Source organism: Limnobacter olei, from assembly GCF_029087225.1.
Classification (GTDB): domain Bacteria; phylum Pseudomonadota; class Gammaproteobacteria; order Burkholderiales; family Burkholderiaceae_B; genus Limnobacter; species Limnobacter olei.
The window spans coordinates 1-57,333 of sequence record NZ_JARFJD010000006.1 but is presented as its reverse complement, the minus strand read 5'-3'; the positions used below and the strand labels follow the sequence as shown (position 1 = coordinate 57,333).

The following is a 57,333-nucleotide window of genomic DNA, read 5'->3' as shown; positions in this document are numbered from 1 at the left end:
CCAGTAAGCACACAGTGTCACACCTTCTGTCGCGCTTGACTGAAAAGAAGGTTGCTTATGGCGTTAGTGCGGCAGCAGCGCTGATTTTGGTGGCGGGCTTGTTTGCGTCGGCCGATATCAAGATTGGTGACTTGGACCCTGGTGCACCAGAGCTTCGTCCTGACTCACGATACAACCAGGATGTGAAGTTTCTGGTTGAGAACTACTCCACCAGCTCGGATGTGTTTGTGGTGATGGTGGAGACTCCTGCGGGTGAATGTGGTGCGTATCCGGTGGCCTCAGTGGTGGATCGTTTCCAATGGGAAATGGAAAACCTAGAAGGCGTAGAGGGCACGGTTTCTCTGTTCACCGTGATGAAAAACATTATTGCCGGTTTTAATGGTGGTAATCCCAAGTGGTTGGCTATTTCCCGTGATCGCTTCATTTCAAATGGTGCGCACAAGAATATTCCCACCACTTTGTACAACTCCGAATGTTCAATGACACCTGTGATTTTGTTCTTGTCTGATCACAAAGCCGAGACGCTTGAACGTGTGGTGGCCAAGGTAGAAGCCTTCGCTGCAGAGAACGATTCTGCAGATGCCAAGTTCATTCTTGCGGCCGGCAACAGCGGCATTGAGGCGGCAACCAACATTGTTGTGGAGCAGGCTCAGAAAACCATGTTGCTGTTGGTATACGGCATCGTGGGGGCTTTGGTTTGGTGGGAATTCAAGAGTTTCCGCGTGATGCTGGCCATCATGATTCCCCTGTTCATTACAGAAGTGTTGTGTAAGGTAATCATGGTGCAATTGAACCTGGGTATCAAGGTAGCAACGCTGCCTGTAATTGCCTTGGGTGTGGGTATCGGGGTTGATTATGGTATTTATATTTACAACCGACTTGAAAGTTTCCTGGCCAAAGGATTGAATTTTAAGGATGCCTATTTTGAAACCCTGCGTTCAACCGGTGTAGCTGTTGCCTTGACTGCTGTCACTCTGGCGTTGGGTGTGTTCACTTGGGCATTCTCTGCGATCAAGTTCCAGGCGGACATGGGCTTGCTTTTGGCATTCATGTTCTTGTGGAATATGGTGGGTGCTGTGGTGCTTATTCCCGCGTTGGTACGTTTGTTCGCCTTTGGTGCGGTGAAAAAGAGGTTTGGCCCTTCGGTGGAAGCGCCTGGCCGATAATTGGTGTTGTCACGAACTCAAGGGCAGCTTGGGCTGCCCTTTTTTTATGGCCACAGGTTTGTGGTAACCTCCACAGATCGCCTTCATTTGCCAATTTCTGCCATGCAGTTTCCAGCACTTCCCACCATTCCTCATCCATTGCAGTTCAAGTCAGTCACGTTCACTGCGTTGCAGCCTGGTCCAAAATTGATCGTGCTGGGGGCTGTGCATGGTAACGAGGTATCGGGCAGCAAGGCTATCTTGAAAATGATTCAAGAGTTTGAGGTTGGTGAGCGTGTGCTTGCAAAAGGGCAGCTTACCTTTGTGCCAATTACCAACCCCTTGGCTTACAACCGCAAACAGCGCAATGGCGACAGAAACCTGAACCGCAATTTGACGCCGACCAATAACCCAGTTGATTTTGAAGACCATGTGGCGAATTGGCTTTGTCCCTTGCTGGCTGCGCATGACGTGTTGCTGGATATACATAGTTTTCAGAAAGGAGATGTGCCTTTCGCTTTGTTTGGACCAAAGAACAACAACAGCAAACTTGAATCTTTCAAGCACGAAAATGCGGAGCGCAGTTTGGCTTTGCGACTGGGGGTAAGCCGATTCGTAGACGGCTGGCTCGATACCTATGCCAAAGGTGTTGCGAACCGAGTTGCTTACTTGAAGGCGACAGGTCAATCGGGGGAAGGTTTAAATACAGATCCGCGTTATGGCATGGGTACGACGGAGTGTATGCGCTCCACTGGTGGGTATGCAGTTACTCTGGAGTGTGGTCAGCATGATGATCCTTCGGGCCCAGATGTGGCCTACCTTGCCATCTCCAACACCTTGTTGCATCTGGAATTGATTGAAGGACCTTCAGTGCCACCGGTGAGTGATTACCAACACCTAAGTTTGGTCGAGGTAAACGACAAGCAACATTTTGATGATCAGTTTGTGCGTGCTTGGTCCAGTTTTGATCCCATACGAAAAGGCGAGTTAATCGGCATTCGACAGAGCGGGGAAGAGGTAAGGGCCAGTCGGGATGGATTTATTGTTTTTCCGAACACTTTGTCGCAGCCCGGTCAGGAATGGTTTTACGTGGCCGTGGCCAATCAATAACCCCAAAGAGGGGGGGATTAAGTAACTTTTCCTAATAAAACGCATCAAATGCCTACAAATAAGTGATTGAAACATATCACTTTCCTGATTGAGTCTTTGCATCGCTTTTGCTTAAATTAAGATTGGGAACAAAGGCATTAAACGAAGATGAGCGGTATTCAAAATCAAGTTTCAGATCAAACGAATCAAGCCATTGCGCTTTTAGGGGGGGCCACTGCCCAGTCCTACAGCGCTGTCAGCTTGAATGTCTCACCAGTGACGCTTAATTTGCCAAATGCAGATGAGAGCCTTCCTTTCTATGAATTGATTGACATAAGCGTTCAAAGCAATGCCGAATCAACCTCGCAGTCCCTGGAGCGGTTGCTTTTTGATTCCCATACCACTGTCGTGACTTTACGATCTGTTTTCTCGAATACATCTGAAGAGCCGAGTGAGTTGCCCAATGGTTTCGTCGGGTCAGATGTTCAAAATCCAGAATTGCTGTCGCGCTTCGAAGGCTCGTCTCTTGAAGATGAAAGCACGTTCGGAATTCAACAGTCCGGATTTTCCAGTGCAAGCTTGATTGCAGATGAATCACTCGAGACCCTAACGACTGGGGGGGCTGGATTTTCATTGCTTGATTTTATTGAACAGGCCGTAGCTCAGGCTGAAGCTTCTCAACCAGAGTTTAGCGATACCTTCGATGGAGGCTGGCAGGGTGAGTTTCGCGAGTTGTTGATGGATGCTGTAGCACAGCCGATTGGCTCAATTGCCTTGCCTCAAGCAGGTCCTTTGCTTGCCGATCCCCGCGAGGAATTGTCCGCTTATTTAGGCTAAGTTTGTCGTCTTTTTAAAGACGTAAAAGACCGCTTTTATCCCCCTTCCTAAGGATTTGATTCGTTTTTACTTGGTTCAGAATACAGACTGAACTACGTCAACGGTCAATCCATCCATGAACTACAACAACGAACGAACCCCTGGCGAATCATCCACCGAGATGATTGAAATTCTGCTTTTTTCCTTGGGTGGTCAGGAAATTTTCGGCTTGAACGTATTCAAGATTCGGGAAGTCACTGAACTGTCGCAGGTCACCCAGATTCCTGGGCAGCAAGGTGCCATGAACGGCGTAATTTCGCTGCGTGGACAGGTGTTGCCTGTTGTCTCGCTTGGAGATGCGATTGGCATGTCCACCGGCGAACCCAACTCCAAAATGATTATTTCTGAATTTGCGTCCCGTTCAGTTGCTTTCGCGGTCACCGATGTCGACAAAATCATTCGGGTGCCTTGGTCCGATGTGAAGCCCCCGCAAAAGTACGATTCCGAAGAAGGATCCGTTTTCGGCGTGGTGATGCTCAAAGATGGCAGTCTGGTGTCTTTGGTGGACATTGAAAGCGTGTGTCACCGCGTGTTGCCTGAAAAAGATGCGACACCTGTGACTACTGGTTTTGAATTGAACAAGGCTGGACCTGTGTTTTTTGTCGATGATTCGATTGTGGCTCGACGAAAAATCAGCGAAGTGCTGGACACCATGGGTTTGAAACACAGCCATGCGGTCAATGGTGTTGAGGCTGAGCAAAAGTTGTTGGCGATTGCTTCCAGTGCCAATCAGAATTCAGAAGAATTGGAAGAGCGGGTTTCTTTGGTGTTGGTCGACGAGGAAATGCCCATCATGGATGGCTGCACCTTGACCAGAAAGCTTAAGGGTGATCCGAGATTCAAGAACATTCCGATCATCATGTACTCGTCTTTAACTTCTGAGGAAAACGCCCGACGAGGTATTGAAGCTGGGGTGAACATTTACGTGAAGAAGTTTGATTCGACTTCACTTTCCAACGCCATCGGTCAACTTTTGGCACACGCTTGATTCCAAGTATCGCGGAGGCGCTACACTTCGATCATTCGAAGTGAGTGCTTTTTTGGATTCCAAGAGTCATGTTTGATTTAATCGCGAGTGATCTTCGGTCAAAGGGTTACAGCATTCAAAAGAACGCACTGCCGCCTTGTTTGATCTCTGAACTGTTGGACACTTTTACTTCTATACCTTCTGAAGCATTGAAACAGGCTGGTATTGGGCGCGCGCACGGCCAGCAATCGAACACAGAGATTCGTCGTGACGAAATTGCGTGGATTGAAAGCACACATGGCGGTGCTGCAGGTCGCTGGCTAGAATTCAGCGTACAGCTACAGCAATACTTGAATCGCACTTTAATGTTGGGTCTGTTCTCCTTTGAATCTCATTTCGCACATTACGCACCGGGTGCTTTTTACAGAACCCATGTGGACGCGTTCAAGGGACAGGCCAACCGGATTTTGTCGGTGGTGTTGTACCTGAACCCGGAATGGGGCCCAGAAGATGGCGGGGAAATGATCTTGTATTCAGACCTAGGTACGCAGGATGTTCTGGAAACTGTTCAGCCACAGGGTGGAACCCTCGCTGTGTTTTTAAGTGAAGACTTCCCACATGAAGTACTGCCCGCCAAGCGCCACCGATATAGCATTGCTGGTTGGTATCGTGTAAATACATCGAGCACGATGCGTATTGACCCACCTGCTTAGGATGTAGGATGGCGCGGCGGCAGTCTTGTTTACCAGCGCAATAATTTGGGTCCAAGCGCTGCGCCCAATACACCGCACAACGCAATACCCAGTGTGTACCAAACAGCAATGAAAGGCGCCGCAGGTTCGGTGCAGGCTAAAGCATAAGCCAAAGCCGCCACCGAGCCGGAAAATAATCCGCAGGCAGTGCCGGCAGAAATCAGCTTGGTTGGTGCAAACCCACGCATGGCCCAAAATGAACCGGCCATCACTGGAAGTGACAGCCCCAAAATGGCCCATGAGCAAACCAACCAGGAGTGTCCCAAGAGTGCGGCGGCTCGTTCAGATGCCGGAGTGCCCAGATAAGAAAGTACCCCTGCCATCAACATCAGCAACACCACTCCAACCACAGCCGATATGGCTTGTTTGCCAGAGGCTCCCGGTTTCCCGAGGCGAGTAAACAGCCAGCCTGCGGCAATGGTCAGTGTGCTGGCGTATCCAATTTTGATCCAGGGGCCTGGCTCAGAAAACATCTCACCGGGTATCAAGCCCAGAACACCCAATACGATCGCCGCAGCGATCAGGCCACCCACCATACCGGCCGGCACCAGGCGATCGGCCACCGATACCTTGGGGGCAGGGCCAGCCTGGTTTGAAATCATCGTGATCAGTTCATCAGTTTTCATGTTTCACTCCTGACCAAAGCTGCCAGTTGTTTCAATCCCCGGTGTACTTGTACTTTCAGAGCGGCTACGGATACACCGCTGCGCTCCGAGGCCTCAATCATCGACAGACCTTCAATCTTGGTGAGCAGAATGGCTTGTCTTTGCAGTTCAGGCAGTTGTTCAAGCAATACTCCCAAATCACGTTTCGAGGGCAGTTCCTCCTGCGTGGCAGGGTGTTGGTCCTCAGTCATGTCGTCAAGAGAATCGTTTAAATTGTCTCGTCGACCACGTCTACGCCATAAATCCACCAGCTTATGCCGCGCAATTGCAAACACCCAACTGCTCACGGGCAATGTCTCGTCATATGTGCCACGTTGCATGTGCAAAGCCAATAAGGTCTCTTGCACCAAGTCCTCAACCTCGTCGGGCAGGGCTTGAAGCCTGCGACTGTAAAAACGACGTAGACGCTGAGCAATTTTCAACAGCGCTTCCCGGTAGGCTGCGGAGTCTCCGCCTTGCGCACGCATCCAAAGGGGCTTGAGCGATAGCTCAAAATCATCCTGAGGGGGCACAGTATTGGGTTCGCTAGGAAGGGTCATTCGGTTACAAAGGCATGCTTTTAATTGTTTCAAGACACTACCACACTTCAAATGCGGCTAGCAGCGTGCAGGGTGGTCATGAACGCCTACTATAATGAGGTTCGTATTAAACACTCGCCAGCATTGGGGGAACAACATGTTGCAATCGATCAAAACACGCGCCGCGGTGGCCTGGGGACCAGGCCAACCACTATCAATCGAGGAGGTAGATTTGATGCCTCCTCAAAAGGGCGAAGTTCTTGTTCGCATAGTTGCCACAGGGGTCTGCCACACAGATGCATACACCTTGTCAGGGGATGATCCTGAAGGAATTTTCCCGGCAATTCTGGGCCACGAAGGTGCCGGGATTGTCGAAGCGGTGGGAGAGGGCGTAACAAGCCTGGCTGTGGGTGACCATGTAATTCCGCTTTACACCGCTGAATGTAGGGTGTGCAAATTTTGTACCTCGGGTAAAACCAACCTTTGCCAAGCCATTAGGACCACACAAGGCAAGGGATTGATGCCCGATGGCACGACGCGTTTTTCCAAGAACGGTAAGCCGATTTATCACTACATGGGTACCTCGACTTTTGCAGAACACACCGTCGTGCCTGAAATTTCACTGGCAAAAATTGACCCAAATGCCCCATTGGAAAAAGTGTGCCTTCTGGGCTGTGGCGTAACCACGGGCATTGGTGCCGTGCACAACACAGCCAAAGTAAAAGAAGGCGATACCGTGGCCATTTTTGGATTGGGCGGAATTGGTCTGGCGGCAATTATTGGTGCGGTGCAGGCCAAGGCCGGCCGAATTATCGCAATCGACATCAACGCAGACAAGTTTGAGATTGCCAGGAAATTGGGCGCCACCGATTTTGTGAACCCCAAAGACCACAGCAAACCGGTTCAGGAAGTGATTGTGGAAATGACCGATGGTGGTGTTGACTTCTCGTTCGAGTGTATAGGTAACGTGAATGTGATGCGCTCTGCGCTGGAGTGTTGCCACAAAGGTTGGGGTGAATCAGTGATTATTGGCGTAGCAGGCGCAGGGCAGGAAATTTCCACCCGTCCCTTCCAGTTGGTGACCGGCCGAGTGTGGCGTGGTAGCGCATTTGGCGGTGTGAAAGGCCGTACCGAACTGCCGGGCTATGTAAACCGGTTCATGAATGATGAAATTGATCTGGACACCTTCATTACCCACACCATGCCTTTGGAGCGCATTAACGAGGCTTTTGATTTGATGCACGAGGGCAAATCCATTCGCACCGTAATCCATTTTTGATATGAAATTACTCAGTAGCGTTCAATGCTTTGGCGGTCTGCAAAACCAGTATGAACATGTGTCAGAAGCACTGAACTGCACCATGCAGTTTAGTGTTTACTTGCCACCCCAAACGCAAGCGGGGCAAAAGGTGCCGGTGGCTTACTGGTTGTCCGGATTAACGTGCACCGACCAAAATTTTGCGACAAAGGCGGGTGCCCAGCGAGTGGCAGCTGAGTTGGGCATTGCTGTGGTGATGCCCGACACCAGCCCGCGTGGTGATGGTGTACCTGATGACCCAGACAAAGCCTATGATTTTGGCTTGGGTGCCGGGTTTTATGTGGACGCGACTGAAGCGCCATGGAGCTCACATTACAAAATGTACAGCTACATAGTCGATGAGTTGCCAGCCCTGATTGAAGAGGGTTTGCCGGTCAGTAAACGTAAATCTGTGCTTGGCCACTCAATGGGGGGGCATGGCGCGCTCACCATTGCATTGAGCAACCCAGCACTTTATGTCGCGGTGAGTGCGTTTTCTCCTATCGTAAGCCCCATGCAGTGCCCCTGGGGGCAGAAGGCCCTGGCGTTGTACCTGGGTAACAACCCTGAAGCCTGGCAGCGTCATGACACTGTGGCGCTGATTCGCTCAGGCGCGCAGCAGCTTCCCATGCTGATAGATCAGGGTTTGGCCGACAATTTTCTTGCTTCGCAATTAAAAACCGAATTGCTGGAGGCGGCTTTAAAGGAAACAGGCTATCTGGCCGAGGTTCGTTACCAAGTTGGGTACGATCACAGCTACTACTTTATTGCCAGCTTCATTGAAGATCATTTGCGGTTCCATGCGCGGTATCTGAAATAGGCGACTCGCGCGTTGTTGAAAACCATATAAGAACAGGATGAGATTCAGATGAGCAAATCACTGAGGTTGTCAGAAAAATGGTTTCGACGTGGCCTGTGGCTTGTGGCCGTGGTGTTCGCATGGTTCCTGATTGGTTTGGGGGGCACGCTTGTTGGCGATTTGCCTCAAATTGAGCAAACCCAAACGCTCGAAGATTTCATGGATCCGATCGAACTGAAAACGGTTCGGGAGCAAATTCGAAAGACGGAACTGAATGAGCGCGAGGTGAGTGATGCCTTGGAACAGTCCAGGCTAAAACACAGTGCCGCTGAGGCTGACACTGACTCAGAGCGTGAAAAATTCATGGCTTGGGTGGCCACCCGCAAGGCCACCGCACTTCCCACTCAGGACCAAGAACTGATTGCGAGAACCCAACGAGTTGACAACTTGCAGGCCTTGGAACGGGTTGCTTTGGCACAGTTGGAGATGCAGCAGAAATTGCTGCTAGATGCACAGCAGGCCAACCGAAAAGCTCAATTGCGTTTGAATGAACTGGAACGTGCTGCGCAAGGTGAGTACACCAGTGCCACTCAAAGCCAGGAATTGCGCGTTTTTGCGTATCGCCTTGCTTTGACTCTGCCCCTGCTGCTGGTTGCTGGCTGGCTTTATAAAACCAAGCGCCAAAGCACTTATTGGCCTTTCGCATGGGGATTCATCTATTTCGCCTTGTTTGTATTTTTCGTTGAGTTGGTGCCATATTTGCCCAGTTATGGCGGCTACATTCGCTACATCGTGGGTATTGTCATCACGGTGTTGGTGGGGCGTCAGGCCATTCTTGCTCTGAACCGTTACCTTGAAGAGCAACGATTGGCTGAGGAACAGCCGGAAACAAAACGACGTGAAGTTCTGGATTACGACACAGCCCTGGCGCGTTTACTCAAAGGCATTTGCCCTGGCTGTGAACGCACGGTTGATTTGAAAGACACGGGTATTGATTTTTGTCCGCATTGCGGAATAGGTCTTCACGACAAGTGCGCAAACTGTGGCTCTCGCAAAAGTACTTTTTCAAAGTATTGCCACGCCTGCGGTACCAGTGCTCGTTTGCCAGAACCACCAGAGCAAGCAGTACAGCCCTAGTCGATTGCGGGATATTTCAGGGCATTTTTCACCAGTTTTTTCTGGGCTGCATCAATTGGGTTGATTTCAAGCTGGTTGCATATTTGCAGCAGGTAAAGCAGCACGTCGGCCACTTCTTCTTTGACTTCATCCAGCTTGTTGCCTCTGATTTGTCGCGATTCGTCCTCGGTGAGCCATTGGAAGTGTTCCACCAACTCAGCCACTTCGACTGACAAAGCCATACTGAGATTTTTCGGGGAATGGAACTTTTCCCAATGTCGCGCATTGGAAAATTCGATCAATTGTTGTTGAAGTTTTTCTAGGCTGTCTTTGCTCATCCCCTGAGAGTATCAAAAAAAACGCCAGCTTGTGGCTGGCGTTTTTCAATTACGCAGTCAGTGATGGGTAATCAATGTAGCCCTCTGGCCCTGGTGCGTAATAAGTTTGCGGGTTGCCCTCTGCCAAGGGTGCGTTCAGTTTCAGGCGCTGTACAAGGTCGGGGTTGGCAATGTAAGCCCGGCCAAAAGAGACTGCATCGGCCCAGCCAGTTTCCAGCGCATTGATTGCCATTTCACGGGTGTAGCCGTTGTTCACAATGTAGGTGCCTTTGAATGTTTTGCGAGCCCATCCATAATCAAAGCCGGGTACATTGCGATCGCCGCCAGTCGAACCTTCAATCATATGAATGAAGCCGATTCCGCGCTGGTTCAATTGCTCGATCAGATAGCCAAATACTTCTTGAGGATTGCTGTCGCTCAGATCGTTGAATGGCGTAACCGGGGACAAACGAATACCCACCTTGCCCGCACCGATTTCTGCAATCACTGCATCCACCACTTCAAGGGCGAAGCGTGCGCGGTTTTCAAAAGAGCCACCATATTGATCGGTGCGTTTGTTGGCGCCGTCACGCAAAAACTGGTCGATCAAATAACCGTTGGCACCATGAATTTCCACACCGTCAAATCCGGCTTTGATTGCGTTGGCCGCCCCTTGGCGATACTCGTTCACGACCACTTTGATTTCTTCAGCGGTCAGCTCATGAGGTACCGGCACGTCTACTTTGCCGTTGTGCGTGTAAGCAACCACATTGGGTTTTATTGCAGAAGGCGCGATTGGGTTTAAACCGCCAGTCAGGTCAGGGTGTGTAATGCGGCCTACATGCCAGATCTGGGCAATAATTTTGCTGCCAGCGGCATGAACAACCTCAGTGATCTGTTTCCAGCCCTGCACTTGGGCCTCGGAATAGATCCCCGGCGTGGCCATGTAACCTTTCCCTGCTGGTGAAACCTGTGTGCCTTCGCTGATGATCAGACCAGCATTCACACGTTGCTTGTAATACTCAATGTTCATGTCGCTGCCAGGAATATCTCCGGCTGCTTCGTCTGAGCGACAGCGTGTCAATGGCGCCATAACAACGCGGTTTTTTACCTCAATGCTGCCAATTTTTCCGGGTTGAAACAGTTTTAAATCATCCACGTTGGCAATTTGTTCATTCACATGTGGGATGGGTGCATTCATACGTCGGTACTCCTCTTGTGTTGCAGTGCAATGTTGCACATTATGCGTATTCAAAGCCCATAGATCTACGGAACAGTTGTTATAGTATTTATTCCTCATAGGAATATATAAAGGAATCACCACATGGATCGCTTGAGGCTGATGGAAACATTTGTGAGAGTTGTTGAAACGGGTAATTTCTCGGCGGTGGCCCGGCAGGCCCACACCACACAGTCGGCCATCAGCAAACAGGTACAAGCTCTGGAGGCCGACGTTGGGGTGTTGTTGTTGGTGCGATCCACTCGCAGCCATTCATTAACAGAGGCGGGTCGCCTTTACTACCAACGTTGTCGACAGGTACTCGATACTCTGGAAGAGGCCCGCAGTGAAGTGCATCGCGCTGAACACGAAGTCAGCGGCCTGCTGAGAGTGGCTGCACCGGTCGCATTTGGCCGAATTCACATCGTGCCCCGGCTCGCCGCATTCTATGCGCGATATCCGAAAATGCGTATTGACCTGCAACTCGACGACAGTTTTGTTGACCTTGTGGCAGCTGGTATCGACGTGGCTTTTCGTGTGGGTGAGTTAAAAGACAGCCGTTTGATTGCCCGACGTATTGGCTCGGTGGCGAGGGCTGTGATTGTGTCGTCCTCTTATTTGGCTCGACATGGTGCTCCGCAAAAACCTGATGATTTAAGTGAGCACAATTGCCTGCTTTACACCGGCATCGATAACTTCAATGAATGGACTTTTTACGGAAGTAAAGACAAGGCCATCACGGTGCGTGTGGGCAGCAACTTTCAATCGAACAGTTCAGAAGCAATTCGCCAAGGCGTTCTTGAAGGGCTTGGAATATGTTATTCACCCACCTGGATTTATGGTCGTGATATTCGGGAGGGCAGTGTTAACACGATTTTGAACAACTACAAACCAAGTACTTTGCCGCTGAATGTGGTGTATCAACCCGAGCGTCGCCCATCCATCAAAATCAGCAGTTTTGTTGATTTCTTCACGGAAGCTTTTAACCAAGATCCTGATTTGTCAACTGCGATTCGGTCTTACAAAGCTTAAGTAAACCTTCCACGGCCAGTAAACTCAGTGACAGCCAAATGGCGAGATAAGTGGGCCATTCCTGCTGAGCGATTGATTCGCCGATCAAGAATGCAACAATCACCAAAAGAACAGGCTCTACGTAGCCCAGCAAACCAAACAAACTAAAGGGCAGCATTCGACTCGACAAAATATAAGCTATCAATGCAGAGGCGCTTAACACGCCCAACAGAATAATCAGCAAAGGTAGCTGAAGTTGTAACCCCGTCATTTGAGCCAAGCCATCGCCGCTCAGAGCGAAATAAATGGCAAGCGGTGACATCAGCAGCATGTCAAACCACAGTCCACCCAAGTTGTCTATTTTGAATTTTGACCGCAGCACAAAGTAATAGGGGTAACCCAGGCAAACCAGGAGCGAAGTCCAAGCGAATCCCCCTGCTTGAAACACGGCATTTGTAACGCCCAGCAGGGCCAGCAAAACGGCCAGTTTTTGAAGTTTGCTCAGCGTGTCTTGGTAGTAGAAGCGACCAATCAAAACCATCACAAGAGGCATCATGAAATAGCCCAACGAAACATTCATCGCATGGCCATGTAGCGGTGCCCATAGGAACAGCCAAAGTTGTATGCCCAGAAGCAGGGATGACGCTGGTAAGGCCAGATAAAGTTTCCACTCGGTTTTCAGGCGCAGCGCAATTGATTTGATTAAGCCCCAGTCTTTGGTCCAGATCAGAAAAAGGGTCATCACAGGCAGGGTCAGTAGCATTCTCCAGCCGTAAATTTCCTCCCCACTCAACGGTTCAAGCAGGGTGGTGTAGTAGTACATGCTGCCAAACAGCACTGAAGCCAAAATGGAAAGAAAAACGCCTTTTTGCATAATTTGCGGAGTGAATACCTTTCAGTTGTGGCTAAAAGTGAACAATTGTGAGGTTAAAAAAATAACCAGAATTATAGTTTTGTCTAGTTCGAAAAATGGACACTCAAGAGGTTTTTTGCGCTGCAGCAATTGTATGCGGAAATTGTTAAAAAAAGGAATTTGTACAAAGTAGCATTGTGATGAAATTTGTTCATCCGAAGGCCAACAAATTGACCGCAAATCGACATTACATTTTCTGGATCTAAATTGCCATATTCATTAATATTCGCTGGTCCAAAAACACAGGCAATCACGGCAATAGTTTTTGGCGATCAACTTGGTACGCTCAGGTGAGCGTTGTTCATCGGCAAGGAAACCTTGCATTGCAGTGCGCATCCACTGGTCTGGAGACGAGTGTTTGTCAAGCTGAACAGGTGTGTTGGATCATGAAAATCTATTTGTGTTTGTTGGTGTTACTCAGTGTGGTTGTTGCATTGTTGCTTCGGCTTCTCGATCTTAGTTGGCCATTGTCCCTCATCGGAGGCTTGTTGGCCTTCAGCGGATCCACAATTTTGCTCCTGGGTTGTAGCGTTCAGCGATTGCTTTCCGATCACGGTGAAAAAGCAGGTGGCAAAAATTTCTTCAGCCTGATATTAAAAGGCAAGTCTTCGAAAACTGAATGAATTGGTGCGGGTAAAGCCATATTGACCGAGTGTTAAATATGTGCAATTTTCTTCAGGTGTACTTCGACGTTGGGCGATTTCACAATAGCCCCAACATTGAAGGCACGCTTGCCTTACCTACAGAATCAGGAGACAAAATGAAGAAGCCAAATAACCTTTTGTCCTGCGCCGTCCTTGCCTCAGCCAGTTTGGCGTTTGGTGGAGTCGCGATTGCAGCAGCCCCTAATCTCACTGCTACCCCTGTTTTGACCAAGTTAGAGAATCCATGGGATATGGCATTTCTGCCAGATGGTGCCATGTTCTTCACTGAAAAATGTCACGGGTTGTCTGTTCGCTTGCCCTCCGGTACCGTCAACAAACTGGTGGGAATGAAAGATGCCAAGGGATATTCCGAGTCCATGCCAGATTTGTTCTGCGATGGTCAGGCTGGTATGAATGGCGTGGCTGTGGACCCTGAATTTGCGAAGAATCGCTACGTGTATGTGTATTCCACGTCCAGCAAATCCAATCCCCAAACCAATCGGGTTATTCGTTTGAAGGTGAATGCTGATTTAAGCAAAACTTCGGATAGAACCGATATTGTGGATGATATTCCCTACAAAACAGCTGCGAGCGATCATCCCTTCGGTTCATCGGGCGCGCACAATGGTGGCCGAGTGCGATTCAACCCGGGCGATGGTTTCCTATACGTCACCACTGGCGATACTCACAATGGTGCCGTGCCCCAAAGTCCCACAAAGATAGGTGGCAAGGTACTGCGAATCGACCGTGACGGCAAAGCGGCTGCTGGCAACAAGCCACCCAAGGGTTTTGATGCCCGCGTTTTCACTTACGGTCATCGCAATCCCCAAGGCATCGCCTTCCGTCCAGGTACAAACCAGCCCGTGACCGCGGAGAACGGACCTTGGCATTCCGATGAGGTGACTGTACTAAGCAATGGCGGCAATGCTGGCTGGGACCCCCGGCCGAACGTAGGTGGTCGTGGCGACTGTCCCGATGCTTACTGTGGTTACAGCCCAAACCAGATGGGTGCCATGGAACCTGTCAAGCGTGCGGCATTCATGCCGATGACAGACACCAAAACCTATCCAAATGCCATGAAGCCGGCCTGGAACAATGAGAACCTGTCTCAAGGCATGTCTTCAGGAGTTTTTCTCAATGGCAAGCAATGGAAGGATTGGGACGGCAAGATGGCGGTGGCTTACATGGGCATTGGTATTCACGGCACCCCCGTGGGTAACCGGATCGACCTGCTGGACATCAGCAAGGACGGCATGAAGTCCAAGCGTACCACCATGCCTTTGCCGATGCCTGCGGGGCGTTTCCGCTCCGTAGTGCAGGGGCCCGATGGCAATTTATATGTGGCCACTGACGAAGGTGAAATTTACCAAATCAAACCCAACTAATCTGGTTTAGAAGTCAAGCCGCGTCACCTCTGCAAGGTGGCGTGGCTTTATTGAGGAAGTTTTCATGACTAAGTATTTAGCCTTGACTTTGGCGAGTTCCATGTTGGCCACAATCGGCAATGCCGTCGCAAGCCCGGAAATGGTCAGAAAGTACAACTGCACGGCATGCCACGCCGAAGACAAGAAGAAGTATGGTCCCACTTATCAACAGGTCGCCCTCAAATATGCCGACGAGGCCGGCGCAGCAGAAAAGCTGGCCAAGAAAATTCAAGCAGGTGGTGCTGGTGTTTGGGGCAACACCCCCATGCCCGCACAGCCACGGGTGACCGACGAGGACGCGCTTGCCCTTGCCAAATATATTTTATCGGTGAAATAGTCCGTGACACAGGAGAGCAAGAATGGTCCACGCGCCTACGGTAGAGCTTTTTTCTTATTGGCGCACGTCTGCTACTTATCGCGTGCGCGTGGCATTCAATTTGAAAAATATTCAGGCCAACGAGAGGTTCATCAACGTTGACGCTGGGGAGCATCAATCACCTGAGTATTTGAAAATAAACCCGATGGGGGCGATTCCAGCCTTGATTTTGTCCGGGAAGGCGCCGTTGACTCAGTCTTTGGCCATCCTGGAGTTTCTCGAAGAATTGCAGCCCCAGCCTCCTTTGTTGCCAACGGACATTTTTGAACGCGCTCGGGTTCGTTCGATTGCGCAAATGCTTGCGGTAGATATTCATCCGCTGATTACGCCTCGAATCAAGAAGCATTTGATGCATGTAAACGGTTTTGATGATGCGTTGTGGAAAGCCTGGCAATCCAAGTGGTTTACCACCGGTCTGAGTGCATTGGAGCAACGATTGGCATCCGAGTCGGCCACTGGTCGATTCTGTCACGGAGACTCACCGACCATTGCGGACATATGCCTGATGAGCATTGTGGTGGTCATGCGTATTTTCAAAATTACTGTGCCTGATATTCCGACCATTGACCGAATTGTGACGGCTTGCGAGCAGCTTGATGCATTTGTACGGGCCGAACCGATGAGGCAGGTAGGTGCCCCCAGCCAATAAAAATGAAAAAGGCCACCACAAGGGCAGCCTTTTCTATTTTATTTGGTGGAGCCGGCGGGAATTGAACCCGCGTCCGCAAATCCTCCACTACCAGTTCTACGTGTGTAGTCGTCTTCTTTGTGTTTAACGGCTACTGACGAAAAGCGACATTCTTCAGTATCCGCGATCCACCTAATTTAACTTACCAGCCGGCAGCGTTCCGGTAAGCGGTCCGATGTAGATGATCCCACTGCGGGTTTGACCCCGCCCAGCCCATCGGCGAGCTGGTGTAGGAAGTCCAAACTAAACTGGCTTAAGCGGCCAGTTTGAGTTCGGGGCTAAACGAAGAGTCGTTTGCGTTTAAAGTTTTTCAGATGGATTTACGAGGTAACTGATCCTCGACACGCCCCAATAGCTTTGCAATCCACGTCGAAACCAGATCGACCCCATTGGAAAACCAATTGTAACACCCTTCACATGGGGGCTCACATTCTAATTTCAAGCCATTTGGCCAAATCGTGGGCGGTTTTTACTACGGCATCGGCACCCCATTGGTCTATCGGGCTGGCGATGTAGCCATATTCAACCGCCACAGTAGCCATACCCGCCTCCCGGCCCGCGATTACATCCCGTTCATCATCGCCAATCATCACACATTGCTCCGTGGGTAAACGCATTTGACCGGCTGCCATGTAGCAGGGCAGGGGAGAGGGTTTGGGTTTTTCTGCGGTGTCTCCCCCAATTAACACGCTGCACCCATGCGTCAAGCCCAGTTCATGCACCAATTTCTCGGCCAAATAGTATGGCTTGTTGGTGACAATGCCCCATTGAGCGTCGCGCGCTTTGATTTCATTCAGTAAGGGAATAATTCCGCTGTAAACAGCACTCTCGCGGGCGATTCTGGCCTCGTAACGTTCAAGAAACTCCGCACGCATAGCGGGGAATTCCGGATAGTGCATTTCAAGCCCGAAGCCTGCTTTCAACAAAGCACGAGCACCCCCTGAGGCCAGGTGCTCCATGGCCCGGTAAGGCGTAATGTCAACACCCCTGTCGCTTTGCATGTCTTGTATGGTGCCGCACAGATCGGGCGCAGTGTCCACCAGTGTGCCGTCCAGATCAAACAGAATCCCTTTTAAAGGCATCAGTACATTCCTCAGGCAGGTTTTCTGCAGGCCACCATGTAGTTCACATCCGTGTCTCGGGCCAGTCGGTAAACCTTGGTCAGGGGGTTGTACACCAGTCCGATGATTTCTGAAAAATCAAGTTTTGATTGTCGAGCATACTGCGCCAGTTCGGATGGTTTGATGAATTTTTTGTACTCGTGCGTCCCCTTGGGCAGCAGGTTAAGCACGTACTCAGCGCCTACAATTGCAAATACAAAACTTTTGGGATTGCGGTTAATGGTTGAGAAGAACAGCCAGCCACCGGGCTTGCACAGGTCAGCACAGGCTTGAATGGTTTGCGCCGGATCGGGCACGTGTTCCAGCATTTCAAGACAGGTCACCACGTCAAATGTGGCTTGTTCCTCTGCGGCCAGTTGCTCGGCCGAAACAAAGCGGTAATTGACATTGTTCACGCCTGTTTCAAGCTTGTGAAGTTCAGCCACTTTCAGCGATTTGTCGGCCAGGTCAATGCCTAAAACATCCGCGCCGCGGCGAGCCATGCTTTCAGCAAGAATGCCACCACCGCAGCCCACATCCAACACTCGTTTGCCTTTGAGGCCGACGCGTTCATCGATCCAGTTCAATCGAAGGGGGTTGATTTCATGCAAGGGGCGGAATTCACTGTTTGGGTCCCACCACTTACTGGCAAGGGCTGAAAATTTAGCCAGTTCTGCATGGTCTACGTTGTTGGATTCGATACTGCTCATGCTCATCTTCCTTGGTAAACGCTCGTGGTGTGTATTCAACAGCCAGTAGTTTAACCGAAGGCGGAAACAAAAAAGCCCGGCAAGGCCGGGCTTTTTTGATCAGAACGGAAGGTTGCTAATTACTTAACAACTTTCTGTGTTGCGTTGAATTCGATCTCAACGCGACGGTTCTTGGCACGACCTTCTTTGGTCTTGTTGTCAGCCACTGGCTGGCTTTCGCCCATGCCCTTGATCTGGATACGGTCAGCGGCTACGCCTTTGCTTACCATGTAGTCCTTCACAGCCTGAGCGCGACGCTCGGACAGCTTCTGGTTGTATGCGTCGGAACCGATGGAGTCGGTGTGGCCAATCGCGATTACGCTGTTCAGGTCAACCTGACCCAACTTGGCGATTTCAGAATCAATGCGGTCCTTGCCGCCTTGCTTCAGTGTGGCCTTGTCGAAGTCGAAGTAAGCGTCAGCTTCCAGGCTTACTTTTGTAATCACTGGGGTTGGTGCAGGTGCTGGCTCAGGAGCAGGTGCTGGTGCAGCAACTGGTGCTGGAGCTGGCTTCTTGGGGATCAAGTCAGGATCACATTCCTGAATTGCCAAAGCGGCTGTGAAATAGCTGGTGCGGATGCACTCGCCGGAGCCGTCTTTAACAACCTTGCCGCTGCCATCCACTACATAGCCTGACAGGCCTTCACCTTTGTCTGTTGTGTGGGCCATTGCGGCTGTAGACGCTGTACCAATGGCCATTGCCATCAGAACTTGCGTGAGAGTCGACATTTTTTTCATTGTTGCTCCTTGGGTTAAATAGGGGTTCAAGTCGGTTGATAGTTTACAGTAGAGGCTGTCATAGTTATCACCCTCTCAACCAACTTTCTCGACACGAGTCTGCCACACTCGTTGGGTTTTTCGCATGATTTCCCCGACTAATTGTGCCCTTTTGCCCACAAGTTGTTGCGATTGCACAACTTGAATGCCTGCCACCCAAACATGCTTCACGTCTCTGGAAGCCCCGCTGTAAGCCAGTTTCGAGATCAGATTGTGGTTGGGTAGCTGATGTGCTGCCTCACCAACTGCAACGGTAATCAGGTCTGCCTGCAGGCCAGGTGCAATACGGCCGATCAAGTGGTCCGCTCCCAGGGCTTTGGCCGCATTGCAAGTCATGCTTTTGAGCAGTTCCACTGCATTGAAGGCGGTGGCATCCCCACTGACACCTTTGCACAGCAGGGAGGCCAGGCGACCTTCTTCCCACATGTCCAGCTTGTTGTTGCTGGCGGCACCATCGGTACCAATTACCACATTGACTCCTGCTTTAAGCGCCGCAGCCACAGGGGCCATACCACTGGCCAGCTTCAGATTGGAGGCTGGGCAATGCACCAAAGTTGCACCTTTCGCCGCCATTGTCTGCAACTCATGCTCATTCAAATGCACGCCGTGAACCGCCAGCAGGCGTTCATTAATCAGGCCAAGTTGCTCGAACCTGGCAAATGGCCTCATGCCATCGCGACTTAAGGCGTCGCTTACTTCACTTGCCGTTTCATGCAAGTGGCAGTGCATGGACAGGTCGAGTTCCTCGGCCAACATGGCCATGTGCCGGAACGTGTCATCACTCACCGTGTAAGGTGCATGCGGAGCGATGGTCCAATGTACGGTGGGCTCAAGCTTGAATTTGTCGCGTGCTGCTATCCCCAGTTCGATGTATTGCTTGGCTTCTGCTGCGTAGCGGGTCGGGAATTCGATCACGGTGATGCCTGCAAATACGCGTGAACCCAAGTCCAGCGCCGCTTGAACAACCTGGTCGGGGTAAAAATACATGTCGTTGAAAGTGGTTGTTCCGCCTTGAAGCATCTCGGCGGCCGCCAGCACTGTGCCGTCATACACGAACTCTGCATCGGCCAATTCCCCCTCCAGTGGCCAAATCCGGGTTTGCAGCCAGTCGTGCAGAGCAAGATCATCGGCTGCGCCGCGAAGCAGATTCATGGCGGCATGGGTATGGCAGTTAATCAGGCCTGGCATCAGCACTTGCCCGGGTAGATCAACCCTTTCTGCATTTGGGTGCGCCAATAGCATTTCCTCGCGTGGGCCAATGGCCTGAATTTGATCTTGGTTGATCAAAACCGCCTGGTTTTCAAGTACTTCAGCGGTGTGGTTCAGGCACAAGAGCCATTGGGGGGTCAGCAGTTGCATGGGCAGGGTCACTAGATGATTTGGAACGCACCATTGCGCCCAGTTTCAGCGATTTTGGCTGATACAATCGAAAGCTTGCAAGTGTAGCGCCAGGGATGTGACGCAGCCATTACCGGCAGCGTCCTAGATTGTTATTCCTTCAGTCAAATAATTCAACACAAGAAGAAACATGGATTCATTCGCAAAAGAAACGCTCCCGATCAGCCTTGAAGAGGAGATGCGCAGGTCGTACCTCGACTACGCCATGAGCGTAATCGTTGGGCGAGCCCTGCCGGATGTGCGTGATGGCTTAAAGCCGGTGCATCGCCGTGTGCTGTTTGCGATGCATGAGTTGAACAATGACTGGAATCGAGCCTACAAGAAATCGGCCCGCATTGTGGGTGACGTAATCGGTAAGTACCACCCACACGGTGATTCTGCGGTTTACGACACCATCGTGCGTATGGCACAAGATTTTTCATTGCGTTACATGCTGGTCGATGGTCAAGGTAACTTCGGCTCAATCGACGGCGACAACGCAGCGGCGATGCGTTACACCGAAATTCGTCTTGCCAAGATTGCCCAGGAAATGCTGCTGGACATCGACAAGGAAACAGTTGACTTCGGCCCTAACTACGATGGCAGCGAACGCGAGCCCAAGGTACTTCCTGCCCGGCTGCCCAATTTGTTGGTCAATGGTTCGTCAGGCATCGCGGTGGGCATGGCCACCAACATGCCCCCCCATAACCTGAAAGAAGTGGTTGCTGCCTGCCTTTATGCGATTGACGCTCCGGAGTGCACGGTTGACGATCTAATCGAGTTGATTCCCGCGCCAGATTTCCCCACTGCGGGCATTATTTACGGTATTCAGGGCGTGCGCGAAGGCTATCGAACCGGGCGCGGCCGTGTGGTCATGCGGGCAAAAACCCATTTTGAAGATCTGGACAAAGGTAACCGCCAATCCATTATCGTGGATGAGTTGCCTTATCAGGTGAACAAGAAATCACTGCTTGAGCGGATCGCCGAGCTGGTGTCTGAAAAGAAGATTGAAGGTATTTCTGACATCCGTGACGAGTCCGACAAAGATGGTATTCGCGTCGTGATCGAACTGAAGCGTGGCGAGGTGCCCGAGGTTATTTTGAATAACCTCTACAAGAACACCCAGCTTCAGGACACCTTCGGTATCAACATGGTCGCGCTAGTTGATGGCCAACCCCGTTTGTTGAACTTGCGCGACCTCATTTTCTATTTCCTGCGTCATCGTCGAGAGGTCATCACCCGCCGCACCGTGTTTGAATTGCGCAAGGCCCGGGACCGCGGCCACGTCTTAGAAGGCTTGGCTGTGGCCTTGGCCAATATTGACGAATTCATTGCAATCATCAAGGCCGCGCCCACACCCCCCGTGGCGAAAGCCGATTTGGTTGCGAAAAGTTGGGATTCCTCCATCGTTCGCGAAATGTTGTCGCGTACGGAACTGGGCGATTCGGGTGGTGCAAAAGCCTTCCGCCCCGAAGGTTTGCCAGCCCGCCTGGGATTGCAGGACGATGGTATGTACCGCTTGAGCGAAGTGCAGGCGCAGGAAATTCTGAACATGCGTTTGCAGCGCTTGACGGGCCTTGAGCAAGACAAAATTTTGAATGAGTACAAAGAAGTGATCGATCAGATTGCTGACCTGCTCGACATTTTGTCCAAGCCAGAGCGCATCAACCAGATCATCAAAGATGAACTGACGTCGATTGGCAACGAGTTTGCTGACGAACGTCGCTCAATGATCGAATTCAACGCCACCGAACTGGGCACCGAAGATCTGATCACCCCGCAAGACATGGTGGTTACCTTGTCCCATTCCGGCTACATCAAGAGTCAGCCACTGACCGAATACCGGGCTCAAAAACGCGGTGGACGCGGGAAACAGGCGGCCACCACCAAAGACGACGACTGGATTGATTACCTGTTTGTGGCCAACACCCATGACACGATTTTGTACTTCAGTAACGCAGGTCGCGTGTATTGGCTCAAGGTGTATGAAGTGCCTCAAGGTTCGCGCACCTCACGTGGTCGCCCAATCATCAATATGTTCCCCTTGGCTGAGGGTGAAAAAATCACTGCGGTGTTGCCGGTAAAAAGTTTTGAAGATGACGACAAGTATGTGTTCATGGCCACCAGCCTGGGTACAGTTAAAAAATCAAAGCTGAGCGATTTTTCAAGGCCCATGAAGCGCGGCATTATTGCCGTGAATTTGGATGAAGGTGACTTCTTGATTGGTGCAGCGATGACCAACGGCACCAACGATGTCATGTTGTTCAGCGATTCCGGCAAGGCAGTCCGTTTCGATGAAAATGATGTGCGCGCCATGGGTCGCAATGCACGTGGTGTTCGCGGCATGAATCTTGAAGAAGGGCAGCGAGTCATTGCCATGCTGGTGGCAGAAAGTGAACAGCAGTCCGTGCTCACCGCCACCGAGAACGGTTTTGGAAAGCGCACGCCAGTTTCCGAGTACACCCGACATGGTCGCGGTACCAAAGGCATGATCGCGATTCAAACTTCGGAGCGCAATGGCAAAGTCGTTTCTGCGGTGCTCGTCAACCCAACGGATGAAATCATGTTGATCACCACCGGTGGTGTGCTGGTTCGAACTCGGGTATCAGAAATTCGTGAAATGGGTCGTGCAACACAGGGCGTCACTTTGATCAGCGTGGACGAGGGTACATGGCTTTCAGGATTGCAGCGCATTGTTGAGTCAGATGCTGAGGATCTTGGTGAGGTGGGAGAGGGGGATTCTCCCGACGCGCCCGCTGCCACAGAAGAGTAATAAACGGTTGATTGCACAGGGCGAGCATGTCTAGAGTTTGGAATTTTTCAGCAGGTCCGGCAGCCTTGCCTGAGTCGGTCTTGCGTCGGGCGGCCGAGGAAATGCTGGATTGGCAGGGCAAGGGTTTGTCTGTAATGGAGATGAGCCATCGCAGCCCTGAATACACCCGAATTTTCGAGAAAACCCGCAATGACTTTCGCAAGCTGTTGAATGTGCCTGACACGCACGACGTGCTGTTCATGCAGGGTGGTGCTGTTGGCATGAATGCAATTGTGCCCATGAATTTGCTTCAAGGGTTTGAGCAAGCCGCATTCGTCAATACCGGTGCTTGGTCGAAAAAGACCACCAAGGAATTTTCGAAGTACGGACTAGCCCGTGTGGTGCTCGACAACGCGAACGCCCTGGCCAACACCGCAGCGGCGTGTTACGTACCTGAGTGCGCGGCCCTGCTTGACCGTGTGAATGGTCAGCAAATGGCCTATCTGCACTACTGCGACAATGAAACCATCAGTGGTGTCGAATTCAACGGACAAATTGAAGCCCTGGCTGGTCAGCTAGACTGCCCGGTGGTGGCTGACATGTCCTCAAACATTTTGTCGAAAACGCTTGATGTGACTCAATATGGTTTGATTTACGGTGGCGCGCAAAAAAATGTGGGCCCGGCTGGTGTCACAATCGTCATCATCGACAAAGCATTGCTCAATCGGGCCTTGTCAATTTGTCCTTCAGCATTTGCCTTTGGGACCGTGGCTGAAAACGGTTCCATGTACAACACCCCGCCCACCTATTCAATTTACATTGCCGGTTTGGTGTTTGAATGGTTGATCGAGAAGGGCGGTGTTCCATGGGCACAAGCGCAAGCCCAAGAAAAATCAGCCTTGTTGTACGACACCATCGACAACAGCGATTTGTACAATTGCCCAGTTCGCCGGCAAGACCGTTCCCGCATGAATGTGCCATTTACACTGGCTGACGAAGCGCTGAATTCCAGTTTTTTGAGCAAGGCCGCAGAACACGGTTTGGTGCAACTTAAAGGGCACAAATCGGTGGGCGGCATGCGGGCCTCGATCTACAACGCGATGCCCCTTGAGGGCGTGAAAGCTTTGGTAGATTTCATGCGCGATTTCGAGAAAACGGAGGCTTGATGAATACCCCGGATATCAACGCCGAGTTGTTGAAGTTTCGTGACCAAATCGACGAAATCGATCAGCAAATGCTGGTGCTGCTGAACAAGCGAGCAAGCTTGGCCCAGTCCATCGGCCATGTGAAAGCAAAAACCGATGCCCCGGTCATGCGCCCCGAGCGCGAGGCGCAGGTGCTCGACAAACTGAATGCGGCCAACAGCGGACCTTTGAACGCCCAACACGTCAACACTTTGTTCAAAGAGATCATGTCGGTTTGCCGCTCCCTGGAGCGCGAGGTACATGTGGCGTTCCTCGGTCCTTTGGGCACCTACAGCGAACAGGCGGTGTGGTCATTCTTTGGGCATTGCGTTCAGGCTGAGCCTGTTGACACGATTGAAGAAGCATTTCGCCAGTTGCAAGCCCAGCAAGTTGATTTTGCAGTGGTGCCTGTTGAAAACTCGACAGAAGGGTCGATTGCTCGCACGCTGGACGCGCTGGTGGAGTCAAGCGCGTTGGTGTGTGGTGAAGTGCAATTGGCTATTCACCATCAGTTGTTGTGTCAAACCGGCTCACTGGACGGTATTGAGAAAATTTGTGCGCACCCGCAGGCGTTGGCCCAGTGCCGTGGTTGGCTTTCGCAGTACGCACCGCATATTCAACAAGAAACCGTGGCCAGCAACGGTGTCGCTGCGCAAATGGCCAGCGAAAATGCAAAAGTGGCAGCCATTGCAGGCCAAGCGGCGCGCGAGCGTTATGGCTTGAAGGCATTTCAAGAGCATATCCAGGACGATGCGCACAACACCACTCGTTTCCTGGTCTTGGGCAATCAAATTACAGGGCCTTCCGGGCAGGACAAAACAAGTTTGGTTGCCTCAGTGCCCAATCAACCCGGGGCTGTTTACAAAATGTTGGAACCGTTTAATGCCGAGAATGTGTCCTTGACCCGACTGGAGTCTCGACCTGCACGCAACGGACGCTGGGAATACTATTTCTTTATTGATTTGCAAGGTCATCAAACTGAGCCTGCCGTGGCCAAGGCCCTGGATCAATTGAGAAAAAATGCATCCTTTTTGAAAGTGCTGGGTTCATACCCGGCAGCACAACGCAACTGAAAGCAGCACCATGCAAAAACTGACCGAGCAATCTCCTGAATTCATTCGTGCCATTGCCCCTTACAAGGCTGGCAAGCCAGTGTCCGATGTGGTCCGTGAATTGGGCCTCGATCCGAATACGGTGGTCAAACTTGCTTCCAATGAAAATCCACTGGGGCTGGGTGAAAAAGCCAAGGCAGCTATTGCACAGGCTGCGATGGATCTGGGCCGTTATCCCGATGCAAATGGTTTTGCCTTGAAAGCGAAATTGGCCGCTCGTCATGGCGTGAAACCCGAACAAATTACCTTGGGCAATGGTTCGAACGATGTGTTGGAGTTGGCAGCAAAAGCCTTTCTTACGCAGGGCACCAATGCCGTTTTTTCACAGTATGCTTTTGCGGTTTACCCCCTTGCTACTCAGGGCTGTGGTGCCGAGTCGAAGGTGGTTCCTGCGGTGCGTTTTACCCACGATCTCGATGGGTTTTTGAATGCAATCGATTCACAAACCCATGTGGTTTTCATCGCCAACCCCAACAACCCCACAGGTACTTTTTTGCCCCAGGAAAAGTTGCTTGCCTTTTTGAAGCAGGTGCCATCGCATGTCCTGGTTGTGCTTGATGAGGCCTACAACGAATTTCTGAAACCCGAGGATCAGTACGACTCTACGCAGTGGGTTTCACAGTTCCCCAATTTGCTGGTGTCGCGCAGTTTCTCCAAGGCCTACGGCTTGGCTGGTTTGCGTGTGGGCTATGCGGTGTCCAGTGTCGAGGTGGCTGATTTGATGAACCGCGTTCGCCAGCCCTTCAATGTCAATTCATTGGCACTTGCTGCGGCAGAGGCGGCAATCGATGATGCAGAATTCCTGCAGCAAACCTATGAGGTGAATCTCAAAGGGCTTGAGCAAATCGAAAGTGGCTTGAAGTTTCTCGGTTTAGAGTACGTGCCTTCTTATGGCAATTTTGTGTTGTTCAAAGCGGGAAATACGGATGACGCGGGCATGAAGGTGTTCGACGCTCTTCAGCGTTTGGGCGTTATTGTTCGCCCAGTCAATGGCTATGGTTTGCCGCAATGGTTGCGTGTGTCTATTGGCCTGCCTCATGAAAACGAAGCCTTTTTGGTGGCCTTGCCCAAAGCGCTGGCCAGCTTGCAGGCTTCGTGATGGCCAAGGGAACAATTTTCAACCGCATGCTTGCCATTGGCGTGGGTTTGATTGGTGGCTCAATTTGTCTGGCTGCCAAAAAAAAGGGTTTGGCAGGGCACGTGCTGGGTTATTCGCGCAAGCTTGAAACTGCTCACGAAGCCCTGAAGTTGGGAATTGTTGATGAGTGCATTGCCGGTCCAGGCGATTCGAATGTGCGCAATGTCGATGTGGTGGTTCTGTCCATTCCCGTTCGGCAATACAAACAGGTGCTCACCCAGTTTTTACCCTCTTTACCGCCCAATTGCCTGATTTTTGATGCCGGCAGTACCAAGTCGGATGTGGCCGTGATGCTGGATGAACTTGAGCCGCAATTTCCGGGTTTGAAAGCTCGGTTTGTGTTGGCCCATCCAATTGCCGGCGGCGAGTCGCATGGCCCCGCCGCAGCGGTTGCGAATCTGTTTGAAGGGCGGAATTGTGTACTTTGCCCCTTGCCACAAACCAACCCGGCGGGCTTGAAAAAAGTTGAAAACTTCTGGGCAGCCATTGGTGCCAAGTTAAGCACCATGAATGCCATGGATCATGACGAAATGTTTGGTGCAGTCAGCCATCTGCCACACCTGTTGGCCTTCAGCTATGTGGCTAGCGTGCTGGGTCACCCCAAGGGCGCAGAATTCATGAAAGAGGGTGGTGCGGGTTACAGGGATTTCACTCGTATTGCCGCCAGCTCGCCTGAAATGTGGGCGGATATTTTTCAAAACAACAGCGCCGCCTTGTTGAGCATGCTAAGCGGTTTCGAGGCGAATATTGCGAGTCTTCGCAAGGCGATCGAGAACGGCGACCGTGCCACACTTGAACGCATTCTCTCTCAGGCGTCTGAATACCGCAGTCACTGGAAGCAGAATTAATTCAGTCCAATTATTCAACGGATACTTTGTTATGTCAGATCTGAATTTGATCGAATTTCACGCCAGCAGCACCGAAAGCATGTCGGGATCCGCCCGTGTGCCCGGCGACAAATCAATTTCCCATCGTTCAATCATGATGGGGTCAATTGCTGAAGGCACCACCGAAGTTGAAGGTTTTCTAGAGGGCGAAGATGCACTCGCGACCATGAACGCTTTTCGTGCTTTGGGCGTCAACATTGAAGGTCCGGACAAAGGCAAGGTGAAGGTGCATGGTGTGGGCATGCATGGCTTGAAGGCACCGCGCCAAGTACTCGACTGTGGCAACTCAGGTACCTCTATGCGCTTGATGTCAGGACTATTGGCTGGCCAGGATTTTGATTGCATGCTGACCGGTGATTCAAGCTTGGGTAAGCGCCCAATGAAGCGGGTCATTGATCCTTTGGTGTTGATGGGTGCGAGAATTGAAGCACAGGAAGGGGGGCGCCCTCCGCTGCATATTCATGGCCGTACCACCTTGAAAGCCATTGATTATGTATTGCCCATGGCTTCGGCACAGGTGAAGTCTTGCGTTCTTCTGGCAGGTTTGTATGCGGAAGGTACCACCACAGTGACCGAGCCTGCTGTAACGCGAGACCATACCGAGCGAATGTTGCGTGGATTTGGTGTTGAAGTGATCACCGAAGGCTCCCGTGCCAGTGTGAAGGGTGGACAAACGCTGAAAGCCACCAAAATCGATGTGCCATCCGATATTTCGTCCGCAGCCTTTTTCATGGTGGCCGCCTCGATCGCACCGAAAGCGGACATTACATTGAAGCACGTCGGTTTGAACCCAACCCGCACGGGCGTCATCGACATTTTGAAGCTGATGGGTGCCGACATTGAGTTGAGCAATCATGCCGAAGTAGGGGGTGAGCCCGTGGCCGATGTGCGTATTCGCAGCGCATCTTTGAAAGGAATTGAGATCCCGGAGCATCTGGTGCCATTGGCGATTGATGAATTTCCGGTGTTGTTTGTTGCCGCGGCCAATGCGATTGGTCAAACGGTATTGACCGGCGCTGAGGAGTTGCGCGTGAAGGAGTCTGATCGCATCGCTGTAATGGCACACGGCCTTCAAAAGTGCGGCATTGATGCCGAGCCCACTGAGGACGGCATGATTATTCAGGGCTTGGGGCATGTCGACGGTTTGCGCTACAAGGCCACCAACATTGAGTCACAGGGCGATCACCGAATTGCAATGTCATTCAGCGTGGCGGCCATTCGTGCCCGAGGCACAATGGTTATACAAGGTGCGCAGACAGTTGACACCTCGTTCCCCGGATTTGTTGCTTTGGCCAATTCCCTGGGAATGCAGGTTCAATCGGTGTGCAAGGGTTAGGGCTTATGAGTATTCCCAACTGTCCGGTAATCGCGATCGACGGTCCTACAGCGTCGGGCAAGGGGACTGTTGCAGCTTTGGTGGCAGGAAGGCTTGGCTACCATTATCTGGATAGTGGGGCAATTTACCGGGTGTTGGCGGTGGCTGTGGCACAGGCTGGCCTGGATCCTGATTTATCAGACGATCTGCAACGCATCATTTCGATGGCGGCCAATTTGCCAGTGCAATTTCACGGCGACTGCGTATTGCTCGAAGGTATGAATGTCTCCGATGCGATTCGCACCGAAGAAGCCGGGGTAATGGCCTCGCGCCTGGCGGTGGTGCCGGAGGTTCGGGCCGGTTTGTTGCAGCGCCAACGTGATTTTCGCCAAGCCCCGGGCCTCGTGGCCGATGGACGCGACATGGGGTCTGTTGTTTTCCCTGACTCTTTCCTGAAGGTGTTTTTAACAGCCAGTGCACAGGTGCGGGCTGAACGTCGAGTCAGGCAAATTGAAGGGCGGGGTCAGAAGGCCGACTTTCAGGCAATTTATAGCGATCTGATGGCTCGCGACAAGCGAGACTCAGAGCGTGCTGTGGCCCCTCTAAGGCCCTGTGAGGATGCCTTGGTGTTGGATTGTTCCAACATGCCGATTGATCAGGTGGTCTCAACCATTTTGAATTGGGCGCAAGAACGCATTTAAACGCTTGATCAGCAAAGGCTTTCTTGGTACACTCCTATCCCTCATTTAATGAACCTCGCCGAGCTTCGACGATGGTTTTTTAGAAGAGAACGCCGTGGTTTTCAATCCCGAGAATCACGTTTTTGAACTCCGCCTTGCTTCCCGCAGTGGCGTGTTAAATCTCAAATTTATGACCACAACTGAAATTACCCAAGCCCCAGATAGCTTTGCAGCTATGTTTGAAGAAAGCCTGAACCGCAAAGAAATGCGTGCAGGTGAAGTGATCACAGCCGAAGTTGTTCGTGTTGATTACAACTACGTTGTTGTGAACGCCGGGCTGAAATCCGAAAGCTACATCCCCCTCGAAGAATTCAAAGACGACCACGGCAACATCGAAGTCAATGATGGTGACTTCATTTCCGTGGCCATCGAAGCCCTGGAAAACGGCTACGGCGAAACACTGCTGTCACGCGACAAGGCCAAGCGTCTGTCCGCATGGCTGAGCCTGGAACAAGCCCTGGAATCAGGCGAGCTGGTCACAGGTACCATCACCGGCAAGGTGAAGGGCGGCCTGACCGTGATGGTCAACAGCATTCGTGCTTTCCTGCCAGGTTCACTGGTAGATGTGCGCCCCGTAAAAGACACCACACCATTCGAAGGCAAGACCCTCGAATTCAAGGTGATCAAGCTCGATCGCAAGCGCAACAACGTTGTGTTGTCACGCCGTGCAGTGGTTGAAGCCACCATGGGTGAAGAGCGTGAAAAGCTCCTGTCCAACCTGCAGGAAGGTTCTGTGGTCAAGGGCATCGTCAAGAACATCACCGACTACGGCGCGTTCGTGGACCTGGGCGGTATCGACGGCCTGTTGCACATCACCGACCTGGCATGGCGCCGTGTACGTCACCCGTCCGAAGTGTTGACTGTTGGCGAAGAAATCGAAGCAAAAGTATTGAAGTTCGACCAGGAAAAGAACCGCGTGTCCTTGGGCGTGAAGCAGCTTGGCGAAGACCCATGGGTCGGTTTGTCACGTCGCTACCCAGCCGATACACGCTTGTTCGGAAAGGTTACGAACATCACTGATTACGGCGCATTTGTTGAAGTTGAGCAAGGCATCGAAGGTTTGGTACACGTCTCTGAAATGGACTGGACCAACAAGAACGTAGACCCCAAGAAAGTGGTTACTTTGGGCGATGAAGTGGAAGTCATGGTTCTGGAAATCGACGAAGAGCGCCGTCGTATCAGCCTGGGCATGAAGCAATGTGCAGCCAACCCTTGGGAAGAATTCTCTACCAGCTTCAAGAAAGGCGACAAAGTGTCTGGCGCGATCAAGTCAATCACTGACTTTGGCGTGTTCATCGGCTTGCCTGGCGGCATCGATGGTTTGGTGCATCTGTCCGACCTGTCATGGAACGAAACCGGTGAAGAAGCCGTGCGTCGTTTCAAGAAAGGTGACGAAGTTGAAGCCTTGGTGCTGGCCATCGACACGGAACGCGAGCGCATCAGCTTGGGTATCAAGCAGCTGTCTGGCGATCCCTTTACCGTATTTGCATCGTCCAATGACCGTGGCAGCATGGTAAACGGTACGGTTAAATCCGTGGATGCCAAAGGTGTTGTTGTTGATTTGGGCGACGACATTGAAGGTTACCTGCGTGCTTCCGAAATCTCCAACGATCGTGTTGAAGACGCTCGCAATGCATACAAGGAAGGCGATGCTGTAACAGCCATGGTAATCAATGTGGACCGCAAGGCCCGTTCAATCGCTTTGTCCATCAAGGCCAAAGACCAGGTTGACACCGATGAAGCCATGAAGAAAATTGCTGAAGAAAGCGCAGGCTCTGCTGGTACAACCAGCTTGGGCGCGTTGTTGAAAGCAAAACTGGGTAACAACCAGTAATCAGTCTGTAGAAGTGGCGCTTCCCATTCGGGAAGCGCCTTTTTATTTCAAGAACAATGACAAAATCAGAACTCATCAATCAGCTGGTCAAGCGATTCCCCAAGTTGCCTGTGCGCGACACCGATTTCGCTGTCAAAAGCATTCTCGATTCCATGACTCAAGCTTTGGCCGAAGGTCAGCGCATTGAGATTCGTGGGTTCGGCAGTTTCTCACTGACCCGTCGCCCTCAGCGCGTGGGTCGAAATCCAAAATCTGGTGAACAGGTGGTTGTGCCTGAAAAGCGTGTGCCCCACTTTAAGCCCGGCAAAGAGCTACGTGAGCGAGTTGATTTATACTCCAAGAAAGAGAGTTAATTCGATCGTTCTTCGGTGAAGCCTGAGTCATCACGCCGATGAATGAATCGGCGTTGATCCAACTACAAACAGGGGACCACCTTGAAAATACTTGCCTGGGTTGTGCGACTTGCACTCTTCCTTGTTGTTCTCACATTCTCCATTCGAAACACCGATTTAGTGACCGTCAAATGGTTGCCTGGGTTAGAAATTCAGGTTCAACTGGTAGTGGCTTTGCTGCTTGCCTTGCTGTTGGGCGCTGTGTTCGCATGGATCTCTTTGCTGCCCTCCTGGTTGAAGGCCAAGCGTGCAGCCTCTGTGGCCACAAAGAATGCTGAACGTCTTGAGCGCGAGTTGAATCAACTTAAAGTACAAGGCAATACGCCGGTTATTGTCGAAGAACCCATGCCGGCTTTGCCAATAGGCCCAAGCCATGGAATTTGAAACCTGGTGGTTGGTACTCGTCCCGCTAATATTCAGCTTGGGATGGATGGCTGCCCGACTCGAAAAACGTTCTGATGCATCAGTGCGTGGCCAATTACCTGCCTCTTATTTCAAAGGCGTCAATTTCTTGCTCAGCGAGCAGCCTGACAAGGCGATTGACGCTTTTCTGGAAGTGGCGGCAATCGACACGCACACCGTTGAGTTGCATTTTGCGCTGGCCAATCTGTTTCGAAAGAAAGGCGAAATTGATCGGGCAATTCGGGTGCACCAGTTTTTGACTACGCGTGAACAAATTACCCCTGCAGACCGGGAAAAAGCCACCTATGAGTTGGGTGTTGATTTCTTGCGGGCAGGTATTCTGGACCGTGCCGAGCAGGCTTTCCACAGTTTGTCGGGCTCGGACATGAAAGCCGAGGCCTCGCGCCAATTGCTGGAGTTGTACGAGCTCGAGAAAGCCTGGGACAAAGCCATCGCGCAAGCCCACAAGCTTCGTGAATATGGCGCGGACGTGCCTGCTGGCGATATTGCGCATTTTTATTGCGAATTGGCAGCTCAGTTTATCGATGCGGGAGATTTACCCAAAGCCAAGGCTGAGTTGCAAAATGCTTTGCTGACTGATGCACAAAATGTGCGAGCCTCCCTGTTGCTGGGTGATATCTACTTCACCCAAAACCAGTTTGAGGAGGCCATTGGTCAGTGGCGCGCTGCCGAGCGGCAGAACCCATGGTATTTGCCCTTGGTCGGGCCAAATATGTGGGCTGCATTCAAGAAGCTTGAGCGTGAAGAAGAGGGCATTGCAGCATTGCTGGAATATTGCACCATGTACCCGTCAATTGATTTGCTGCTTGTATTGGCGCAGGCTGTTGAGGAAACCAAAGGGCCGTTTGCGGCATTCGAATTGTTGCGTGAACAGGTTCGTGCCCGCCCCAGCTTGCTGGGCCTGGACAAGTTGCTGGAGCACCAGTTGCGCGGCAAACTGGACGATGATCGCATGCAAGACCTGCGTCTGACACGTGAGTTGATTTCCAAACATACGCAGCGCCTTGAGCGCTACCGCTGCCAGTCTTGCGGCTTTCAGGCCAAGAAGTTTTACTGGCAATGCCCGGGCTGTGCCAATTGGGATTCAATTGTGCCGCGTCGTGCAGAAGAACTTGATTTCTATCCTGTGTCTGCCAAGAAGGCAGCACATACCCCAGCTCACACCCATTAAAACAGGCTGAACAATGGTCGACAGGTCCCTATTCAAAGACGCAAAAATTCTAGTGGTCGGCGATGTTATGCTGGACCGCTACTGGTTTGGGGATGTGGAGCGTATCTCCCCAGAGGCTCCCGTGCCTGTGGTGCTGGTGGGTACCAAAGATGAACGCTTGGGTGGTGCAGCCAATGTGGCAATCAACGCCAGTTCTCTAGGTGCGCAGCTTTGCCTGATGGGCGTGGTGGGCAACGACGAACCAGGCCACACGGTGGAGGCCCTGCTCCAGAAAAGTGGTGTACGTTCCCGTTTGCTGAAAGATCCGAATTTCCCCACCACGGTGAAGTTACGCGTCATTGCCCGGCAGCAACAGCTGGTGCGAATCGATTTTGAAGAGCGGCCTTCGCCGGAGCAACTGACCACCAAAATGGAGTTGTTTGAGCAGGAATACGCCAATCACGATGTGGTGCTGTTTTCTGACTACGGCAAGGGCAGCCTGGAGCATGTGGCCGAAATGATTGCCTTGTGCAAAAAGGCGGGCAAAACTACCTTGGTTGATCCCAAGGGGGATGATTACGGCAAGTATGCTGGTGCCTCGGTTCTTACGCCGAACAGGTCTGAATTCAAGCAGGTGATGGGAAGCTGGAAAACTGAGGCTCAGTTGGTTGAAAAAGCGCAAACCCTGCGTGAGCGCCTGAGTTTGGGTGCTTTGTTGCTGACTCGCTCCGAAGAAGGCATGACGCTGTTTACAGCTGACGGGAGTTTTCATGTGCCCGCGCAGGCCCGTGAAGTGTTTGATGTGTCGGGCGCTGGCGACACGGTGATCGCCACTCTGGCATGTGCGGTTGGTTCAGGAATGAGTTTGCCGGACAGCGTGGCCTTGGCCAACAAGGCCGGTGGTGTGGTCGTTGGTAAATTGGGCACTGCGGTGATATTGCCAGAAGAGCTAAATTAAAGGATTTGACGATGAAAGTGATTGTGACCGGTGCTGCTGGTTTAATCGGCAGCAATTTGGTGAAGGCGCTGAACGAGCGCGGTATTACCGATGTGCTGGCTGTAGACAACTTGACCAAAGGTGACAAGTTTTTGAACCTGGTGGATTGTGAAATTTCTGATTACCTGGACAAAGCCGATTTTCTCGCGCGCATTGAGCGTGGCGAGTTTGGCAAGTTCGATGCGATCTTTCATGAAGGTGCCTGCTCCGACACCATGGAGCACAACGGCAACTACATGATGGCCAACAATTTTCGATACACCCAAACCTTGTTTGAGTGGGCGCAGCGTACGGGTACTCCATTTCTCTATGCGTCATCGGCGGCGGTTTACGGTGGCAGCACGGAATTCGTCGAGAACCGTGAGGTTGAAAAACCGCTGAACGTGTATGGCTATTCCAAGTTTTTGTTCGACCAGGTGTTGCGCAGCCGAATGAAGCAGGGTCTGAAGGCACCTGTATTCGGCTTTCGATACTTCAATGTGTATGGCGATCGCGAGCAACACAAAGGGCGTATGGCTTCAGTGGCGTTTCACAACTTTAACCAGTTTCGGGAGGGAGGTTCAGTGAAGTTATTCGGCCCATACGGTGGTTATGAGGCTGGCTGCCAGCAGCGAGATTTTGTCTCGATTGAAGACGTGGTCAAGGTGAATATGTATTTCTTCGAGCAGGCCAGTAAGGCACCTTCCGGTGTGTATAACCTGGGTACAGGGCGTGCCCAAACATTCAACGATGTGGCCCTGACTACCTTGAATACGCTGCGTGAAAGTCAGGGCAGTGCAGCCCTGAGTTTACAAGAGGCGGTGAAGGGTGGCTTTATTGAGTACATCGAGTTTCCGGATGCGCTCAAAGGCAAGTACCAAAGCTATACCCAAGCTGATTTGAGCAACTTGCGCGCAGCGGGTTACACCGGCAGTTTTTACAGCGTGGAGCAAGGTGTGGCGCGCTATGTGGGCAGGTTGATTAAAAAATACCTGAAACCATGAAACTAAAGTGGTGACTTTGACACTTATTAATGTTGGTTGATTCGGCCTCTTGAACCGAGTCGCCTGTAAACCGTTGGGGTTCCCCCACGTTTTAAGGGTAGGCCAACTGCTTGTGGAATCGCATACTCCCCTCAGGGGCGAGCCTTGCGACCAAGCAAGTGTCTCTGTCTCCTCAAGCCCTGTTAAGCCCGCTTTTTAGCGGGCTTTTTTTTGCGTGGCTTGTTCAGGTGGCTTTACTTAGGTGCTCAACTCGCAATTCAGCTGACTACGCCGCTGAAATACCATTGAAACAGCATGGCCAGTGTGGCCATTAGCGCGGTCATTCCAAAAGCCAGTGACAGGGCCACCGAGGCCACCACTGCGCCTGTGGTTTGCCGCGTGTCTGCGGGGTATTCCGGGTTTAGCAGGGTATTAAATTGTTCGTCCTTCATCAGACCGTAGCGCATGGTGTCTATCCAGCCGGCAAAAGCCGATAGGGGGAAGGTCAGCATGTAGAACCAGAAACGTTTTTTGCCAGCGTAGATCCAGTGACCGCCAATAGCGCCGGTCAGCAAGGCAAGCCAGCAGAACAAAAGCTTGGATTTGAAGGGTTCTTGAGGTGATGCATTCATTTTTTAAAACACTGCTTGTTAGATTGGATTACGCTGGCTATAATAGCGGGTTATCGGATTTCGTGTGTCGAAATCCCAATGATTCATTCGTTTGCAGTGGCCAAGGCTTGTGCTGCAGGCACTAATTTAATAGAGGAAATTATGGTCGTCATTCGACTCGCACGTGGTGGTTCTAAAAAGCGCCCATTTTATAGCCTGGTGGCTGCTGATTCACGCAACCGTCGCGATGGCCGTTTCATCGAGCGCATTGGTTTTTACAACCCGGTAGCCCCTGCCGGCTCTGAAGGCCTGCGCATTGCCATGGATCGCCTGACCTACTGGAAAAGCGTTGGTGCACAATGCTCTTCTACAGTAGAACGCCTGGTTGGTGAATACAACGCCAAGCAAGCAGCTTAATACTGCAAGCTTTAACACCGGCGAGTTTGATCCGGTTAATTTTGGAACAAACGCAGGTCGAAAAGCAGGTTGTTACACAAAGTCCGTGGATGCTACGTTCGCGGACTTTTGCTTTTGGTTTTGTGGTTTGCCCATTTTTGGACACCGAGCATGAATGTACCTGACGATTTGGTAGAACTGGGGCGAATTGGTGAACCCTACGGTCTGAAGGGCTGGGTCAATGTGTTGCCTTCATCTGAAGAGCCGGATGTCTTGTTGAAAAGCAAGCAATGGTGGGTTTCACGTTTGCCCGCTTCTGAAGGCGCAGCTGTGCGTCGCACGGCACCGCCGAAGTTCGAAGAACTGGTATTTGAGCCATTTCGTGTTTTGCAAAGCAAGCCACACTCCAGTCGAATTGTCGCGCACCTTGAGGGCATAGAGCAGCCCGAACTGGCTGCCCAGTTCAAGGGGCGACGGGTTTATGTATCTCGCGCACGCTTTCCCTCAACCGCTGAAGGTGAATATTACTGGGTCGATTTGGTCGGATGCCTGGTAAGCAATCTGGAAGGTAAGGTGTTGGGCACAGTCACTCAGGTTGTTGACCATGGGGCTCACCCCATTTTGTCTGTCAAGGGTGAGGCTGAGCAGGAAATGCTGATTCCATTTGTGGCCGCATATATTGTGAATGTGGACACGCAGGCCAAACAGATTCAAGCAGATTGGCAGGAAGATTATTGATGCCAGGCCCTCGCTTTGATGTGATCACCCTTTTTCCTGACCAGTTTCCGAGTTTGGTTGAGTTGGGTGTGGTGGGCAGGGCCTTGAAAAAGCAGTTGTTTGAACTGAACTGCTGGAATCCCCGCGATTTCACAGATGACCCCCATCGCACCGTTGACGACAGGCCTTACGGCGGTGGCCCGGGTATGGTGATGCTGGCGGAGCCCTTGGTGCGTTGCGTCAAGGCGATTCGCCAAGCGCGCGGTGACAGTGCGCCTTTGATTTTTTTAACACCGCATGGCCCGTTGTTGAAACAGGCGGATATTCGGGCTTTCAGCGACCAGGGTGCGGGCGCAATTTTACTGTGCGGTCGTTACGAGGGCGTGGATCAACGCTTTATCGACGAGTATGTTGAGCAAACTTACTGTTTGGGCGACTTTGTGCTTTCTGGTGGCGAGCTGGCTGTGGCTTGTTTTGTTGACGCTTGGGTACGTTTGCTGCCCGATGTGTTGAACCATGCCTTGTCGGCTAGCCAAGATTCATTTGAGGCGGGTTTACTGGATTGTCCACACTACACTCGCCCGGAAGTTTTTGAAAATAAAGCAGTTCCGAACGTGCTTTTGTCTGGAAATCATGCGAAAATAGAAAGTTGGCGTTTTGAGCAAGCGAAAGTTTACACGGAACGCTTTCGGCCTGAATTGCTGGGCAACCCTGATTCTGATTCAAAAAATCAAACAGGCAACGCTGGCAAGAAGGTCTAGGTTGGTGGATTGCTCGTATTGAATTTACAGGCAGACACCTTTTAATGTTTTCATCCTCTGGCGGTGCATACTCAATTCATTGAGTCAAAAAAGCCCGTGAATGATGATTTGGAGCTATCAATGAATTTGATTCAACAACTTGAGCAAGAAGAAATTGCTCGCTTGGGTAAAGAAATTCCCGAGTTCGCCCCCGGCGACACCGTAATCGTAAGTGTTCGCGTAATCGAAGGCACACGTTCACGCCTGCAGGCTTACGAAGGTGTGGTCATCGCCCGTCGTAACCGTGGTTTGAATTCGTCTTTTATCGTTCGTAAGATTTCATCTGGCGAAGGCGTAGAACGTACATTCCAGCTATATTCACCTTCTATCGAAAAGATCGAATTGAAGCGTCGTGGTGATGTTCGTCGAGCCAAGCTGTACTACCTGCGTGATCGTTCAGGCAAGTCCGCACGTATCAAGGAAAAGTTGCCCAACCGTGCGAACAAGCAATCTGCTGAATAAGCATTTTATTGTCATTCGCCTTGGTAGCATACCCTAGCTAGAACATAGCCAGGTAAAACAAAAAGCCAGTTCTTTGCGAACTGGCTTTTTGTTTTCCACACGCCTATCTGGGCATTTTTAGCTAATTTTTAACTCAACCACCAAGGTGTTTCTTCAATCCACCGTTGTATGTGCCGGCGTGTGTTCTCTGCATCTGGTGGCATTTGTTGAGCCAGGGTTCTCGCCAATTCCAGTAACTCTTTGTCAACCAGTGGGTCGGCGTAGCGCATCATCGGCAAACCCGATTGCCGCTTGCCCAGTAATTCGCCAGGACCTCGAATTTCCAGGTCTTTTTCAGCAAGATAAAATCCATCGTCGCTTTCATGCATGGCTTTCAAGCGCAACTTGGAGGTGTTTGATAAAGGCCCGCCATAGAGCAGCACGCACACGCTTTGCACGCTGCCTCGCCCCACGCGTCCACGCAGTTGGTGAAGCTGTGCCAGGCCAAAACGTTCGGCCTGGTCAATCACCATCAGGCTGGCATTGCCCACGTCTACGCCAACTTCAATCACTGTAGTGGACACCAGCAAATCAAGTTCACCTGCTGCAAATGCAGCCATGGTGGCTTGCTTCAGTTTGGCGTCTTGTTTGCCGTGTAGCAGACCAATTCGCCTAGTGGGAAGTTGTTCGCACAGGTCGGTGTAGGTGGCTTGTGCCGCCTGTAGGTCGAGTGTTTCGCTTTCTTCGATCAGTGGGCACACCCAATACACTTGCTGGCCTTTGTCAATTTCACCTTCAATGGCTGAAATGAGTTGCTCCCGTTTTTTCTGGGAAAAAAGTTTGGTGATGATGGGTTTTCTGCCGGGTGGTTTTTCATCCAGGTTGGACACCGCAAGGTCGGATAAATAAGTTTGCGCCAGTGTACGTGGAATGGGTGTTGCACTCATCATGAGTTGGTGGGCCAAGTGCCCATTACTTGCCTTGGCAATCAGTGACAGGCGTTGGGCCACGCCGAAGCGGTGCTGTTCATCGACTACAACCAGTGCCAATGCATGAAACTCGACATGGTCTTGAACCAAGGCATGTGTACCGATAACGACATCGATTTCTCCCTCAGCAAGTGCACTCAGGGTGCGGTCTTTTTCACTTTTTTTCATGGCACCCTGAAGTTTCGCGCAGCGCACGCCCACCGCTTCAAACAATGGCGTTAGCTTGTGGTGGTGCTGTGCCGCCAACACTTCGGTGGGCGCCAAAATTGCGGCCTGTTTTCCGTTCTCGATGGTTCGCAAACAGGCCAGCGCAGCCACCAGTGTTTTGCCGCTTCCCACGTCGCCCTGAAGCAAACGTTGCATGGGATAGGGGTTGGCGAGGTCTTCGAAAATTTCCTGGCAGGCTCGTTCCTGAGCCCCTGTCAGCTTGAAGGGCAATTGGGCTATGAACTGCCGGACCAAGCTGGTTTTTGAGGTTTTCAAGGCTTTTAGCGGACTTGCCTTTTCCTGGGTGCGCTGTTGTCGGTATTCACGAAGCAACAGTTGTTGGGCCAGAAGTTCATCTACCTTCACACGTGTCCAGGCAGGATGGGTGCGCAAGTTCAGGTCATAGAGTTCTTCGGGTTTGGCCTGGCCATGCAAGGTTTGCAGGGCAGTTGGCCAAGATAGCAACTTGTATTTTTTGCACAGCTTGGTGGGCAAGGTATCGATGAAACAGGCTGCCGGCAGCTTTTTCATCCAGCGGTGCCAGTCGCTTTGTTTCAATTGCCCGGTGCTGGGATAAACAGGTTCAAGTACGGCATTCGAGTTTGTCGTGGCCGCTTTTTGGTTGGCGGTTTCATCCAGGGTCCCAGGCGGGGCAATTTTCACGGTGGGGTGCACCATCTCGAATGTGCCGTAGCCCTGCCGGATTTGACCGCTGATTTGAATTCGGGTGCCTTCGCGGAGTTTTTGCTGCAGCCCGGGGTAGAAATGAAGCCAACGCAATAGCAAGCTGGTGTCGCCGTCTTCAACCCAAACCCGCAGTTGTTTGCGTGGGTGGTATTGCACTTCGGTGCCAACCACGGTGGCCAGCAAGTTCACCTTTTGCCCAAGCTGAAGTGAGTCCATGGCCGTGATTGAGGCCTTGTCTTCAAAACGAAGTGGCAGGTGCAAGGCCAGTCCCATCCAGTGCGGGGCTGTCAGCAGGCTGCCCACCGCGTCTGCAACAGACAAGGGCAGCGGCAGCAGCTCCTCGAAGCAGGGTGGTTGTTGGGGGGCTGCTGCGGTCAAGTGTTTGACTTGAGTAGGCTGTTACAGGGACAAAATGGCTTCAACTTCAAAACGTGCACCCTTGGGCAGGCTGGCCACCCCCACCGTAGACCGGGCGGGGAATGGGGCAGACACGTACTCTTGCATAATGGCGTTGACTTGGGCGAATTCACTGAGGTCGGTCAGGAACAAGGTGAATTTCACGACGTTGGCCAGGCTGCCGCCTGCTTCTTCGGCAACGGCTTTCAAGTTGCTGAATGCCTGGCGTGCCTGCTCCTCGGTGCCAGGGCCGATCAAGTCGCCGGTGGCAGGGTTCAGGCCAATTTGGCCCGAGGTGAATACGAGGTTACCGAGCTTGATGGCTTGGCTGTACGGGCCGATTGCGGCGGGGGCTTTGGAGGTGGAAACAACAGTAGCTTGTGTCATTTTGAGTGCAGTTTGTGTTTGGGTAAATGGATCTAAATTCGCTCAGTTGCCATGATAACGCCGAGAGGTGCATTGTGTTGCTCATGGGGACGGTATACCATACTCGACTTGTTTGTTGCGCTGCAATGTACGCATGAGTCAACCCCCGAAGTCAGGCAAGGCCAACGCCACGCTTGGTCAACAATCTGCTGTGCCACGCTCGGCGTCAACCTCCCTTGCGGCGGATGAACGCGATGATATTTTCTCCGAGAGATACGCGTGGGTTGCCGTAGGGGCTTGTGGTTTGGCGTCAGTGGCTTTCGGCCCCGAAGAATCATTCAAGGCACTGGGCGAATCGCGCCATTTGCTCTTGTTTCTGGGCTTGTTGACAGCCCTTTCAATTCTCTTGGTTTCTCTCACCTATTTCCGTGTCACCGAGCTTTTCCCGAAAGGCGGTGGCGGCTATGCCATGGCCACCAATTTGCTTGGCCCAAAAGTGGGTTTGATCGCTGGTGCTGCACTGCTGGTGGATTATGTACTGATGGTGGCCTTGGGTATTAGCGCATCAACCCACTTGATGTTCAGCTTTTTGCCTCCCTATTTTTACGAGTACCGCGTGTGGGTCTCTATGGCCTTGATGCTTGCCTTGATGAATTTCCATATTCAGGGGCGGCACTTGAACCTAAAACCTTTCAAGTACCTGTTTGTGGCTTTTCTGTTAACTCATCTGGTTTTCATTCTGGTGGGTTTCTCGGATCACTTTCAGGACATTGGCGGGGTGGTCAAGCGCAGCATTGAAACCACCGAGTCCGATTTAAATACCTTGGGTTGGTTGCCAGTGTTGGCAATTTTTGCACGGGGTTTTTTTCTGGGTGGTGGCACCTACACCGGCATTGAGGCGGCCTCTGACACGGTGCAATTAAGCCGGTACAGGCAAAGCAGCGAGAACCGCAGAAAAATGCTGGCTTATGTCGCCTTTGCCCTAGCCTTTGCTGCCGCAAGTCTTGCTGCCTTGTATTCACTGTGGGACGTGAACCTTGAACCCACCATGGCTTTGAATGGTGTGCTGTTTGAAAGGGTATTCACCGACCTTGGCTGGGACTGGCCTTACGTTATTTTGGGTTTGCTGGTGATGCTGGGTCTTGAAACGGCAGTGCTGTTGTTGGCTGCCCATGTGGCATTTGCGGTGGGGCCACGGGTGTTGTCGACCATGGCGATTGACTCCTGGTTGCCCCACCAGTTTCGTTATTTGTCCAACCGTTTTGTGACCAAGAACGGCATCATGCTGATGGGTGGTTTGGCTTTGGTGGCTATTTACCTAAGCGATGCGAATGTGGACTTGTTGGTGGTGCTGTTTTCCATCAATGTGTTTATTGTGTTCAGCCTGTCCATGTTGGGGCTGTGCGTTTACTGGCTTAAAAATCGCCACGAGAAACGTTTCATCAAAGGTATTTTGTCGGCCTCGCTCGGCTTTGCTGTTTCCGCATCCATTTTGTTGGGCACCATCATTACCCAGTTTTTTCAAGGTGGATGGATCACCATGCTGATCACCACGGTGGTGGTGTTGGTGTGCTTGTGGGTGCGCAACCACTACCGGGACACCAAGGATAAGATCGCGAAGATTGATGAGGTGTTTGCCATGGCCCAATATGGCTCGGCACACTCGCCACCCGAGTTGATTCCCGATGGCAATACGGCGGTATTCATTGTGGGCAATAGCCGCGGGGGTGGCTTGCATGCTTTGCTTTGGGTGCAACGCATGTTTCCGAACCACTTTCAGAACTTTGTGTTCATGAACGCGCGCACCGTGGACTCCAAGGCTTATGGGGGGCGCGAGGCCCTGGAGGCCATGCGTGTTGATGCGTCAGTTTCTTTGAATTACTTCGTGAATTTTTGCCGCAGCCATGGCTTGCGCGCCAAGAGTTATTTGTCGTTTGGAACCGATGCGGTGGAAGAGTTGACGAATCTGGCGAAAGAGGTTGCTGAAAACCACCCCAACGCAATTTTCTTCACCAGCAAACTGGTGTTTGAAAATGAAAATGTCCTGACTCGGTTGTTGCACAACCAAGCGGCATTGGAACTTCAACGCCGTTTGCACAATGCCGGCCAGCAAATGGTGATTTTGCCGATGCGGCTTTAAGGTGATCAAGAAAAGATGTGTTGCTTGATAGGGCTGTGTTTGCAATAATAATTGCACTCGCAGTTTTGATAGCAAAATTAAATGACTCTCACTGAACTCAAGTACATAGTCGCTTTGGCCCGCGAAAAGCATTTCGGCCGCGCCGCGGACGCTTGTTTTGTCAGCCAGCCCACCTTGTCTGTGGCCATCAAAAAACTGGAAGAAGAACTGAGTGTGTCCCTGTTTGAAAGGGGTTCCAACGAGGTGTCCCTAACGCCGGTGGGTGAGCGCATTGTGGTTCAGGCGCAGCGTGTGCTTGAAGAGGCTTCTGCCATCAAGAGCATTGCACAGCAGGGGATGGACCCGTTGGCAGGCCCGCTTCGGGTCGGTGTCATTTACACGATTGGCCCCTATTTGTTGCCAGGCCTGGTTTCCAGCATGATTCAGCGAGTGCCTTCCATGCCGCTGGTGTTGCAAGAAAATTTCACGGTGCGCCTGCTTGAGTTGTTGAAACAGGGCGAAATTGATGTGGCAGTGTTGGCCTTGCCGATCAATGAATCGGGTTTTGTGATTCAGCCTTTGTATGACGAGCCCTTCATGGTGGCTTTGCCGAAGTCTCACCGTTGGGCCAACGAAAAAGCGATCAAGTCCGATGACCTTCGCACCGAGAACATGCTGTTGCTCGGCACTGGGCACTGTTTCAGGGACCAGGTGTTGGGTGTGTGCCCGGAACTGTCCCGATTCTCGCAATCGTCAGAAGGCATTCAACGTACTTTCGAGGGAAGTTCACTAGAAACGATTCGCCACATGGTTGCCTCGGGTGTGGGGATTACCGTGTTGCCCTCAAGTTCTGTACCTAACCCCGTTCCCAAGGAAAGTTTGTTGACTTATATTCCGCTGGCCGACGACGACACGCGCCGCACGGTTGCGCTGGTGTGGCGAAAAAGTTTTGGGCGGCGTGAGGCCTTGGAGGCTTTGCGCGATGCAATCATGGAATGCGACCTGAATGGTGTTGAGTTTCTGGATGCACCTCAAATGGTGCGTTAATCGATGGTTGTTCTGAGTAAGGCGCGCCTGCGAGACTATTACTTGCTTCTGCGTTTGGATAAGCCCATCGGGATTTTGCTGTTGATGTGGCCCACGTTGTGGGGCTTGTGGATGGCAGCTGAGGGCATGCCGTCTTGGCATGTGCTGCTGATATTTATCGCTGGCGTGGTGTTAATGCGGTCGGCGGGTTGCGCGATTAACGATTATGCCGATCGTGATATTGATTTGCATGTGGAGCGAACCCGTAACAGGCCTTTGACCAGTGGCCGGATTGGTGAAAAAGAGGCCCTCTCGCTGGCCGCTGGCTTGGCTGTTTTGGCTTTGCTGATTACTTTACCTCTCGGTTGGTCTGTCATTTTGATGAGCATTCCCGCCGCTTTTTTGGCGGGCAGCTACCCGTTCACCAAACGCTTTTTTCCCATGCCTCAAGCCTACCTTGGCATTGCCTTTGGTTTTTCGATTCCAATGGCATTTGTCGCGGTGCAGGGCAGTGTGCCCCTGCACGCTTGGCTTGTCTTTGTAGCCAATGTATTTTGGACGGTGGCTTACGACACAGAATACGCCTTGGTCGACAAGCCCGATGATTTGAAACTCAATATTAAAACCGCTGCAATTACCCTGGGCCGATATGATGTAGCGGGCATTGTGGTGTGTTATGCAGCCAGCCTTTTGATTTGGGCGTGGGTGGCCAGTTCACTGGGCTTTGGCCCAGCTTTTTGGTTGGGTTGGGTGTGCGCTGTGGGTATTGCTGTGTACCACTTCATGCTGATCCGCAATCGCGACCGTGCGCTGTGCTTCAAGGCATTTCTACACAACAACTGGTTGGGCGCAGCATTGTTTGCAGGTTTGGTACTGGAGTTTCTTTAAGCGCGGCCAGCGCGTGGTTTGGTGTTGACTTAGCTGACACCCTTTTGTAGTTCGACGGCACGTTCACATGCGGATTTGGCTGCGCTAACGATGGCTTCCTGCACGCCACGCGCGCGCAACTGTTCAAGACCGGCAAAGGTGGTGCCTCCTTTGCTCGTGACTTTCTCCCGCAGGGTAGCAAACGAATCATTGGACTGCCTGGCCAGTGTGGCGGCGCCCAAAAAAGTTTGACTGACCAACAAGTTGGCCTGCGCCTCAGTGAATCCCAGGTTTTTCGCGGCCATGGCTAAGGCTTCCATCATGAAAAAAACATAGCCAGGACCACTGCCTGAAATGGCCGTTACCGCGTTGATTTCATCTTCTTGGTTCAGCACCAGAACTTCACCACAGCTACTGAAAATTTGCTGGGCAATACCACGATCTTCCGCAGAACAATTCGCGGTGAAAAACAGGCCTGAGATACCCTGCGAGACCAAGGCGGGGGTGTTGGGCATGCAGCGCACCACACGTGCATTGTTCTGCTGGCTCCAGTCCTGTATTTGAGCCACGCTGACACCCGCGGCAATGCTGACCAATAACACCTTTTCCAAATGGGCAGCCTGGCTGTTCAGTACGCTTTGCATCAGTTGAGGTTTTACAGCGAGTACCACGATTTCCGGAGTGAAGTTGCTTGGCCAATCTGTGGTGCACTGAATGTTCAAAGTGGACATTTTTGCAGCTGCGTCCGGGCTGGGGTCAATCACATGAAATGTGCTGGCAGGTATGCCACTGCCAATCAATCCGCCAAGAATGGCAAATGCCATGTTGCCGCCGCCAATAAATAGAGTGTTCTGCATCGTGATTCCGTGTGTTTATTTTGAATAGTCGCGTGCACCAAACAGGGCTGAACCCACGCGCACGCAGCTTGAGCCGCATTCAATCGCCAATTCAAGGTCTGCGGACATGCCCATGGAAAGTGTGTCCATGCTCAGGCCGTTTGAATTGAGCGAATCGAAAACCGACTTGCACTTTAAAAATTCAGATTTCAATTGATCGGTGTTGTCTGTATTGCTGGGAATGGTCATGAGGCCGCGCAGCGCTATGTTTTTCATGCCATGAATTTGATGGCACAAGTCAATGGCCTGTTCAGGACTGACGCCGGATTTGCTGTCTTCACCCGAGGTATTGATTTGTACCAGTACATTCAAGGGTGCAAGGTTTTCTGGGCGCTGATCTGACAAACGTTGCGCAATTTTCAAGCGGTCAACGCTGTGCACCCAGGAGAAGTTTTCTGCGATTGCTTTTGTTTTGTTGCTTTGTATGGGCCCGATGAAATGCCATTCAATGTTGGCGCTGGTTGTTTGCGCATTGGGGTGATCAGCCAGCTGGGTGATTTTATCCAGCGCTTCCTGCAGGTAATTTTCACCAAAGGCTATTTGCCCACAGCTGTAAAACTCAAGTATGTCGCTCAAGGGAAAAGTTTTACTGACCGCCAGCAATTTAACTGTCGACCTGGGTCGACCTGCTTTGCTGCATGCGTTTTCAATTCGGCTTTGAATGTCAGCCAGTTGTTTGGCTCGGTTCATGGTGCATCAATTCAATGCTTAAAAGGAGATTATAGCCACATGACACTGACCGAATTGTTGACTTGGGCCGTGGAGGAACATGCATCGGATTTGCATTTGTCGGCAGACATGCCCCCGATGATCCGCGTAAACGGTGAAATGCGCAAACTGAGTGAGTCGGTGTTGGGGCACCGCGAAATTTATCGATTGATTCAAGGGTCGATGACAGAAGCGCAATGGCAAGGCTGGGAACAGTCGCATGAATGTGATTACAGTTTTTCGGTGGATGGTTTGTCGCGTTTTCGTGTGAATGCATTCATGCAAAGCAGGGGGGCATCGGCGGCATTTCGGGTTGTACCTAGCCGAGTAAAAACGCTAGAGGAACTGGAGGCACCTGCCGTGTTTCGTCAAATTGCGCGTGAGCCCAATGGTCTGGTACTGGTTACCGGTCCCACCGGCTCGGGCAAAAGTACCACCTTGGCAGCGATGGTGGATGATGTAAACCGCAACCAGAAGGCGCATATTCTGACCATTGAGGACCCGATTGAATTTACGCACACACCGATGAACTGTGTGATTAACCAACGCGAGTTGGGTGAGCACACCCATTCATTTGGTGCAGCTTTGCGCTCTGCCTTGCGAGAGGACCCGGATGTAATTCTGGTTGGCGAAATGCGCGACCTGGAAACGATTCAACTGGCCTTGACCGCAGCTGAGACCGGGCACCTGGTGTTTGCCACCTTGCACACTTCCTCCGCACCCAAAACCATCGACCGTATTATTGATGCATTTCCATCGGCTGACAAAAGCATGGTGCGCGCCATGTTGTCGGAATCGCTGCGTGCCGTAATTTGTCAAACCCTGCTGAAAAAGCAGGGGGGCGGGCGAGTTGCTGCGCATGAAATCATGATGGCCACGCCGCCGATTCGAAATTTGATTCGTGAAGGCAAGGTGGCGCAAATGCTGTCGTCGATTCAAACGGGTTCGCAGCATGGCATGCAGACCATGGAGCAGGCGGTGCAACGGCTTTTGATGACTGGAAGGATTACTCGAGAAGTGGCGATGAGTGTAATTTCGGGCTCGAACCAGGCTTGAGCGATTTGGGTTTGCAGGTAAACTTGCTTTTCAACAAACCCTTGAGAGGCAATTCCCATGGCAAGCAATGTGTACGAGTTTTCAAGCAAAACCCTCGACGGTAAGCCGCTGAGCCTCGCGGATTTTCAAGGCAAGGTTCTGTTGATTGTGAACACGGCCAGCAAGTGTGGTTTCACGCCGCAGTACGAAGGTTTGCAGGAACTGCACAAAGAATTGGGCCAGAAGGGCTTGGTGATTATCGGTTTTCCCTGCAATCAGTTTGGGGGCCAGGAACCGGGTACTGAAGAGGTAATTGCCAGCTTTTGCCAGAAGAATTACGGCGTTGATTTTTTGATGGCAGAGAAGGTGGATGTAAAAGGCAGCGATGCCCACCCATTGTTCAAATACCTGACTTCGCAAGCCAAGGGCATTTTAGGCACCGAGGCCATCAAGTGGAATTTCACCAAGTTTTTGGTTCGCAAAAATGGTGAGGTGTATGACCGCTACGCCCCCACCACCAAGCCAGCAGATTTAAAAGCTGATATTGCCAAGTTGTTGGCAGAGTAATTTCAGCCTTATTCAGTCTTCTGTGCCGTTACCGCCTTCGGATTTTTCCGTAATTGGATCAGCAGAGAGTTCACCGTTGGCCCTTGGTCGATATACACCGCGGGTCAACGGAATTTCAAACAGCCGGCATTCAATGGGGCCATTGAACAGTGGGCGTTTGCGTTTGGGGCTTAATCCCAAGGTTTTCTTGATTTCCAGGTCGCCTGAAAACAAAAAGGCCGTCCAGCCTGAAAAATTCATTTTCAGATGGTCACCGTAGGCTTTGAACAATCGTTCGTAGGCTTCGTCTTCAGGTACATCTGCACCCTTGGCGCGCACGCGCTCGCCATAAGGTGGGTTGCTGAACACAATGCCAGTGGGTGAAGGTGGCTCAACAGTGAGTGCATCGCGCTGCGCAAACTGCACAATACCAGCATCAAGAAGTTCTTCGAAGCCGGCACGCACCAAATTTTCTTGAGCAATGTCGACCAGAAGTTCAGTGATGTCGCTGGCATACCAGTGGAAGTAGGGTGAGGTAAGCGCCTTGTCCAGACCAGCATTGAAGCGCCGGTTGGCATCTTCTTGAAGTTCTTTGCCCCACTCGGGGGTGAAGGGTTTCAGGTTCTCAAAAGCGAATGGGCGCTCCAGGCCAGGGGCACGATCGCACAGCTGCGAAAGTGATTCGATGACCAGCGTACCGCTGCCGCAAAATGGGTCGAGAAACACATCGGCATTTTTGCCTGCTTCGCTGTGGCGTGCAATGTGCCACAGGCCAGCAGCCAGGTTCTCTTTCAGTGGCGCCACACCCGCTTCTTCGCGCCAACCCCGCTTGAACAGGTTTTCACCAGCCAAGTCAATGTACACCATGGCTTCAGTAGGACTGATGGCTGCGAAAATTCGTACATCCGGTGCTTCAACACTGACGTTCGGGCGTTCGTCGAAACGCTCAAGGAATGAATCGCATACGGCGTCTTTCAGGCGAAGCTGTGTGAAGCGAACGCTTTGAATGTCGGCTCCCAGATTATTCAGGTCAACCCGGAAAGTGTTAGACAGCTTGAACCAGTTGTACCAGTCAACCGACTTGGCGATATTGTAGAACTGTTCTTCATTGCTGCATTCTCCCCTCGCTAATTCAAGCCCAATGCGGCCTGCAAAACGGGTCCAGTAGGTCATGCGGGTGGCTTGGCGCCAGCTGGCTTCGAATGTACAGCCACCGGTTACTGCACGGGTTTTTTGAGCACCCATGGTTTCCAGTTCAGCCACCAGAATTTCTTCCAGGCCACGCGGGCAGCTTGCAAAACAGTTGAACACACTCTGCTTGGTCGAGTTGTGTTGCTGACCGGCGGGTTTGCCGGCGTTATTCGGCTTGGAATGATTGGGGCTTGAATAGGGCATGAATTACTTTTAAAAAATTAGAAAGGTTTGACTACCACCAAGATGATGGCGATGGTCATGAGTACCACGGGCACCTCATTGAACCACCGGAAGTAAGTGTGACTGCGTGTGTTTTGGCCTGCTTCAAATTTGCGCAGAATGCGACCGCAGCTGTAGTGGTAACCGGCAATGGCGAAAACAACGAAAATTTTTGCATGTAGCCAGCCACTTTGCCCACCCACACCAATTTGATATACCCCCACCAGCGCAAAACCCAGCAACAAGGCAGGAATGGCCAGAAGGGTCATGAATTTGTAAAGTTTTTTCGCCATTTGCAGCAAGCGCGCTGTGGCGGCTGGCTCCGTTTCCATGGCCAGGTTTACAAAAATTCTGGGCAGGTAAAACAAACCCGCAAACCAGGAAGCGACAAACAAAATGTGAAAGGCTTTCACCCACAGGTAACCGTCCATGTACTGCTCCAGTTGGTTTTGAATCAATCAGTTTCTTGTTTCGCCGTGGCCAAACACCACGTACTTTTGGCTGGTCAGGCCCTCAAGGCCGACCGGGCCACGCGCATGAATTTTATCGGTGGAAATGCCGATTTCGGCACCCAAGCCATATTCAAATCCGTCAGCAAAACGGGTTGATGCATTGACCATCACAGAGGCGGAATCCACTTCCCGAATAAAGCGCATGGCGTGACTGTGGTTTTCCGTCACGATGCAGTCGGTGTGGTGCGAGCCGTATTGGTTGATGTGGGCGATGGCCTCGTCAAGACTGTCGACCACTTTGATTGACAAAATTGGTGCGAGGTATTCAGTGCTCCAGTCTTCCTCGGTGGCCGCTTTTACACTGGGTAACAGCGCCATGGTTCGTTTGCAGCCGCGAAGTTCGACGCCTTTGGCTGCGTAACGCTGCGCAAGTTCCGCCAAGGCGGGCTTGGCCACATGGGCGTGAACCAGCAAAGTTTCCATGGTGTTGCAGGTGCCATACCGGTGGGTTTTCGCATTCTCGGCAATGTTGGCCGCATGGCTAAGGTTTGCAGACTCATCAATGAAAACATGGCAAATGCCATCCAGGTGCTTGATCACAGGCACCTTCGCATCGCGGGAAATCCGCTCAATCAAGCCTTTGCCACCTCGAGGCACAATCACATCAACATATTCAGTCATGGTAATCAATGTGCCCACTGCTGCGCGGTCCGTGGTGTCGATCACTTGAACGGCATCAGCGGGCAAGCCTGCTGCCTCCAAACCTTGTGCAACGATTGCAGCCAAGGCCTGGTTGCAACGGAACGCCTCGGAGCCGCCACGCAAAATGGTGGCATTGCCCGATTTTATGCAAAGGCCAGCGGCGTCTACCGTAACATTCGGGCGGCTTTCATAAATAATACCGATGACGCCCAAGGGCACGCGCATTTTACCCACCTGAATGCCTGATGGGCGGTTTTTAAAGTCAGTCATTTCACCGATGGGGTCAGGCAACTGGGCAATTTGCTCCAAGCCTTCTGCCATGGTTTCAATGGCCTTGTCGCTTAATGCAAGGCGATCAAGCAATGCTGCGTCCAAGCCATTTGCCTGGGCTTGTGCCATGTCGGCTTGATTGGCTTGGGTTAGCGCAGCCTTGTTGGCGCGAATCAGCCTGGCTGTTTCAAGCAGCGCTGCATTCTTGGCGTGCGTGTTGGCTTTGGCCATGTAAACAGCGGCTGCGCGGGCCTTTTTGCCAATGGCCAGAATTTGTTCTTCAATGCTCATATTGCTTACTCTGTACTATCGTTCGGTACGATTGATTCAACTGGTCCACAATTCGGGCGGTTCTATGCCCGCCACACCCAGGCCGATAATCTCAAAGAGGGTCCAGGGGTTGCCCTGTTTCATGCCTTTGATGGTTTTTTCAGCGGCATAACACCAAGCGGTCAGTTTTTGAAGGCTGCCAGGATTGTGGCGTTTCAGGGCGGCCGCAATGTGGTTTTGCCTTTGTCCCCAAATTCTATTTTGTCGGCAGGCATCCGACAAAGACATTCCACGCCGCATGGCCTGCTGTGTGTCGCGAATGGCACGAATTTCCTCTTGCAAGGCCCAAAGTACCAAAGTGGGGGCCTCCCCTTCGGCTTCCAAGCCTCCCATCATTCGGGTAATTCGTTTGGCGTCCCCGGCCAGCAGGCTGCCGCCCAAATCGAACACATTGAAACGCGCCGAATTGGCAACCATGCCTTGCACCTGTTCAATGTCCACGGCCCCTTGGTGTTCAAGTGCCAGCTTTTCAATGGTTTGATGCGCCACCAGCAGGTTACCCTCGGTTTTCTCGGCCAGCCAACTACAAGTTTCACGGTTTAATTGTACGCCTTTGCGTTTGGCGGCTTGTGCTATCCAGCCGGGTAGGGTGTCGGCGCCCACTGGGCGGCACGCAATCTCGGTGCCTTTGGCCAGCAATTCTGCAAAACCAGCACTTTTTTCCTGGGTTTTGTTTAGCTTCGGAGCGTTGACCAGCAGGTAATGCCCGGTATCACCTGCAGCGATCCACTGGGCTGCTTTGGCCAAGGCCTCCGCGGCTTCCTTGCTGAGTTTGGGTTGATTAATCCGCAAATCAACCAGTGACACGTCGCCAAACAATGATGCTTCAGCAAACAGCGACAAAAATTCTTGCGGGTCAAATTGCCGATCTACTTCCACAATTTGGCGCTGGTAATCGGTTTGTTTTTTCAGTCGCTGGCGGTACAGGTCGGCGGCTTGGGTTGCAAAAAGCGGTTCATCGGTGAATACGCACAGCAGTTGTGGCAAAGCGGTGTTTGCGCCATCGTTCAGCCAAGTGTCAAGCGCAATCTGTTTCACTTTGCTGTTTGCCCTTTTGGTCCCAATTGCAAGGCGCTTAGCCGCCCGGTAATTTGGCGCGCGATGTCGCGCTGCATTTCGGTGTAAAGCTGGTTTTCTTCGGCTTCCTTGCCCAAAATTTGATCGTCGGTGTAGGTGAGTTCCCGGCGTTGGCTCAGTTGGCTGGTGGCGATCAGGAAGTCGCCGTTTTTGTCCACCACGCTGTAGAGCAGTTCATAGGTAATTCGAACCTCGCGCGCACGGCCTGTGGCACTGAAGGTCACAATACTGCGGTCGCGCGTTTCGCTGATCAAATTTAATTTCAAGGGCGCACCTTCAGGCGGGTTTACCTGCAGGTTCAGAATTTGAAGTTGCAAGTCCATGTTGCGGTTCATTTCGGAATTCTCCATGCCGCGCAACTCGATTTTTTCAAAGTCGAAGTTGTACTGGCCACGCAACTGAAAGCCGCAGGCTGTCAGTGCCAACGTTGTTGCCAGCAGGGCAATGGTTTGAAATAAACGTTTCATAAAGACTCGCTTGTTGTTGAGGTCGATCTTAAACAACGATATTGACCAGTTTGCCAGGTACCACAATCACTTTTTTAGCCGGTTTTCCTTCCATGAATTTTTGCGCTGCCTCGCTGGCCAGTGCAGTACTCTCGATGCTGGCTTTGTCAGCGTCTGCGGCTACTTCAATGCTGCCTCGCAGTTTGCCGTTCACTTGCACCATCAAGGTCAGTTCGGAGCGCACCAAGGCTTTTTCATCGACTTCGGGCCATGGTGCATCCAGAAGCTCACCGTGAGCTGCGCTGTAACTCAGGCTGCTCCACAAGTGGCAGGTGATGTGCGGCACAATCGGGTACAGCACACGCAATAAAATGCTCAAGCCTTCTGCCAGTACGGCATGGTCTGCTGGCGTATTTGTTTCACTTGCAAATGCATCCAGCGTGTTCAGCATTTTCATGCCCGCGGACACCACGGTGTTGTATTGGTGTCGGTCGTAGTCAAAGTTGGCCTGTTTCAAAATTTCATGTACATCGCGGCGAGTGTTCTGAGCCGCTTTGCTCAATTCTGCAGTGTTCAAAGCCAGTTGGGCCTTAATGGCCACTTGCTGATTCAGTGCCAGTTGATACAGGCGTTTCAGGAAACGGTGTGCGCCTTCTACGCCAGAATCGCTCCACTCCAGGCTTTGTTCGGGCGGTGCAGCAAACATGGTGAACAGGCGTGCTGTGTCGGCACCGTACTGATCGATCAGGGCTTGTGGGTCGATGCCGTTGTTTTTCGACTTTGACATTTTTTCCACGCCACCAATGTGTACCGCCGTGCCATCCGCGGTCAGCTTGGCTGAAACCGGACGTCCCTTGTCATCGAATTCAACCGATACATCGGCCGGGTTGATCCAGATTTTTTTGCCATTGGCTTCTTCGGTGTAATAGGTGTCGTTCAGCACCATGCCTTGGGTGAGCAGGGCGGTGGCGGGCTCACGGAATTTCACCAAGCCCAGGTCGTTCATGACCTTGGTCCAGAAGCGACTGTAAAGCAGGTGCAAAATGGCGTGTTCAATGCCGCCGATGTACTGGTCCATGGGCATCCAGTAATCGCTGCGTTCGTCAGTCATCGTGTTTGCGTCGTTACAAACATAACGCGTGAAATACCAGCTGGAATCGACGAAGGTGTCCATGGTGTCTGTCTCGCGGCGCGCGGGTTTACCGCACTTGGGGCATTTGCATTCATAGAATGCAGCGCTTTTGGCCAGTGGGTTTCCGCTGCCATCGGGCACCAGGTCTTCGGGCAGCACCACGGGCAGGTCTGCTTCAGGTACGGGAACATCGCCACAGGTGTCGCAATAAATCATGGGAATGGGGGTGCCCCAGTAGCGCTGACGTGAAATGCCCCAGTCGCGCAGGCGGAACTGGATGCGTTTTTCGCCAATGCCTTTGGCGGCCAGAAGCTCGGCAACTTTGTCGACAGCTGCGGTGTAATTCAAACCATCGAGCGGGCCGCTGGCCACGCAAACACCGCGTTCTTTGTCGCCGTACCATTCAGCCCATTCGGCGTTGTTGAATATTTCGCCTTTCACGTCGATGACTTGCTTGATCGTTATGCCGTATTTCAAGGCAAACGCAAAGTCGCGCTCATCGTGCGCAGGCACGCCCATCACAGCGCCGTCGCCGTAGCTCATCAGCACATAGTTGCCCACCCAAACTGGCACGCTTTCGCCGGTCAGTGGGTGCGTTACGCTCAGGCCAGTGGGCATGCCCTTCTTTTCCATGGTGGCCATGTCGGCCTCGGCCACGCCACCAGCCTTGCATTCAGCGATGAAGGCTTGCAGTTCAGGGTTGCTTTCAGCAGCCACTGTGGCCAGCGGGTGTTCAGCCGCCACGGCGCAGAAGGTGACGCCCATGATGGTGTCGGCCCGTGTGGTGAACACATACAGTTTTCCGTCTTGAACCAATTCACCCGCAGCGTTTTTGATTTCATGCGGGAAAGCAAAACGTACGCCGGTGGATTTGCCAATCCAGTTTTCCTGCATCACCTTGACGCGGTCGGGCCACTGCAGGCCATTCAAATCCTCAAGCAACACATCGGCGTAATTGGTAATTGCCATGTAGTACATGGGAATGTCGCGCTTCTCGACCACAGCACCCGAGCGCCAGCCTTTGCCGTCGATCACCTGTTCATTGGCCAGCACGGTTTGGTCAATCGGGTCCCAGTTCACGGTACCTGTTTTTTTGTACACAATGCCTTTCTCAAGCATCTTCAAGAACAACCACTGGTTCCACTTGTAGTAATCGGGTTTGCAGGTGGCCACTTCCTTGGACCAGTCAATGGCCAAACCCATCGATTCCATCTGTTTTTTCATGTAGTCGATGTTGCTGTAGGTCCAGGCTGCTGGCGGCTTGCCGTTGGCCATCGCTGCGTTTTCAGCTGGCATGCCGAACGCATCCCACCCCATGGGCATCAAGGTGTTGTAGCCCTTCATGCGCTTTTGGCGAATCATCACATCGTTGATGGTGTAGTTGCGCACATGGCCCATGTGCAGCTTGCCGCTTGGGTAGGGCAGCATGGAAACGCAGTAGTACTTGGGCTTTAGTTTGCCGCTTGCATCTTTTGCGAAAGCCTCGGCTCTGTAGGCGTCCGATTCTTTCCATTGGCCTTGAACGGCATTTTCAATGTCTTGGGCGGCGTATTTGTCGAACATGGTGCGTTGAAACTTGGGTGTGAGTTTTGAATGCGGGCGGGGCCTTGCTGGATGGGGCAGGCCAATCGGTCATTATATCGGGCTTTTTCGTTTTTTACGGGCAAGGCAGGTGGGGCAATCACTGTTAAAATCAACAGCAAAACCCATTTTTGATGTGAGAAGCCGTGTCTTTACTCGATAGTCTGAACCCTGAACAACTGGCAGCCGTCACCTTGCCCCGTGAATCGGCACTGATTCTGGCGGGGGCAGGCAGCGGCAAAACCAAGGTGCTGACAGCGCGCATTGCCTGGTTGATTCAAACCGGGCAGGTGGGCCCCAATGGGGTGTTGGCGGTTACCTTCACCAACAAGGCGGCCAAGGAAATGCTTCACCGCATTTCAACCATGCTGCCGATTAACACCCGCAGCATGTGGGTGGGTACTTTTCACGGCTTGTGCAACCGAATGTTGCGCGCACACTGGAAGGAAGCCGGTTTGCCCCAGGCTTTTCAAATTCTGGACATGCAAGACCAGTTGTCGGCAATCAAGCGCATGTACAAGGTGTTGGGTATCGACGCAGAAAAATTCCCGCCCAAGCAACTGAGCTATTTCATTGGCTCGGCCAAAGACCAAGGCCTGCGCCCCAAAGACGTAGAGGCATACGATGAATACCACCGCATGATGGTTCGCTTGTACGAGGCCTATGAGGCCCAGTGCCAGCGTGAGGGTGTAGTTGATTTTGCTGAACTGCTGTTGCGTTCGTTCGAGTTGTTGGGTGCCAACCCTGCGCTGCGGGAACACTATCAGGCTCGCTTTAAATACATTTTGGTGGATGAGTTTCAAGACACCAACAGCCTGCAATACAACTGGTTGAAACGCCTGGCTGGATCGCAAGGTTGCATCTTCGCAGTGGGTGACGATGACCAGTCCATTTACGCTTTTCGCGGCGCGCGCGTGGCCAATATGGTGCAGTTTGAAAATGATTTCAATGTACAAAATCGCATCAAACTAGAGCAAAACTACCGTTCGGTGGGCAATGTGCTGAAAGCCGCCAACGTGCTGATTGCGCACAACAAGGCTCGCTTGGGCAAAGAGTTGTGGACCGAAGCTGGCGAAGGTGAGGCAATTCGGGTGTATGAGGCCACCAGTGACCAGGATGAAGCAGCTTTCATCATTGACCGCATTAAAAAGCTGGTGCTTGAAGAAGGCTACGGTCGGTCGGACATTGCAATTCTGTACCGCTCCAATGCCCAGTCCCGCGTTGTAGAACAAGCCTTGTTCAATGCGGGTATGCCTTACCGTGTGTATGGCGGTTTGCGGTTTTTTGAACGTGCAGAAATCAAGCATGCGCTGGCGTATTTGCGTTTGATGGACAACGCCGACGACGACAATTCTTTTTCACGTGTGGTGAACTTTCCTGCACGGGGAATTGGTGCGCGCAGCGTAGAGCAACTTCAGGACATTTCCACAGCACAGGGTACTTCGCTTTACCGCGCTATTCATCGCATGGAAGGCAGGGCGCAAGCAGGTTTGAAAAAATTTGCAGATTTGATCGAACGCATGCGGTTCGAGACCCGAGGTTTGAGCCTTGCCGATTTGGTCGACAAGGTGATCAATGAATCGGGTTTGGTGGCACATTTTCAAGCGGACAAGGATGGTGAAGACCGCGTAGAAAACTTGAAAGAATTGGTGAACGCGGCTGCTTCGTTTGCGATTGCAGAAGGGTATTACCAAGATGCTGCAGCCACCATGGTGGATGAGGAGAAGTTGATTACGCCGCTGGCTGATTTTCTTTCCCATGCTTCGCTCGAGGCCGGTGACAATGCTGCGGCAGCGGGTCAAGAGGCCATTCAATTGATGACAGCGCATTCGGCCAAAGGGCTTGAATTCAAGTGTGTGTTCGTAACCGGGCTTGAAGAAGGGCTATTCCCGCACGAAAACAGTATCGGCAATTCCGTGGAGGGTGGCGATGGCACCAGCGTAGAGGCTGTGGAAGAAGAGCGTCGCTTGATGTATGTGGCCATTACCCGCGCACGAGAACAGCTGTTTTTAAGCCACGCGCAGCAGCGCATGTTGCACGGGCAAATTCGATATCACCTGCGCTCACGTTTTCTGGACGAATTGCCAGAGGAGGTGTTGAAATGGTTAACGCCGAAACGCGCGCACATTGCCAGCCAAGGTTGGGATGCACTCGATTCCAAAGTGTGGGGGCAAAATAAAACGCTCAACGTGGGTTATAGCAACAAAGCCGCCAAGCGACCCTACGATATCGGCACGGGTGTGAATCATGCCAAGTTTGGTAGCGGTGTAGTGGTGGCTTATGAGGGCGAGGGTGATGACCAAAGAATTCAAATCAACTTTGGCCGCCAAGGCATGAAGTGGCTGATGCTGAGTTTGGCGAAGCTTGAGCGGGGCTGAACTTGAAGGGTCGCCGCTGCCCGAAAACTTGGCATTTCGGT

At 51.9% G+C, this 57,333-nt stretch carries 55 protein-coding genes and 1 other RNA gene (1 of these 56 only partly in view); 35 read left to right on the top strand and 21 right to left on the bottom strand.

The genetic code is table 11. The features are described from left to right. From PY990_RS05075 to PY990_RS05055, 5 genes are all read left to right on the top strand, one after another. Positions 1–1,166, top strand: the 3' end of a protein-coding gene (locus PY990_RS05075) for an efflux RND transporter permease subunit (RefSeq protein ID WP_275270688.1). Its footprint begins 1,201 nt before the window's first position; the window shows 1,166 of its 2,367 coding nt (coding positions 1,202–2,367); the start codon falls outside the window, past its left edge; it ends in the stop codon at positions 1,164–1,166. 60 nt (positions 1,167–1,226) lie between these two features. Beyond that, positions 1,227–2,255, top strand: coding sequence for a M14 family metallopeptidase (locus PY990_RS05070; protein WP_343075066.1), 1,029 nt, complete (start codon positions 1,227–1,229; stop codon positions 2,253–2,255). Between the two features lie 147 nt (positions 2,256–2,402). Beyond that, positions 2,403–3,071, top strand: a complete 669-nt coding sequence (locus PY990_RS05065; RefSeq protein WP_275270687.1) for a hypothetical protein — start codon at positions 2,403–2,405, stop codon at positions 3,069–3,071. A 115-nt stretch (positions 3,072–3,186) separates the two neighbouring features. Beyond that, positions 3,187–4,098: a chemotaxis protein gene (locus PY990_RS05060; protein WP_275270686.1), complete on the top strand. Its 912-nt coding sequence runs from the start codon at positions 3,187–3,189 to the stop codon at positions 4,096–4,098. Between the two features lie 68 nt (positions 4,099–4,166). Then, the gene (locus tag PY990_RS05055) at positions 4,167–4,790 is read left to right on the top strand and encodes a 2OG-Fe(II) oxygenase (RefSeq protein ID WP_275270685.1); all 624 of its coding nucleotides are present in this window, start codon (positions 4,167–4,169) and stop codon (positions 4,788–4,790) included. A gap of 29 nt (positions 4,791–4,819) precedes the next feature. Here the strand turns inward: PY990_RS05055 and PY990_RS05050 are convergent, their stop codons facing one another. After that, complete coding sequence (locus tag PY990_RS05050; RefSeq protein ID WP_275270684.1) at positions 4,820–5,455, bottom strand: DUF1109 domain-containing protein; 636 nt, start codon at positions 5,453–5,455, stop codon at positions 4,820–4,822. Beyond that, on the bottom strand, positions 5,452–6,033 hold the full coding sequence (locus PY990_RS05045; RefSeq protein ID WP_275270683.1) for a sigma-70 family RNA polymerase sigma factor: 582 nt from the start codon (positions 6,031–6,033) through the stop codon (positions 5,452–5,454). Before PY990_RS05045 ends, PY990_RS05050 begins: the two co-directional genes overlap by 4 nt. A 148-nt stretch (positions 6,034–6,181) precedes the next feature. On the opposite strand from PY990_RS05045, the gene PY990_RS05040 reads away from it, so the two are divergent. Genes PY990_RS05040 through PY990_RS05030 form a run of 3 tightly spaced genes read left to right on the top strand, consistent with a single transcriptional unit; the run spans position 6,182 to position 9,245 of the window. Further along, entirely contained in the window at positions 6,182–7,291 is a 1,110-nt protein-coding gene (locus PY990_RS05040) for an S-(hydroxymethyl)glutathione dehydrogenase/class III alcohol dehydrogenase (RefSeq protein WP_275270696.1), read from the top strand. 1 nt (position 7,292) lies between these two features. Beyond that, positions 7,293–8,129, top strand: coding sequence for an S-formylglutathione hydrolase (fghA, locus tag PY990_RS05035; RefSeq protein ID WP_275270682.1), 837 nt, complete (start codon positions 7,293–7,295; stop codon positions 8,127–8,129). 48 nt (positions 8,130–8,177) lie between these two features. Next, positions 8,178–9,245, top strand: a complete 1,068-nt coding sequence (locus tag PY990_RS05030) for a zinc ribbon domain-containing protein (protein WP_275270681.1) — start codon at positions 8,178–8,180, stop codon at positions 9,243–9,245. Here the strand turns inward: PY990_RS05030 and PY990_RS05025 are convergent. Together PY990_RS05025 and PY990_RS05020 are read right to left on the bottom strand one after the other, a co-directional pair. Then, on the bottom strand, positions 9,242–9,562 hold the full coding sequence (locus tag PY990_RS05025) for a nucleotide pyrophosphohydrolase (RefSeq protein ID WP_275270680.1): 321 nt from the start codon (positions 9,560–9,562) through the stop codon (positions 9,242–9,244). The two genes, PY990_RS05030 and PY990_RS05025, sit on opposite strands and share 4 nt — an antisense overlap. Before the next feature lie 49 nt (positions 9,563–9,611). Next, positions 9,612–10,742 carry an alkene reductase gene (locus tag PY990_RS05020; protein WP_275270679.1) on the bottom strand — a complete coding sequence of 377 codons (1,131 nt, stop codon included), beginning with the start codon at positions 10,740–10,742 and terminating at the stop codon, positions 9,612–9,614. A 123-nt stretch (positions 10,743–10,865) separates the two neighbouring features. On the opposite strand from PY990_RS05020, the gene PY990_RS05015 reads away from it, so the two are divergent. Beyond that, positions 10,866–11,792: a LysR family transcriptional regulator gene (locus PY990_RS05015; protein ID WP_171100123.1), complete on the top strand. Its 927-nt coding sequence runs from the start codon at positions 10,866–10,868 to the stop codon at positions 11,790–11,792. Here PY990_RS05015 and rarD read toward each other — a convergent pair. After that, a complete protein-coding gene (gene rarD / locus PY990_RS05010; protein ID WP_275270678.1) occupies positions 11,743–12,645 on the bottom strand; it encodes an EamA family transporter RarD in 903 nt (300 codons plus the stop codon). The genes PY990_RS05015 and rarD overlap by 50 nt on opposite strands. A gap of 799 nt (positions 12,646–13,444) precedes the next feature. Between rarD and PY990_RS05005 the strand changes: the two genes are divergently transcribed. The 3 genes from PY990_RS05005 (at position 13,445) to maiA (ending at position 15,777) form a co-directional block, all read left to right on the top strand. Beyond that, entirely contained in the window at positions 13,445–14,713 is a 1,269-nt protein-coding gene (locus PY990_RS05005; protein ID WP_275270677.1) for a PQQ-dependent sugar dehydrogenase, read from the top strand. A gap of 64 nt (positions 14,714–14,777) precedes the next feature. After that, positions 14,778–15,089, top strand: coding sequence for a c-type cytochrome (locus tag PY990_RS05000; RefSeq protein WP_275270676.1), 312 nt, complete (start codon positions 14,778–14,780; stop codon positions 15,087–15,089). A 22-nt stretch (positions 15,090–15,111) separates the two neighbouring features. Further along, positions 15,112–15,777, top strand: coding sequence for a maleylacetoacetate isomerase (maiA, locus tag PY990_RS04995; RefSeq protein WP_275270675.1), 666 nt, complete (start codon positions 15,112–15,114; stop codon positions 15,775–15,777). A gap of 43 nt (positions 15,778–15,820) precedes the next feature. Here the strand turns inward: maiA and ssrA are convergent. From ssrA to PY990_RS04970, 5 genes are all read right to left on the bottom strand, one after another. Further along, positions 15,821–16,204, bottom strand: a transfer-messenger RNA (tmRNA) gene (gene ssrA, locus PY990_RS04990). A gap of 37 nt (positions 16,205–16,241) precedes the next feature. Continuing rightward, on the bottom strand, positions 16,242–16,898 hold the full coding sequence (locus tag PY990_RS04985; RefSeq protein WP_275270674.1) for an HAD family hydrolase: 657 nt from the start codon (positions 16,896–16,898) through the stop codon (positions 16,242–16,244). An 11-nt stretch (positions 16,899–16,909) separates the two neighbouring features. Further along, complete coding sequence (gene ubiG, locus PY990_RS04980; protein WP_275270673.1) at positions 16,910–17,626, bottom strand: bifunctional 2-polyprenyl-6-hydroxyphenol methylase/3-demethylubiquinol 3-O-methyltransferase UbiG; 717 nt, start codon at positions 17,624–17,626, stop codon at positions 16,910–16,912. Positions 17,627–17,745: 119 nt separating this feature from the next. Next, positions 17,746–18,402 (bottom strand): outer membrane protein OmpA, encoded by a 657-nt coding sequence (gene ompA / locus PY990_RS04975; RefSeq protein WP_105029654.1) that lies wholly within the window; start codon positions 18,400–18,402, stop codon positions 17,746–17,748. Between the two features lie 75 nt (positions 18,403–18,477). After that, positions 18,478–19,800 (bottom strand): amidohydrolase family protein, encoded by a 1,323-nt coding sequence (locus tag PY990_RS04970; RefSeq protein ID WP_275270672.1) that lies wholly within the window; start codon positions 19,798–19,800, stop codon positions 18,478–18,480. A 169-nt stretch (positions 19,801–19,969) separates the two neighbouring features. On the opposite strand from PY990_RS04970, the gene gyrA reads away from it, so the two are divergent. From gyrA to rfaD, 13 genes are all read left to right on the top strand, one after another. Beyond that, positions 19,970–22,591 carry a DNA gyrase subunit A gene (gene gyrA, locus PY990_RS04965; protein WP_275270671.1) on the top strand — a complete coding sequence of 874 codons (2,622 nt, stop codon included), beginning with the start codon at positions 19,970–19,972 and terminating at the stop codon, positions 22,589–22,591. 26 nt (positions 22,592–22,617) lie between these two features. Beyond that, positions 22,618–23,736, top strand: coding sequence for a 3-phosphoserine/phosphohydroxythreonine transaminase (serC, locus tag PY990_RS04960; protein WP_275270670.1), 1,119 nt, complete (start codon positions 22,618–22,620; stop codon positions 23,734–23,736). Continuing rightward, on the top strand, positions 23,736–24,827 hold the full coding sequence (gene pheA, locus PY990_RS04955) for a prephenate dehydratase (RefSeq protein ID WP_275270669.1): 1,092 nt from the start codon (positions 23,736–23,738) through the stop codon (positions 24,825–24,827). The genes serC and pheA overlap by 1 nt, the downstream gene beginning before the upstream one ends. Positions 24,828–24,837: 10 nt before the next feature. Then, positions 24,838–25,965 (top strand): histidinol-phosphate transaminase, encoded by a 1,128-nt coding sequence (gene hisC, locus PY990_RS04950; RefSeq protein WP_275270668.1) that lies wholly within the window; start codon positions 24,838–24,840, stop codon positions 25,963–25,965. After that, on the top strand, positions 25,965–26,852 hold the full coding sequence (locus PY990_RS04945; RefSeq protein ID WP_275270667.1) for a prephenate dehydrogenase: 888 nt from the start codon (positions 25,965–25,967) through the stop codon (positions 26,850–26,852). The genes hisC and PY990_RS04945 overlap by 1 nt, the downstream gene beginning before the upstream one ends. 31 nt (positions 26,853–26,883) lie before the next feature. Continuing rightward, positions 26,884–28,227: a 3-phosphoshikimate 1-carboxyvinyltransferase gene (aroA, locus tag PY990_RS04940; protein WP_275270666.1), complete on the top strand. Its 1,344-nt coding sequence runs from the start codon at positions 26,884–26,886 to the stop codon at positions 28,225–28,227. Positions 28,228–28,232: 5 nt separating this feature from the next. After that, entirely contained in the window at positions 28,233–28,907 is a 675-nt protein-coding gene (gene cmk, locus PY990_RS04935; RefSeq protein ID WP_275270665.1) for a (d)CMP kinase, read from the top strand. A gap of 169 nt (positions 28,908–29,076) precedes the next feature. Then, entirely contained in the window at positions 29,077–30,780 is a 1,704-nt protein-coding gene (gene rpsA / locus PY990_RS04930; RefSeq protein WP_105029927.1) for a 30S ribosomal protein S1, read from the top strand. Positions 30,781–30,824: 44 nt separating this feature from the next. Further along, positions 30,825–31,133 carry an integration host factor subunit beta gene (locus PY990_RS04925; protein ID WP_255411449.1) on the top strand — a complete coding sequence of 103 codons (309 nt, stop codon included), beginning with the start codon at positions 30,825–30,827 and terminating at the stop codon, positions 31,131–31,133. An 81-nt stretch (positions 31,134–31,214) separates the two neighbouring features. Continuing rightward, positions 31,215–31,556, top strand: coding sequence for a lipopolysaccharide assembly protein LapA domain-containing protein (locus PY990_RS04920; RefSeq protein ID WP_275270664.1), 342 nt, complete (start codon positions 31,215–31,217; stop codon positions 31,554–31,556). Then, a complete protein-coding gene (gene lapB / locus PY990_RS04915; RefSeq protein ID WP_275270663.1) occupies positions 31,546–32,766 on the top strand; it encodes a lipopolysaccharide assembly protein LapB in 1,221 nt (406 codons plus the stop codon). Before PY990_RS04920 ends, lapB begins: the two co-directional genes overlap by 11 nt. Positions 32,767–32,779: 13 nt before the next feature. Beyond that, positions 32,780–33,703 carry a D-glycero-beta-D-manno-heptose-7-phosphate kinase gene (gene rfaE1, locus PY990_RS04910; protein WP_275270662.1) on the top strand — a complete coding sequence of 308 codons (924 nt, stop codon included), beginning with the start codon at positions 32,780–32,782 and terminating at the stop codon, positions 33,701–33,703. Between the two features lie 11 nt (positions 33,704–33,714). Continuing rightward, positions 33,715–34,725, top strand: a complete 1,011-nt coding sequence (gene rfaD, locus PY990_RS04905) for an ADP-glyceromanno-heptose 6-epimerase (protein WP_275270661.1) — start codon at positions 33,715–33,717, stop codon at positions 34,723–34,725. 257 nt (positions 34,726–34,982) lie between these two features. On the opposite strand, the gene PY990_RS04900 is transcribed toward rfaD, so the two are convergent. Beyond that, positions 34,983–35,336: a TM2 domain-containing protein gene (locus PY990_RS04900; RefSeq protein ID WP_275270660.1), complete on the bottom strand. Its 354-nt coding sequence runs from the start codon at positions 35,334–35,336 to the stop codon at positions 34,983–34,985. A gap of 141 nt (positions 35,337–35,477) precedes the next feature. Between PY990_RS04900 and rpsP the strand changes: the two genes are divergently transcribed. The 4 genes from rpsP (at position 35,478) to rplS (ending at position 37,690) form a co-directional block, all read left to right on the top strand. After that, a complete protein-coding gene (gene rpsP, locus PY990_RS04895) occupies positions 35,478–35,732 on the top strand; it encodes a 30S ribosomal protein S16 (RefSeq protein WP_105029926.1) in 255 nt (84 codons plus the stop codon). A 150-nt stretch (positions 35,733–35,882) separates the two neighbouring features. Then, positions 35,883–36,449, top strand: coding sequence for a ribosome maturation factor RimM (rimM, locus tag PY990_RS04890; protein ID WP_275270659.1), 567 nt, complete (start codon positions 35,883–35,885; stop codon positions 36,447–36,449). Then, positions 36,449–37,189: a tRNA (guanosine(37)-N1)-methyltransferase TrmD gene (trmD, locus tag PY990_RS04885; RefSeq protein WP_275270658.1), complete on the top strand. Its 741-nt coding sequence runs from the start codon at positions 36,449–36,451 to the stop codon at positions 37,187–37,189. Before rimM ends, trmD begins: the two co-directional genes overlap by 1 nt. 120 nt (positions 37,190–37,309) lie before the next feature. Next, the gene (gene rplS, locus PY990_RS04880; protein WP_275270657.1) at positions 37,310–37,690 is read left to right on the top strand and encodes a 50S ribosomal protein L19; all 381 of its coding nucleotides are present in this window, start codon (positions 37,310–37,312) and stop codon (positions 37,688–37,690) included. A gap of 128 nt (positions 37,691–37,818) precedes the next feature. Here rplS and recG read toward each other — a convergent pair whose 3' ends face one another. Both recG and PY990_RS04870 read right to left on the bottom strand, forming a co-directional pair. Next, a complete protein-coding gene (recG, locus tag PY990_RS04875) occupies positions 37,819–39,930 on the bottom strand; it encodes an ATP-dependent DNA helicase RecG (RefSeq protein WP_275270656.1) in 2,112 nt (703 codons plus the stop codon). 21 nt (positions 39,931–39,951) lie between these two features. Further along, positions 39,952–40,335 (bottom strand): RidA family protein, encoded by a 384-nt coding sequence (locus tag PY990_RS04870; protein ID WP_275270655.1) that lies wholly within the window; start codon positions 40,333–40,335, stop codon positions 39,952–39,954. A gap of 133 nt (positions 40,336–40,468) precedes the next feature. Here PY990_RS04870 and PY990_RS04865 point away from each other — a divergent pair, with 133 nt between their 5' ends. The 3 genes from PY990_RS04865 to ubiA all read left to right on the top strand — a co-directional run bounded on the left by PY990_RS04865 (position 40,469) and on the right by ubiA (position 44,347). Next, entirely contained in the window at positions 40,469–42,454 is a 1,986-nt protein-coding gene (locus PY990_RS04865; RefSeq protein ID WP_275270654.1) for an APC family permease, read from the top strand. Between the two features lie 81 nt (positions 42,455–42,535). Beyond that, the gene (locus PY990_RS04860) at positions 42,536–43,480 is read left to right on the top strand and encodes a LysR substrate-binding domain-containing protein (RefSeq protein WP_171100085.1); all 945 of its coding nucleotides are present in this window, start codon (positions 42,536–42,538) and stop codon (positions 43,478–43,480) included. Between the two features lie 3 nt (positions 43,481–43,483). Beyond that, complete coding sequence (gene ubiA, locus PY990_RS04855; RefSeq protein ID WP_275270653.1) at positions 43,484–44,347, top strand: 4-hydroxybenzoate octaprenyltransferase; 864 nt, start codon at positions 43,484–43,486, stop codon at positions 44,345–44,347. A 29-nt stretch (positions 44,348–44,376) separates the two neighbouring features. Here the strand turns inward: ubiA and proC are convergent, their stop codons facing one another. Together proC and PY990_RS04845 are read right to left on the bottom strand one after the other, a co-directional pair. Further along, a complete protein-coding gene (gene proC / locus PY990_RS04850) occupies positions 44,377–45,183 on the bottom strand; it encodes a pyrroline-5-carboxylate reductase (RefSeq protein ID WP_275270652.1) in 807 nt (268 codons plus the stop codon). A gap of 15 nt (positions 45,184–45,198) precedes the next feature. Continuing rightward, positions 45,199–45,912, bottom strand: a complete 714-nt coding sequence (locus PY990_RS04845; protein ID WP_275270651.1) for a YggS family pyridoxal phosphate-dependent enzyme — start codon at positions 45,910–45,912, stop codon at positions 45,199–45,201. Positions 45,913–45,951: 39 nt separating this feature from the next. Here PY990_RS04845 and PY990_RS04840 point away from each other — a divergent pair, with 39 nt between their 5' ends. Next, the gene (locus PY990_RS04840; RefSeq protein ID WP_275270650.1) at positions 45,952–46,986 is read left to right on the top strand and encodes a type IV pilus twitching motility protein PilT; all 1,035 of its coding nucleotides are present in this window, start codon (positions 45,952–45,954) and stop codon (positions 46,984–46,986) included. A gap of 57 nt (positions 46,987–47,043) precedes the next feature. Further along, positions 47,044–47,532, top strand: coding sequence for a glutathione peroxidase (locus tag PY990_RS04835; RefSeq protein ID WP_105029632.1), 489 nt, complete (start codon positions 47,044–47,046; stop codon positions 47,530–47,532). A gap of 12 nt (positions 47,533–47,544) precedes the next feature. Here PY990_RS04835 and PY990_RS04830 read toward each other — a convergent pair whose 3' ends face one another. Genes PY990_RS04830 through leuS form a run of 6 tightly spaced genes read right to left on the bottom strand, consistent with a single transcriptional unit; the run spans position 47,545 to position 54,896 of the window. Continuing rightward, positions 47,545–48,906: a THUMP domain-containing class I SAM-dependent RNA methyltransferase gene (locus PY990_RS04830; RefSeq protein ID WP_275270649.1), complete on the bottom strand. Its 1,362-nt coding sequence runs from the start codon at positions 48,904–48,906 to the stop codon at positions 47,545–47,547. A 17-nt stretch (positions 48,907–48,923) separates the two neighbouring features. Beyond that, the gene (locus PY990_RS04825; RefSeq protein WP_171101494.1) at positions 48,924–49,355 is read right to left on the bottom strand and encodes a CopD family protein; all 432 of its coding nucleotides are present in this window, start codon (positions 49,353–49,355) and stop codon (positions 48,924–48,926) included. A gap of 27 nt (positions 49,356–49,382) precedes the next feature. Then, positions 49,383–50,639 (bottom strand): glutamate-5-semialdehyde dehydrogenase, encoded by a 1,257-nt coding sequence (locus PY990_RS04820; RefSeq protein WP_275270648.1) that lies wholly within the window; start codon positions 50,637–50,639, stop codon positions 49,383–49,385. A 36-nt stretch (positions 50,640–50,675) separates the two neighbouring features. After that, positions 50,676–51,716, bottom strand: coding sequence for a DNA polymerase III subunit delta (holA, locus tag PY990_RS04815; RefSeq protein ID WP_275270647.1), 1,041 nt, complete (start codon positions 51,714–51,716; stop codon positions 50,676–50,678). Further along, positions 51,713–52,222 carry an LPS-assembly lipoprotein LptE gene (locus tag PY990_RS04810; RefSeq protein ID WP_275270646.1) on the bottom strand — a complete coding sequence of 170 codons (510 nt, stop codon included), beginning with the start codon at positions 52,220–52,222 and terminating at the stop codon, positions 51,713–51,715. Before PY990_RS04810 ends, holA begins: the two co-directional genes overlap by 4 nt. Positions 52,223–52,250: 28 nt before the next feature. Beyond that, positions 52,251–54,896, bottom strand: coding sequence for a leucine--tRNA ligase (leuS, locus tag PY990_RS04805; RefSeq protein ID WP_275270645.1), 2,646 nt, complete (start codon positions 54,894–54,896; stop codon positions 52,251–52,253). A gap of 164 nt (positions 54,897–55,060) precedes the next feature. Here leuS and PY990_RS04800 point away from each other — a divergent pair, with 164 nt between their 5' ends. Continuing rightward, the gene (locus PY990_RS04800; protein ID WP_275270644.1) at positions 55,061–57,292 is read left to right on the top strand and encodes a UvrD-helicase domain-containing protein; all 2,232 of its coding nucleotides are present in this window, start codon (positions 55,061–55,063) and stop codon (positions 57,290–57,292) included. Positions 57,293–57,333: the final 41 nt, after the last annotated feature.

Coding starts and splice junctions, on each gene's coding strand:
- PY990_RS04825 (WP_171101494.1), bottom strand. CDS start 49,355: ATGGACGGTTACCTGTGGGTGAAAGCCTTTCACATTTTGTTTGTCGCT.
- PY990_RS05030 (WP_275270681.1), top strand. CDS start 8,178: ATGAGCAAATCACTGAGGTTGTCAGAAAAATGGTTTCGACGTGGCCTG.
- PY990_RS05015 (WP_171100123.1), top strand. CDS start 10,866: ATGGATCGCTTGAGGCTGATGGAAACATTTGTGAGAGTTGTTGAAACG.
- PY990_RS05045 (WP_275270683.1), bottom strand. CDS start 6,033: ATGACCCTTCCTAGCGAACCCAATACTGTGCCCCCTCAGGATGATTTT.
- serC (WP_275270670.1), top strand. CDS start 22,618: ATGTCTAGAGTTTGGAATTTTTCAGCAGGTCCGGCAGCCTTGCCTGAG.
- rpsP (WP_105029926.1), top strand. CDS start 35,478: ATGGTCGTCATTCGACTCGCACGTGGTGGTTCTAAAAAGCGCCCATTT.
- rarD (WP_275270678.1), bottom strand. CDS start 12,645: ATGCAAAAAGGCGTTTTTCTTTCCATTTTGGCTTCAGTGCTGTTTGGC.
- rfaD (WP_275270661.1), top strand. CDS start 33,715: ATGAAAGTGATTGTGACCGGTGCTGCTGGTTTAATCGGCAGCAATTTG.
- lapB (WP_275270663.1), top strand. CDS start 31,546: ATGGAATTTGAAACCTGGTGGTTGGTACTCGTCCCGCTAATATTCAGC.
- PY990_RS04810 (WP_275270646.1), bottom strand. CDS start 52,222: ATGAAACGTTTATTTCAAACCATTGCCCTGCTGGCAACAACGTTGGCA.
- cmk (WP_275270665.1), top strand. CDS start 28,233: ATGAGTATTCCCAACTGTCCGGTAATCGCGATCGACGGTCCTACAGCG.
- PY990_RS05020 (WP_275270679.1), bottom strand. CDS start 10,742: ATGAATGCACCCATCCCACATGTGAATGAACAAATTGCCAACGTGGAT.
- PY990_RS04865 (WP_275270654.1), top strand. CDS start 40,469: ATGAGTCAACCCCCGAAGTCAGGCAAGGCCAACGCCACGCTTGGTCAA.
- PY990_RS04970 (WP_275270672.1), bottom strand. CDS start 19,800: ATGCAACTGCTGACCCCCCAATGGCTCTTGTGCCTGAACCACACCGCT.
- PY990_RS04830 (WP_275270649.1), bottom strand. CDS start 48,906: ATGCCCTATTCAAGCCCCAATCATTCCAAGCCGAATAACGCCGGCAAA.
- rfaE1 (WP_275270662.1), top strand. CDS start 32,780: ATGGTCGACAGGTCCCTATTCAAAGACGCAAAAATTCTAGTGGTCGGC.
- PY990_RS04945 (WP_275270667.1), top strand. CDS start 25,965: ATGGCCAAGGGAACAATTTTCAACCGCATGCTTGCCATTGGCGTGGGT.
- rplS (WP_275270657.1), top strand. CDS start 37,310: ATGAATTTGATTCAACAACTTGAGCAAGAAGAAATTGCTCGCTTGGGT.
- aroA (WP_275270666.1), top strand. CDS start 26,884: ATGTCAGATCTGAATTTGATCGAATTTCACGCCAGCAGCACCGAAAGC.
- PY990_RS04840 (WP_275270650.1), top strand. CDS start 45,952: ATGACACTGACCGAATTGTTGACTTGGGCCGTGGAGGAACATGCATCG.
- rimM (WP_275270659.1), top strand. CDS start 35,883: ATGAATGTACCTGACGATTTGGTAGAACTGGGGCGAATTGGTGAACCC.
- PY990_RS05005 (WP_275270677.1), top strand. CDS start 13,445: ATGAAGAAGCCAAATAACCTTTTGTCCTGCGCCGTCCTTGCCTCAGCC.
- PY990_RS05000 (WP_275270676.1), top strand. CDS start 14,778: ATGACTAAGTATTTAGCCTTGACTTTGGCGAGTTCCATGTTGGCCACA.
- PY990_RS04860 (WP_171100085.1), top strand. CDS start 42,536: ATGACTCTCACTGAACTCAAGTACATAGTCGCTTTGGCCCGCGAAAAG.
- PY990_RS05050 (WP_275270684.1), bottom strand. CDS start 5,455: ATGAAAACTGATGAACTGATCACGATGATTTCAAACCAGGCTGGCCCT.
- hisC (WP_275270668.1), top strand. CDS start 24,838: ATGCAAAAACTGACCGAGCAATCTCCTGAATTCATTCGTGCCATTGCC.
- PY990_RS05065 (WP_275270687.1), top strand. CDS start 2,403: ATGAGCGGTATTCAAAATCAAGTTTCAGATCAAACGAATCAAGCCATT.
- pheA (WP_275270669.1), top strand. CDS start 23,736: ATGAATACCCCGGATATCAACGCCGAGTTGTTGAAGTTTCGTGACCAA.
- fghA (WP_275270682.1), top strand. CDS start 7,293: ATGAAATTACTCAGTAGCGTTCAATGCTTTGGCGGTCTGCAAAACCAG.
- ompA (WP_105029654.1), bottom strand. CDS start 18,402: ATGAAAAAAATGTCGACTCTCACGCAAGTTCTGATGGCAATGGCCATT.
- trmD (WP_275270658.1), top strand. CDS start 36,449: ATGCCAGGCCCTCGCTTTGATGTGATCACCCTTTTTCCTGACCAGTTT.
- PY990_RS04870 (WP_275270655.1), bottom strand. CDS start 40,335: ATGACACAAGCTACTGTTGTTTCCACCTCCAAAGCCCCCGCCGCAATC.
- PY990_RS05025 (WP_275270680.1), bottom strand. CDS start 9,562: ATGAGCAAAGACAGCCTAGAAAAACTTCAACAACAATTGATCGAATTT.
- PY990_RS04820 (WP_275270648.1), bottom strand. CDS start 50,639: ATGAGCATTGAAGAACAAATTCTGGCCATTGGCAAAAAGGCCCGCGCA.
- PY990_RS04900 (WP_275270660.1), bottom strand. CDS start 35,336: ATGAATGCATCACCTCAAGAACCCTTCAAATCCAAGCTTTTGTTCTGC.
- leuS (WP_275270645.1), bottom strand. CDS start 54,896: ATGTTCGACAAATACGCCGCCCAAGACATTGAAAATGCCGTTCAAGGC.
- maiA (WP_275270675.1), top strand. CDS start 15,112: ATGGTCCACGCGCCTACGGTAGAGCTTTTTTCTTATTGGCGCACGTCT.
- PY990_RS05060 (WP_275270686.1), top strand. CDS start 3,187: ATGAACTACAACAACGAACGAACCCCTGGCGAATCATCCACCGAGATG.
- proC (WP_275270652.1), bottom strand. CDS start 45,183: ATGCAGAACACTCTATTTATTGGCGGCGGCAACATGGCATTTGCCATT.
- ubiG (WP_275270673.1), bottom strand. CDS start 17,626: ATGAGCAGTATCGAATCCAACAACGTAGACCATGCAGAACTGGCTAAA.
- PY990_RS04985 (WP_275270674.1), bottom strand. CDS start 16,898: ATGCCTTTAAAAGGGATTCTGTTTGATCTGGACGGCACACTGGTGGAC.
- rpsA (WP_105029927.1), top strand. CDS start 29,077: ATGACCACAACTGAAATTACCCAAGCCCCAGATAGCTTTGCAGCTATG.
- ubiA (WP_275270653.1), top strand. CDS start 43,484: ATGGTTGTTCTGAGTAAGGCGCGCCTGCGAGACTATTACTTGCTTCTG.
- PY990_RS04835 (WP_105029632.1), top strand. CDS start 47,044: ATGGCAAGCAATGTGTACGAGTTTTCAAGCAAAACCCTCGACGGTAAG.
- PY990_RS05055 (WP_275270685.1), top strand. CDS start 4,167: ATGTTTGATTTAATCGCGAGTGATCTTCGGTCAAAGGGTTACAGCATT.
- gyrA (WP_275270671.1), top strand. CDS start 19,970: ATGGATTCATTCGCAAAAGAAACGCTCCCGATCAGCCTTGAAGAGGAG.
- PY990_RS04845 (WP_275270651.1), bottom strand. CDS start 45,912: ATGAACCGAGCCAAACAACTGGCTGACATTCAAAGCCGAATTGAAAAC.